This window comes from Bartonella sp. WD12.1 (assembly GCF_002022415.1).
In the GTDB taxonomy this organism is placed as follows: Bacteria; Pseudomonadota; Alphaproteobacteria; order Rhizobiales; family Rhizobiaceae; genus Bartonella.
The window spans coordinates 57672-115342 of sequence record NZ_MUBG01000001.1; the positions used below are offsets into that span (position 1 = coordinate 57672).

General features: G+C 45.6%; 36 protein-coding genes and 1 tRNA gene (2 of these 37 cut by a window edge). 33 read left to right on the top strand and 4 right to left on the bottom strand.

Annotation, left to right across the window (positions count from 1 at the left end; translation table 11 throughout):
- The 5 genes from BWD121_RS00260 to lpxK form a co-directional block, all read left to right on the top strand.
- A protein-coding gene (locus tag BWD121_RS00260; protein WP_078662884.1) for a 3'(2'),5'-bisphosphate nucleotidase CysQ crosses the window boundary here: on the top strand, positions 1-688 show its 3' portion. Its footprint begins 119 nt before the window's first position; 688 of the gene's 807 nt are visible here — the last part of the coding sequence; the start codon falls outside the window, past its left edge; the stop codon is at positions 686-688.
- Positions 689-733: 45 nt separating this feature from the next.
- Entirely contained in the window at positions 734-976 is a 243-nt protein-coding gene (locus tag BWD121_RS00265) for a DUF4170 domain-containing protein (protein ID WP_078662885.1), read from the top strand.
- Between the two features lie 72 nt (positions 977-1048).
- On the top strand, positions 1049-1804 hold the full coding sequence (locus tag BWD121_RS00270; RefSeq protein WP_078662886.1) for a lysophospholipid acyltransferase family protein: 756 nt from the start codon (positions 1049-1051) through the stop codon (positions 1802-1804).
- Between the two features lie 12 nt (positions 1805-1816).
- The gene (gene waaA / locus BWD121_RS00275; protein WP_078662887.1) at positions 1817-3139 is read left to right on the top strand and encodes a lipid IV(A) 3-deoxy-D-manno-octulosonic acid transferase; all 1323 of its coding nucleotides are present in this window, start codon (positions 1817-1819) and stop codon (positions 3137-3139) included.
- Positions 3129-4148: a tetraacyldisaccharide 4'-kinase gene (gene lpxK / locus BWD121_RS00280; RefSeq protein ID WP_078662888.1), complete on the top strand. Its 1020-nt coding sequence runs from the start codon at positions 3129-3131 to the stop codon at positions 4146-4148. Before waaA ends, lpxK begins: the two co-directional genes overlap by 11 nt.
- A 27-nt stretch (positions 4149-4175) precedes the next feature.
- Here lpxK and BWD121_RS00285 read toward each other — a convergent pair whose 3' ends face one another.
- Positions 4176-4418 (bottom strand): DUF2093 domain-containing protein, encoded by a 243-nt coding sequence (locus BWD121_RS00285; protein ID WP_078662889.1) that lies wholly within the window; start codon positions 4416-4418, stop codon positions 4176-4178.
- Positions 4419-4530: 112 nt separating this feature from the next.
- Positions 4531-6375 (bottom strand): DNA mismatch repair endonuclease MutL, encoded by a 1845-nt coding sequence (gene mutL, locus BWD121_RS00290; RefSeq protein ID WP_078662890.1) that lies wholly within the window; start codon positions 6373-6375, stop codon positions 4531-4533.
- 336 nt (positions 6376-6711) lie between these two features.
- Between mutL and BWD121_RS00295 the strand changes: the two genes are divergently transcribed.
- From BWD121_RS00295 to BWD121_RS00330, 8 genes are all read left to right on the top strand, one after another.
- Complete coding sequence (locus BWD121_RS00295) at positions 6712-7800, top strand: 2'-deoxycytidine 5'-triphosphate deaminase (RefSeq protein WP_078662891.1); 1089 nt, start codon at positions 6712-6714, stop codon at positions 7798-7800.
- A gap of 91 nt (positions 7801-7891) precedes the next feature.
- Positions 7892-9043: an FMN-dependent L-lactate dehydrogenase LldD gene (gene lldD / locus BWD121_RS00300; RefSeq protein WP_078662892.1), complete on the top strand. Its 1152-nt coding sequence runs from the start codon at positions 7892-7894 to the stop codon at positions 9041-9043.
- A 766-nt stretch (positions 9044-9809) separates the two neighbouring features.
- On the top strand, positions 9810-10673 hold the full coding sequence (locus BWD121_RS00305) for a porin (protein WP_078662893.1): 864 nt from the start codon (positions 9810-9812) through the stop codon (positions 10671-10673).
- Between the two features lie 426 nt (positions 10674-11099).
- Entirely contained in the window at positions 11100-11273 is a 174-nt protein-coding gene (locus BWD121_RS08595) for a tail fiber protein (protein WP_276290057.1), read from the top strand.
- A 45-nt stretch (positions 11274-11318) separates the two neighbouring features.
- Positions 11319-11537 carry a hypothetical protein gene (locus tag BWD121_RS08395; protein WP_240536673.1) on the top strand — a complete coding sequence of 73 codons (219 nt, stop codon included), beginning with the start codon at positions 11319-11321 and terminating at the stop codon, positions 11535-11537.
- A 262-nt stretch (positions 11538-11799) separates the two neighbouring features.
- Positions 11800-12267, top strand: a complete 468-nt coding sequence (locus BWD121_RS00320; protein WP_078662894.1) for a hypothetical protein — start codon at positions 11800-11802, stop codon at positions 12265-12267.
- Positions 12268-13452: 1185 nt separating this feature from the next.
- Positions 13453-15120 (top strand): hypothetical protein, encoded by a 1668-nt coding sequence (locus BWD121_RS00325; protein ID WP_078662895.1) that lies wholly within the window; start codon positions 13453-13455, stop codon positions 15118-15120.
- A complete protein-coding gene (locus BWD121_RS00330; RefSeq protein ID WP_143245237.1) occupies positions 15086-15724 on the top strand; it encodes a right-handed parallel beta-helix repeat-containing protein in 639 nt (212 codons plus the stop codon). Before BWD121_RS00325 ends, BWD121_RS00330 begins: the two co-directional genes overlap by 35 nt.
- Here BWD121_RS00330 and BWD121_RS00335 read toward each other — a convergent pair.
- Complete coding sequence (locus tag BWD121_RS00335) at positions 15714-16445, bottom strand: creatininase family protein (RefSeq protein WP_078662897.1); 732 nt, start codon at positions 16443-16445, stop codon at positions 15714-15716. The two genes, BWD121_RS00330 and BWD121_RS00335, sit on opposite strands and share 11 nt — an antisense overlap.
- A 2744-nt stretch (positions 16446-19189) precedes the next feature.
- Here BWD121_RS00335 and BWD121_RS00350 point away from each other — a divergent pair.
- The 18 genes from BWD121_RS00350 (at position 19190) to BWD121_RS00435 (ending at position 54702) form a co-directional block, all read left to right on the top strand.
- Positions 19190-22936, top strand: coding sequence for a right-handed parallel beta-helix repeat-containing protein (locus BWD121_RS00350; protein WP_078662899.1), 3747 nt, complete (start codon positions 19190-19192; stop codon positions 22934-22936).
- Positions 22937-23077: 141 nt separating this feature from the next.
- Entirely contained in the window at positions 23078-23944 is an 867-nt protein-coding gene (locus BWD121_RS00355) for a hypothetical protein (protein ID WP_078662900.1), read from the top strand.
- A gap of 12 nt (positions 23945-23956) precedes the next feature.
- Positions 23957-24415 (top strand): hypothetical protein, encoded by a 459-nt coding sequence (locus BWD121_RS00360; RefSeq protein ID WP_078662901.1) that lies wholly within the window; start codon positions 23957-23959, stop codon positions 24413-24415.
- Positions 24352-26409: a right-handed parallel beta-helix repeat-containing protein gene (locus BWD121_RS00365; RefSeq protein ID WP_143245238.1), complete on the top strand. Its 2058-nt coding sequence runs from the start codon at positions 24352-24354 to the stop codon at positions 26407-26409. The genes BWD121_RS00360 and BWD121_RS00365 overlap by 64 nt, the downstream gene beginning before the upstream one ends.
- Positions 26394-27035, top strand: a complete 642-nt coding sequence (locus tag BWD121_RS00370) for a hypothetical protein (RefSeq protein WP_078662903.1) — start codon at positions 26394-26396, stop codon at positions 27033-27035. Before BWD121_RS00365 ends, BWD121_RS00370 begins: the two co-directional genes overlap by 16 nt.
- Positions 27032-28057 (top strand): hypothetical protein, encoded by a 1026-nt coding sequence (locus BWD121_RS00375; RefSeq protein WP_078662904.1) that lies wholly within the window; start codon positions 27032-27034, stop codon positions 28055-28057. The genes BWD121_RS00370 and BWD121_RS00375 overlap by 4 nt, the downstream gene beginning before the upstream one ends.
- A 141-nt stretch (positions 28058-28198) precedes the next feature.
- Positions 28199-32746 carry a right-handed parallel beta-helix repeat-containing protein gene (locus BWD121_RS00380; protein ID WP_078662905.1) on the top strand — a complete coding sequence of 1516 codons (4548 nt, stop codon included), beginning with the start codon at positions 28199-28201 and terminating at the stop codon, positions 32744-32746.
- 301 nt (positions 32747-33047) lie between these two features.
- Complete coding sequence (locus BWD121_RS00385) at positions 33048-35906, top strand: right-handed parallel beta-helix repeat-containing protein (protein WP_078662906.1); 2859 nt, start codon at positions 33048-33050, stop codon at positions 35904-35906.
- A complete protein-coding gene (locus BWD121_RS00390; protein ID WP_143245239.1) occupies positions 35881-36429 on the top strand; it encodes a hypothetical protein in 549 nt (182 codons plus the stop codon). Before BWD121_RS00385 ends, BWD121_RS00390 begins: the two co-directional genes overlap by 26 nt.
- A 167-nt stretch (positions 36430-36596) precedes the next feature.
- The gene (locus BWD121_RS00395; protein WP_078662908.1) at positions 36597-39401 is read left to right on the top strand and encodes a NosD domain-containing protein; all 2805 of its coding nucleotides are present in this window, start codon (positions 36597-36599) and stop codon (positions 39399-39401) included.
- On the top strand, positions 39376-39951 hold the full coding sequence (locus BWD121_RS00400) for a hypothetical protein (protein ID WP_143245240.1): 576 nt from the start codon (positions 39376-39378) through the stop codon (positions 39949-39951). Before BWD121_RS00395 ends, BWD121_RS00400 begins: the two co-directional genes overlap by 26 nt.
- Before the next feature lie 141 nt (positions 39952-40092).
- A complete protein-coding gene (locus BWD121_RS00405; protein WP_078662910.1) occupies positions 40093-43452 on the top strand; it encodes a hypothetical protein in 3360 nt (1119 codons plus the stop codon).
- The gene (locus tag BWD121_RS00410) at positions 43427-44002 is read left to right on the top strand and encodes a hypothetical protein (protein ID WP_143245240.1); all 576 of its coding nucleotides are present in this window, start codon (positions 43427-43429) and stop codon (positions 44000-44002) included. The genes BWD121_RS00405 and BWD121_RS00410 overlap by 26 nt, the downstream gene beginning before the upstream one ends.
- Before the next feature lie 141 nt (positions 44003-44143).
- Positions 44144-47623, top strand: coding sequence for a hypothetical protein (locus tag BWD121_RS00415; protein ID WP_078662911.1), 3480 nt, complete (start codon positions 44144-44146; stop codon positions 47621-47623).
- 200 nt (positions 47624-47823) lie between these two features.
- Complete coding sequence (locus BWD121_RS00420; RefSeq protein WP_078662912.1) at positions 47824-48519, top strand: hypothetical protein; 696 nt, start codon at positions 47824-47826, stop codon at positions 48517-48519.
- Complete coding sequence (locus BWD121_RS00425) at positions 48485-48871, top strand: hypothetical protein (RefSeq protein WP_078662913.1); 387 nt, start codon at positions 48485-48487, stop codon at positions 48869-48871. The genes BWD121_RS00420 and BWD121_RS00425 overlap by 35 nt, the downstream gene beginning before the upstream one ends.
- Complete coding sequence (locus BWD121_RS00430) at positions 48868-49818, top strand: hypothetical protein (RefSeq protein WP_078662914.1); 951 nt, start codon at positions 48868-48870, stop codon at positions 49816-49818. Before BWD121_RS00425 ends, BWD121_RS00430 begins: the two co-directional genes overlap by 4 nt.
- Positions 49819-50019: 201 nt before the next feature.
- Positions 50020-54702: a hypothetical protein gene (locus BWD121_RS00435; protein ID WP_078662915.1), complete on the top strand. Its 4683-nt coding sequence runs from the start codon at positions 50020-50022 to the stop codon at positions 54700-54702.
- Positions 54703-55225: 523 nt separating this feature from the next.
- Here the strand turns inward: BWD121_RS00435 and BWD121_RS00440 are convergent.
- Positions 55226-55301, bottom strand: a tRNA-Phe gene (locus BWD121_RS00440).
- 397 nt (positions 55302-55698) lie between these two features.
- On the opposite strand from BWD121_RS00440, the gene BWD121_RS00445 reads away from it, so the two are divergent.
- Positions 55699-56862 carry a phosphoserine transaminase gene (locus BWD121_RS00445; RefSeq protein WP_078662916.1) on the top strand — a complete coding sequence of 388 codons (1164 nt, stop codon included), beginning with the start codon at positions 55699-55701 and terminating at the stop codon, positions 56860-56862.
- A 347-nt stretch (positions 56863-57209) separates the two neighbouring features.
- On the top strand, positions 57210-57671 hold the 5' end (the start) of the coding sequence (locus BWD121_RS00450; protein ID WP_078662917.1) for an adenylosuccinate synthase. 828 nt of this gene lie beyond the right edge of the window; only the first 462 of its 1290 coding nucleotides appear in the window; the start codon lies at positions 57210-57212; its stop codon lies beyond the right edge, outside the window.

Below are 57671 nucleotides of genomic sequence, written 5' to 3' on the forward strand. Positions count from 1 at the left end.
TGGTAATTCACCGGTCAGTGAGGCGGATTTCGCAGTTGATCACTTTTTGAGGGAACGACTTCTTAAAGCGCGACCGACTTATGGCTGGATTTCAGAAGAAATGGAAGAGAATCAAACACAACAGGTTTATGAGCGCTATTTTATGGTTGATCCCATTGATGGAACACGTGGTTTTCTTTCTGGCAGTATTTATTGGTGTATTTCGGTTGCCATTATTGAAAATGGGCGTCCTGTTGTGGGTGTTTTGCAGTGTCCAGCTAAAGGAGATATTTATGCTGCTGCCATTGGTCAGGGGGCGACGTTGAATGGTATAAAGTTGCCTCGCTTAATGTCGTCTCATGTTAATCAGAAATATGGAATTTCTCTTGATCAATCAGTTGCCCAAAAATTACCGTGCGATTTTTTAAATCAGGTTAGTTTTTTTCGTTATATTCCTTCTCTTGCTTATCGTATTGCCCTTGTTGCTCAAGGTGAGATCGATCTTGTGTTGGTTCGACCAAATTGTCATGGTTGGGATATTGCTGCTGCTGATCTTATTTTGCAAGAGTGTGGTGGACGTTTTATATCATTTGATGCACCGTTTATTTCTTATAGAATTGAGCCTTATCAATATGGCTTTTTAATTGCTGGTGAAAATAATTGCTGTCAAAATATGATAGATGTTGTTCGTCAAGCAAAGTTAGTTTAATCAAATGAACAACATAAACTAAAGTTTAACGATACGGAGGCAGTAATGAATGAAACCAACAAGAAAAAGCAATTATTGCACCTTGTATTTGGTGGGGAATTAGAAAATCTTGATGACAATCAATTTAGAAATATTAATGATTTGGATATAGTAGGTATTTTCCCAGATTACCAATCAGCTCATGCAGCATGGCGGGCAAAGGCGCAAAGTAGTGTAGATAACGCATTACAACGTTATTATATTGTGCATTTGCACCGACTTCTTGATCCTGAAATAAGTGATGCATAATTTAAGTATTCAAATATTATTTTCCGGCTACAATAAAGCAGTCAGACTAAATTGACTGGATTTGACATCAAGATGAGTGAAATAATTCAGAAGAAAAAGGATAGTGTTTTAAAGCGATTTTGGCGAAAAAATCGTGGTTTATTGATGGAAACGTGGTTTGTCCAAGTTTTTATTGTATGGTTATTGGTGAACTATCTACGTTTTGTTTATTGGACAAATCCGCGATTAAAAAGTTCAGATGATCTTACAAAGACGTACAATTCTTATAATCCATTTATTATCACATTTTGGCATGGGCGCCATATTATGGCGCCTTTTCTGCGTTCTCGAGATGAAGTGGTTATGGCTATGTTTTCTCGTTCTGCAGATGCAGAAATAAATGCGCAATTGGCAAAAAAATTAGGGTTTGAAATTGTACGTGGTTCAGGGGGACGCGGTCAAACGCATCACGTAAATAAGGGGGGCGCGCAGGCGTTGTTAACGCTAAAAAACGCTCTTAAATCTGGAAAAACGGCAGCTATGATTGCAGATATCTCACATAAAAAAGCACGTGAAGCTGGGAAAGGAATTATTTTATTAGCTAAATTATCGGGTCGTCCTATTATTCCTTGTGTATATGCTTTTTCAAGAGAGAAAATTCTTGAAAAAACGTGGGATAAAACTGCAATTCCACTCCCTTTTGGGCGTTCAATTGTTCTCGTTGGGGAGGCATTTTTCGTTTCCAAGGATGCAAATGATGCTTTGCTAGAAGAAAAACGCATGCAATTAACAGATATGATGAATCGCTTAACGGATGAAGCTTATAATCGTCTTGCAATAGGTGAGTAAGGTTTATTGAAGATGATAGACTTAAAAGCACGAATAGCCCTTTCAATTTATCGGATAGTTGGTTCTTGTTCGCGCCCTATAGTGCCCTTTTATTTATTTTGTCGTACTATATGTGGAAAGGAAGAACCGGGGCGGCAGAAGGAACGTTTGGGTAAAAGCCATAAAGTGCGTCCTCAAAGCCCATTGATTTGGTTTCATGCGGCCAGTATTGGAGAAACACTTTCTCTTTTCCCACTTATTAATTATATCTTATCTTTAAAAATTAATGTATTGTTGACAACAAGCACTGTGACATCTTCCACTCTTGTAAAAAAGCATTTTGGTGATCGGTTAATTCATCAATATGCTCCATTGGATTTAGAATCGGTTATATGTCGTTTTATCAGCAATTGGAAGCCTGATTTAGTATTGATTTGTGAATCAGAAATTTGGCCTTTACGTATAAAAACACTTGCTAAAATGCGTATTCCACAGATTCTGGTTAACGCACGTATGTCTGAACCTTCTTTTAAGGCGTGGCAAAAACGATTACCCCTTGCTAAGCACATTTTTAAACATATTGATATGGTTATTTGTCAAAGTCAAAAGGATGTAGCTTACTATCACGCGCTTGGGGTAAAGTCTGTTGCGCTTTCTGGTAATCTTAAAACTGATGTTGTTCCGATTGTAAACCAATCGTTGGTTACACGTTATTGTAATGCTATTGGAGATCGTCCAGTTTGGGCTGCTATTTCAACTCATGAAGGGGAAGAGAAGATAGTTTTTGAGGTTCATAAAATTCTTAAAAATTATTGGCCAGATTTATTAACGATCGTTGTTCCGCGTCATCCTGAGCGTTCAGAAGATATTATCAAGGCATGTAGTGATAAAGGTTTGCGTTTTATTCGTAGAAGCAGGCATGCTGTTCCAGATGCAAATACAGATATTTTACTGGGAGATACAATTGGGGAAGTAGGGCTTTTTCTTCGCTTATCAAAAGTTGCTTTCATTGGTAAATCGTTATGTGGTTACGGTGGTCATAATCCATTGGAATTGGCTTTGCTTGGTGTAGCTATTTTAACGGGGCCTCATGTCGCAAATTTCCGAGATATATTTGAACATTTTTTATCTCGTGATGCAGCTTGTATAGTTGAAGATACTGCGCAGCTTGCACTTCAAGTACAGAAGCTTTTAACAGATGAAATATTTCGGCAAGAAATGGTTAATAAAGCATATGAAATTGCAACAGATATGGCAGGTGCACTTGAGCGCACATTAAAGATTCTTGATCCATTTTTACAGCCACTTGTAATGCAGACAAGTTTAAGTCAGTGTCGGGGTGGGTATGCTTATTAGAGCTCCCCATTTTTGGTGGAAAAATAAAAGCATTTTACGTTTTTTATTTACACCAATTGCTAAAGTTTATGGCTATTTTTCACATTGTCGTATGAAAAGACAGCCCTGTGTTATTGATTTGCCAGTTTTGTGTATTGGCAATTTTACATTAGGTGGAGCGGGCAAAACACCTGTTGTGATTGCTTTTGCCAAAGTAGCCAAAGAGCTTGGTTTTGTTCCTGGCATTGTGTCGCGTGGTTATGGAGGGACGACTAAAGGTGTACATCTTGTTAATGAGAAATATGATAATGCACGTGATGTTGGAGATGAGCCGCTTTTACTTGCACGTTATGCTTTGATAGCAGTATCGCCTAATCGTTATGCGGCGGCACAACGCCTTAAGGAAGAAGGCTGTAATCTTATTTTAATGGATGATGGGTTTCAAAGTCGTCGCCTTTATATGGATTATGCATTACTGGTGGTGGATGCAATGCGTGGTTTTGGAAACGGGGCTGTTTTTCCAGCAGGGCCCTTGCGCGCACCATTAGAAACTCAGTTTTCTTTAATGGATAGTGTTTTAATCATTGGTCACACGGCTTCTCATAATGATGTGGCTTTTGTGGTAGAGGGCTCTGGAAAACCATTGCATTATGCTCGTCTTAAACCTTTGGTTGCTGATGAGGTTGCTGGAAAATCTTTTTTGGCGTTTGCGGGTATTGGCAACCCAGATAAATTTTTCGAATCCATTAAAGAGATGTCTGGTCATGTTATGCAAACGTGTTCTTATCCAGATCACTATTTTTTTACCAGTACGGATCTAAAGAATCTTGCACAAAAAGCCAAAATTCACAATTTGTGGCTAGCTACCACTGCTAAAGATTATACTCGCATACAAGCGAATGGCTTGCAAAAAGAGTTAAAAAATCTTACCGTATTTGATGTTGAAGTTGATTTTATTCAAGCAGATTTTTGTCGTATGTTGCTTGAAGAGGTTATGACCCGTTTTAGGAAGCGCAAACATTCTTTTTAATCTATATTTAAAGCACTAGTTTCTGCTTTATGGGTTTTCATTCGCTATTTTTAATAATTGGCGAAGATGTGGATTGCATTCAAGTTCACGACGATAGGACAATTCACAATTAGCATATGCTTCTTGACGATGATGATTCCAGTATTTTAGGTCATCTATAGGGATTTTTTGTCCGCTAACAGCACAAAGAGTATAAGTTCCGTATTTCACAATTTTGTATCCATTACTAGAATACTGAATAGTTGCTTCACGTTCATTATTAGAAAACATTCTCTATGAGCCCTTTCTATTTTTATAACATATAAAGTGCCATAAGATGCTTTCTTTATAAAGTCGAGAGTGAATTAAAATATTTTTTCAGGTTAGAATAGTGAGTGAGATTTTATTTTCTTCCAAAAAGACGTTCTATATCGGCTAGTTTGAGCTCAATATAAGTAGGGCGGCCATGATTACATGTGCTTGAATTAGGTGTTGCTTCCATTTGTCGTAAAAGAGCATTCATTTCTTTAGGATGCAAAAGGCGTCCTGAACGTATTGAACTATGACAAGCCATGGTTGCTGCAACATGATTGAGCATTGCTTTTAAATTATCTGTGGTATCGTACTCAGACGCTTCATCGACAAGGTCTCTGATAAGAGCTTGTGCGTTGATTTCTCCTAACATGGTGGGTGTTTCACGCACTACGATTGCCCCTGATCCAAATGCTTCAATTCCTAAACCAAATTTCTGCAAAACATCTTTATGCACTAAAAGGCACGCTGCATCTTCTTCAGAGAGTTCTACAATTTCAGGAATAAGCAATAATTGTGAAGGTAATGGTTTGGAGTAAAGTGCATTTTTAAGGGCTTCATAAACCAATCTTTCATGGGCAGCATGCTGGTCTACAATAATCAAACTATTTTTGGTTTGAGCGACAATATAGTTTTTATGAATTTGTGCTTTTGCAGCGCCTAATGGATAGTGTAATTCTTCTGATGTAGGGGGGTGAGTTACAGCACCTACGTCACTACTAGGTGTGTTTACATATTCTATCATAGGGGTGATATTTTCTCTTAAACCAGCAAAGTCAGGAATGTCTACTGGTTTATGATCTGCTGATGTAGTTCCTGGTGCAGCATATTGTGGTTGCGGGTTATAGGAAAAAGGCTGATGAGGGCTTCTAAAAGTTTTGAATGATGATTGTCTTTGAAATGCAGCTAACATCGCTTTAGAGCCTGTTGAACTGGGGCGAATGCCAGTCTGACGTAATGCCTCATGAATGGCTCCAATAATTAATCCGCGAATTAAACCGGGGTCACGAAATCTTACATCAGCTTTTGCTGGGTGCACATTGACATCTACATCAGCAGGTGGCAAATCGATAAAAAGAATGGATACAGCATGGCGATTTGGAGCCATAACATCGGTGTAAGCCCCCCGGATTGCTCCCGATAGAAATTTATCGCGCACTGGGCGCCCATTAACATAGACAAATTGATGAAGGCTATTACCACGATTGAAAGATGGCAAACAGGCAAAACCAGTTAAACGAGCTGTTTCACGTTCAGCATTTAGTGTAATACTGTTGGAGCCAAACTCTTTTCCCATAATCTGTGTAATACGCTCTAATTGCCCTTGGGTGTTGTTTTCAGTTGCGGGTAATTCCATAAGAGTTCGATCTTTACCAGAAAGAGAAAAACGGATATGTGGAAATGCGATAGCAATTCGTTTAATCATGTCTGTAATAGCGTTCATTTCAGCGCTATCAGTTTTCATAAATTTTAGCCGTGCTGGTGTCACAAAAAAAAGGTCACGAACTTCAACAGTTGTTCCAGAATTAGCAGCAGCAGGTTTTGGTCCTTCAACTTTTCCTGCTATAACGATAATTTCAGCAGCGCTATCAGCGTCTTGTGTTCGTGAAACGAGTTTAAGTTTAGCAACAGAACCAATAGAAGGTAAGGCTTCTCCCCGAAAACCAAGGAAGCGAATATTATGTACATCATCGACAAGTTTAGATGTGCAATGACGAGAAATTGCTAAAGTTAATTGATCTTTTGAGATACCACAACCATTATCACTTACTCTTATAAGGTTTTTTCCACCGTTTGCTGTAACAATTTCAATACGAGTTGCTCCTGCGTCAATAGCATTTTCAACAAGTTCTTTGACAACATTAGCTGGCCGTTCAATAACTTCACCGGCGGCAATTTGGTTAATAATGGTTTCGCTGAGGTGGCGTATGATCATAGTTTAATTTAACAAGGTTCGTTTTTACTGTATAGAAAGAGTAAAAAATATTTACTCAATATCTAAGAGTGAGAGAAAGTTGAAAATAATATTTTAAGAATGGTTCTGTTCACTTTCAATGGAAGAAATAATACATAATTGGAATTTTCAAGGTTTCTACTCTTAGATCACACTTTACCAAAGACTGTTCTATTTTTATAGTTTTGAGTTATATTAATTGTGGTTATAAACCAGTTGAATACATCGGTAAAGAATGAGTTTATTATTCTTAACAAAACTTACGATAACTAATGATCTAGGTCAAAAAGAGGCAAATAAAAATGAAAGGCAGAATATATGGTGTGCACGAACGGTATTCTCGCAGATAGTGATATACAAGCTTTAATTGATAGTAGCGTTCTTAAAGCTATTTGCCCATTTGATGCCGATCAAATACAACCTGCGAGTATTGATTTACGTTTGGGAAAAAAAGCATATCGCATACGTGCTTCCTTTATGCCAGGGCTGGATACAAAAGTTTTTGATAAGCTTGAACGGTTAAAGTTACACGAATTTGATTTGCAGGATGGAGCAGTTTTAGAAACCGGCTGTGTTTATATTGTTCCTCTTTTGGAAAATTTGGATTTGCCAAACATTTTTTCTGCGGTCGCTAATCCTAAAAGTTCTACAGGACGGTTAGATGTTTTTACACGTGTAATTACAGATAATGCTCAAGAGTTTGATAAAATTTGTGCGGGTTATCATGGTCCACTTTATCTTGAAATTAGTCCACGCACATTTCCGATTTTAGTACGTACAGGTTCGCGTTTATCACAGCTTCGGTTTCGTAAGGGGCAAAGTTATTTGAATGGAACTGAGTTGCACGCTTTGCATAGAAACGAAATACTTATATCGGACGATTTTCCCAATATTAACGACGATGGTATTGGGCTTTCTGTTAATTTGAAAGGAAACGAAGAAGGGCTTGTGGGTTATCGTGGTAAACATCATACGAGTGTTATTGATATTGATCAACGTTGTGTTGCTAATGTTTTAGATTTTTGGGAACCTATTTATGATTGTGGTGAAATGGAATTGGTTCTTGATCCTGATGAGTTTTATATTTTAGTTTCACAAGAATCTATCCATGTTCCGCCGCTTTATGCTGCTGAAATGACACCATTTAATCCCTTAGTTGGTGAATTTAGAGTACACTATGCAGGTTTTTTTGATCCAGGATTCGGACATACACAGGCAGGTGGGAAAGGAGCCAGGGCGGTTTTAGAAGTACGTAGCCATGAGGTTCCATTTATCTTAGAGCATGGCCAAATGATTGGTCGTTTGGTGTATGAGCGTATGCTAAATCGACCGTTGCTTCTTTATGGGCATGATATTGGTTCGCATTATCAAGCACAAGGATTAAAACTGTCTAAGCATTTTAAATGAGTTTGAAAATACAGATTTTGATTAAATATACATAAGTTTAGCTTTTGAGGAAACAGCTTTGGTATTTCATATATAGAAAAAGGATATCGCTGTGATTATTTCTTCAACTTTTGATTATCGCAAAGCAGCAAAACGTCGGTTACCTCCCTTTTTATTTCACTATATTGATGGTGGTGCTTATGCTGAAAAAACGATGCAGCGTAATTGTAGAGATCTTCATGCACTTACATTACGTCAACGGATTCTTAAGCAAGTTGGAGAGGTTGATCTTTCAACTCGGATTTTTGATCAAATATTAAGTATGCCAATTGTTCTCGCACCTGTTGGGTTAACTGGTATGTATGCGCGTCGTGGTGAGGTACAAGCTGCGCGCGCGGCTGTTGCGAAGGGTATTTCTTTTACTTTATCTTCCGTTTCAGTTTGCTCTATTGAAGAAGTAGAGGCAGCAGTTGGAAATGCATTTTGGTTTCAACTTTATATTCTCAAGGATCGTGGGTTTATGCGTGATGTGTTAGAGCGAGCTTGGGCAGCTGGTGTACGCACATTAGTTTTTACAGTTGATATGCCGGTTCCCGGTGCACGTTATCGTGATGCTCATTCGGGTATGTCTGGGCCTTATGCTGGGTTACGCCGTGTATTACAGGCTGTTGTCCATCCTCATTGGGCTTGGAATGTTGGTGTTATGGGGCGTCCACATGATCTTGGAAATGTTTCTACTTATCTTCAAAAGAAAATTAAACTAGAAGATTATATTGGTTGGCTTGATGCAAATTTTGACCCATCGATTGCTTGGCATGATTTACAATGGATTCGGGATTTTTGGAAAGGACAAATAATTCTGAAAGGTATTCTTGATCCAAAGGATGCACGTGAAGCAGTGCAATTTGGTGCTGATGGTATTGTTGTTTCTAATCATGGCGGGCGTCAACTTGATGGAGTACTATCAACTGTGCGGGCGTTACCGGCAGTTGCGGAGGCTGTAAAAGGTGATTTGACTATTTTTGCTGACTCTGGTGTTCGGTCTGGCCTTGATGTTGTACGCATGGTGGCACAAGGGGCTGATGCTGTTATGATTGGCCGTGCTTTTGCTTATGCGCTTGCGGCAACAGGTGAGAAAGGTGTTGCTCACCTCCTTGATCTTTTTGCTAAAGAAATGCGAGTGGCTATGACATTAATTGGTGCTCGTACAATAAAAGAAATCACACGTGAAAATTTAGTCAATACAGATATTTATAAGGATTGATCAATGCAAAAGCACGCTATGTTATTTTTTGAGAGAGAAGGGTAATTACAAGGAAAATATAATTTATAAAGTAAAAATAATTTGTATCGCTTTATTTTTTAGCGTCTGCAAAAGTACTAATGCTTTTTGTTTTTGTATCAATATTTTAAAACATATCATTCTTCCACGTAAACGGTAAATTAGTTCGTAATTTTAGGCTGGAAATCAAGGTGTGTTTTTCCAATATATAAAAAATTTAGATCTTATTATATTCAATATTGAGGCAGTTTTTATCTAATAACGATTGCAAATCGCTATTGAATGTTATTCAATTTTTTCTGTGTGCTGAGTGATTGTATCACTATAGTTCTGAGAGGGTGCTAGGTAAGATTCATCATTTGTTTTTTTTGAATAAAGTAATTAGCAGCATATTGAACAAGATATATCAGCTACAAACAATTTACATTACGACTCTATAAAGGATAGGGAAGTAGCGTTTAACAATGCAAAGCCTTCTCTACACAGCTTGCAAAATTTATACAAAGCGTAAACTCACATACAGATGAGTTGTGTGTGAAGAATTCTATTAATTACACCGAATTAATATCATCGACAAGTTTTGGGCAAGTATAAAGATATTAAGATGCTTGGTGGTTTCGTGTCTTTGGTGTGTGAAAATGACTTATTGCTTTAATTTCTATCTATACTTGTATTATTTTTACTACAGTTCTTTTGAAGAGTAATGTGAGACTATTTGTTAGAGCTATCGTAACTAAGGAGGAAATTTATGTACATGAAATATTTAATAACAGTATCTGTTTTTGTTTTGCTTGCAACTTCTGCAGTACAAGCAAAAAATGGTACAATTCCTCAAGAATCAATGTTTGTTGAGCCATCAGTTATTGTTACTCCTGCTTTTTCTTGGACAGGTTTTTATTTTGGTGGTCAGATTGGTGTTTTTTCAAGTAAGACTGATCTCAGTTCAAGTCATTTAAAGAATGGTGATGTTGAGAAATGGGCTTTGATTAAGAAAGATTTTATGCCTAAATTTTCAGGATTTGTTGGAGGTCTTTATGCAGGTGCCAATGTTAGTCTCGGGAATAGTTTTATTCTAAGTGTTGATACGGATATGGTTTTGTCTGATAAAAAGAACATAAAAACTATTAAAACAAATAATTATATTCAAAATAAAGAGTTAAGCAATGAAAACGTAGCGAGAGATTCTGAAGGAATGGCTGCTGCTTCTGACTATGGTATGTATAATGAAAACGTTGTTTCAAAGAGTAAATTTGCAACTTATAATCGTACTTTAAAACAGAAATGGGCTGGTGCTACACGGGTACGTGTCGGTTTTGCAGATGATCGTGTTATGCCTTATGTCGCTGGTGGTATTTCTTATACGCAGCTTCAAGATGTTTCATTGAGGTCAAGCGAAGAACAGGGTCAAATAGTGGATAACACGGTGGGAGGAACAGGGACAATGATTGGTTATGTTTTGGGTGCTGGTGTTGATTTTGTAATGATCGGTAATACTATTTTGCGTACAGAATACCGTTATTCGGATTTTGGTAAAAAGAAATTCGCAAAGAGTAGAATGGAGTATAGCTACAAAACTAACGATTTCCGCGTTGGTGTAGCTTATAAATTTTAATGTTTATGATGTTAAGTTATAAAAAAGCTTTTATTAAAATAAAGTTTTTTGATCAATTACACATTGTAAAGCGCCATTTTGGTGGAGAAGAGGTTAAACTATTTGCTTAATTGAATTTTGATAAGTTTTAGTGTTTATAACGGTAATCTTATTAATCTGGGTTTATTGTGGATAGTAAAAAACGACATCAATCACACGGAACACAGCTCCCCTATAATGACATATAAGAATGGCATTATTATATGTTTTAGGGCAAATGACGTAAATGTTGGCACCTCAACAATAACTGTTAGTAATTTAAATGAGAGACCTAATTTTATAAAAAACCGATGCAGGAGTTATATCCTTAGAAGGTGGTGAGCTGTAAAAGGGTGGCATTTATGAACTGGTCTATAATAACAGTATATTAACAAGACATTTTGGTGATTGGTATTTATTAAACTCAATTCCCAAAACATCTTCCAAGATAGAAATTTTCCAGTTTGGTTTATTGCGACATTTGCTATGCAAGCATTACCAAATGATTGGCTTTTATGTGATAGTGCAAGCTATGAGCGCAAAAAATATCTTCGGTTATTCAAGGCAATAGATATATATTAGGGGACAAACAGCGATACTACTTTTAGAGTTCCCGATTTTAGGGGGATGTTTTTACACGGTTTTGATAATGGGCGTGGTGTAGATCAAGGTAGAAAATTTGCCGAAAAGCAGCAAAATAGCTTGAAAGTATATACACATGACTGCACCGTTCAATCAGCAGGGGCGCACACGCACAATGCAACGATTTCTTCAACAGGTGGAACAGAAACACGTTCTGTTAATGCAACGGTTGTTTACGCCATTAAAATCATAAAGTTTTTTTAAGGTGCTTAATAATTCATCAGCAATTGATGAGATTGCTGACACAGAGTAGATTCGTGTTCTTTTTTGCAAGTCATAGATTAGTTCATGCATCCTTAAATAAGGTCAAAGACGATATTCAGCATGATCTTTCAAGTGCTTTTATAGCTTACCAAAAAAAGACAAATAAACGCATTGAAGCTTTGCAAGGAGGCTGTTGATAAATTGCATTTGCAACTTTCAGATCTAACACATCCCAAAGATACAAATTAAGGAATTCAAAACAATGCCTATTCCTTATCACACGCATAAATTTGAAATTGAACCAGCAACAAATAAAGCAGTCAAAGAAGGTATTTTAGACAATAAGGTCGTTGCACCCTCTTCATTAGACAGTGCAGCAGCTTATTTTATGGGCTATTTTGCAACTGTTGTTCAAGGAAAGAAAGCTGATGAAACTGTTGCAAAAAGAGATGTTAGAGCACTTGCTTACAAAGATACGGTTACAGTTAATGACATAAGCACAAGTGGTGATTCTAGTGAGAATACAGTTCTATCGGGTACTGGCTGGGTAAAACTATCGCCTTTAGGAATCGGCGATATGAGTGCTGCTATTTATGATCTTTTCAATATTATGTCAGATACCTTCTCTATGGAAAATGGAGTGTTATTAAACTTACGTCTAGCTTTTTGGGATCTTTTGGGGTGCATTTCAGATATTGATTTCTGTGGACTCCAAGAGCTTATATCGTAGGAGTTCTCAATTACTGTAAAGCTGAACTTTCAATATTTACCGTTCCACTATCAATCCTTCCTGCAAGAAGAGCAGTTGCGTTTGGATATTTTAAAGACATGTGAGTAATTAAAGCAATTTTAGTTACTAGAAAACAGCCATGAAAAGACTACACACGAAACTACCTCAATCTCCTCTATTCAAATAATAACATACTGCTTTATTAAGTCTGAGACTTTATAGCTATTTCTTATAGCATTCTCAATTTAGTAAACGATTTAATATGGTCTATAAAGTTTTTAGCAAAAATGCTTAATCTCGATTTTGATACTGTCGAATAAGCTAAAATAACTATGAGCTTTTAAAAAGCTGTTCTTTTTATCGGTATTGTTTTCAGAAAACATTTATTTGTTTACAGTATACTTGCGTTGCATTGTTGAGTGAGAAAACGCGGGGCATTACACCTTGAAAGTTCTATCTATGGATTGCTTAATTCAAACGTTAGATAGGTATGAAGCTTCTCATAGGTAATAAGTTAAGTTTCTCAGGTTCAGTTTTGGATTGTGGAATGCAATTTTCTTTTTATTATTCAGATGATTATGATGAACTTTTAGTTATGTAAGTAATGCAGCACGTGAGAGGATTACGGGTAAGAATGGTATTTCTTCTATTAGATCAAATACGGTCTCTTATTTAAAACGGATGGTATCCAGAAGTCGTTAGAATAGCTAGCAATAATGGATTTGGTTCACACACTTTTGTTTCTTAGACGTTAGAATGGAGTCTAAATTTAATTGTGCTATGGGATTTTCTATAAAAAGTTACAAAAACAAAAAATACTCCAGCACTATTTCATAACAACCAGTTTTTGCATTTTTTAGGTGTGTTTTATTTTAAATTGTTAATTGGTGTTTATGTTTTTTTAGAAGGTACGTTTCATTCGTTTTTACGTTTGCTTTCTGTTTCCTGTGTGATGTGTGTTTGTATAGGATTTTTTACCTTATAGGTTTATTTTTTTGTTTTGGGGTATGTGTTTAGCCTTATTCATTAGATCGTTGTGTTGATGAGTGATGTCTTTTGTATAGGTCTCAATGGGGGTATGGCGTTAGATCTGATTTGTATCAGGTGTGTTTTAATTTTCGATTCTCGTTTTGCAAAATAGTTCGTCTCTTTTGATCCTATTCCGTTAAAGATGATGAGAGGGTTATGGTTATGCGTCGCGTATTGAAGCATCATGTTTGTTTTTGTTTTTTATCGACAGCTCTTCTAGCAGGTGTGTCTCTTATAGCTGCTCAGGAAAAAGTATATGCTCAGTCACTGGGTAATTGTAAGGGGGATGTTGATACTGGTAGCGATGGTGAACAGCCGATTGTGTGTGGTGGGAGTGATAGGTTGGGTGGGGGTGGAAGTGTGAGTGTGAGTGATGGGAGGACTATAGATATGGATAAGTACCCTGGTTGGCCTGCTGTAGAGGTGCGTGGGGGGGATACAAATATTACGATGGGTGGTATGCTGAGGGTTATGAATAGTAGTGATAATCAACCGGCGATTAAGGTGCATGATGGAGGGGGGCTGAAGTTGATGGATGCTACTGTTACAAATGTGAGTAAGGGGATAGTGGCTGATGGAGGATTTGTTACGGTGGTGGCAGGATCGATTGGGGTTAAAGCAAATGGAGTTGTGGTTGAGGTGAAGAATGGGGGGAAAGTGACGTTGATGATGAAGGGACAGGGGGTGCGTGGAGGGGAAAGTAATAGTACGGGGATAGAGGTTGGGGATGGGGGTGGGACGGTGGTGTTGGATGGTACGAATTTTACGCAGGTCACAACGGGGATAATGATTAAGGGGAATGGGGGGAAGGCGAGTGTTAATATGGGGGAGGGAAAGATTACGGTTGGGTCGAGTGGTAGGGGGATTGTGATGCAAGGGCAGGGAGAGGCGAGTGCTACTGTGATGGGGGGAGAGATTGTGGGGAGTGGGAGTGTAGTGGGGGCTGAGGTGAAAGATGGGACGTTGACGTTGGTGGGTACGAATTTTACGAAGGTCACAACGGGGGCACAGGTGTCGGGACAGGGGAAAGCTGAGGTGACGAGTGTGAAGATTGTGGGAAATGAGAAGGGTCAGGGGGTGGTGATGATGGGGGAGGGAGAGGTGACGTTGATGGGAACGACGGTTGAGAGTTTTTTAACGGGGGTAAGTGTGAGTGATGGGACGGTTAAGATTAATGGGGAGTCGACGATTAAGGCTGAGGGGGATGATGGGGTGGGGATTAAGATAACGGAAAAGGGAAAGGCTGAGGTGATAGGTGCGACGATTGAGGCTAAGGGGGATAGGGCGGTGGGGATTAAGGTGGAGGGACAGGGGAAGGCGAATGTTAATATGATGGGGGGGAAGATTCAGGGACATGGGAATGAGAGTGGTCAGGGGGTGGGGGTGGATATGGCGGGGGAGAATGGGACGGTGACGTTGACGAGTGTGGGGGTGGAGGGGTTTGAAACAGGGGTCAAGGTAAGTAAGGGAAAGGTGATGATTAGTGGGGCGTCGACGAAGATTACGGCTAGGGGGAAAAAGGCGGTGGGGGTTCAGATAACGGAGACGGGGAAGGCTGAGGTGATAGGGGCGACGATTGAGGGAGGTGGGGATTGGGGGACGGTGCTTAAGGTGGAGGGACAGGGGAAGGCTGAGTTGAAGGATGTGACGATTAAGGGAAATGAGAATGGGAATAATAAGGGGGTGGTGATGATGGGGGAGGGAGAGGTGACGTTGAATAATGTGACGGTTTCAGGCGTTAAAACGGGGGTAGAGGTGACGAATGGGATGGTGAAGATTAAGTGGGGAGTTGACGAAGATTGCGGCTACGGGTACGGGGCTTAGTGTGCAGGGGGGAACGGTTACTATGATGGGGGGAACGATTAGTGGCGGGGGGAGTGGTCAGGGTGTTGGTGTGTCGGGGACGGGGAAGGCTGAGTTGAAGGATGTGGAGATTTCAAAGGCTACAACGGGGGTGACGATGTCGGGTGGGACGTTTAAGATGATTAGGGGGTCGATAAAGGGAAATGGGAATGTGGTGAATGTGACGGGGGGAGAGAAGGCTGAGTTGACGAATGTAAAGATTGTGGGAAGTGGGAATGGGGTGTATATGGCGGGGAAGGGAGAGGTGACGTTGGAGGATGTGGAGATTGAAGGGGTTACAACGGGGGTGAGTGTGAGTGAGGAGGCGAGTGGGACGTTGACGGTGAAGAAGGGGGAGATAAAAGAGTTTAAAACATCGGGGGTTAGTGTGGAGGCAACGGGAGATGTGACGGTTAGTTTGGATGGGACGAGGATTATAGGAAAGGGGGGTGCTGGGAATGGGAGGACAAAGGGGGTGAAAGTGGAGGAGAAGGCGAACAGGAAGGTTGATACAAAAACACCAGGAAATATTCTACCTTACGGTGTATTTTTCTTATCTAATCATTGTAATATATTTATATTTTAAATTGATTGATATCATCAAGTAAATCACGAAGTCCACAAAGAACATGGGAAAAAATCGCTTCACCTGCTTTGGGTGTTGCCTTACTTGCATTTCCTGCTGCTCCTCGTGGGTTAAGATCACGCATTGTCCACCCAAAGGCATGAGGTCCATAGGCACGCAAATACTGATAATTAGCAATCATATCAGCTTGCTTGTTATAAAAATTTTCTGCCTGTTCCATTTGTACTTTTTCTGGAGCTAAATAGAGCATTAAGGAAGTTTCAATAAATCCTCCATGGATGTCAAGGTGATGCTCAGATGGCTCTATTAAACCTTCCGGTAAACCAAAACGATGCCAACTTGTTGCTACTGCAAGCATTGAAAATCGTTTTCGTAATTCAGTAATGACAATACTCATTAAAGGTGAATTGCCTCCATGAGCATTTAGAAGTAGAAAACGCTTGATACCTTTACGGTAACATCTCTCACCGATATTAATCCAGCGTTCTATGGCATCAGAAAAGGTGAGTGTTTGTGTGCCAGGAACATCCATATGTTCTATAGAATAGCCAATCTTTTCTACCGGTAATAGTTTAATATGAAACTGCCCTTTTATTTGCAAAATGAGCGCTTTTGCGAAAGCTTCAGCAATAATCCAGTCAGTTTCAAAGGGAAGATGATTTCCATGATATTCATGAGAACCTAAAGGTAAAAGAGCGAGGGAAAATGTATCAGATATCATAAATTCGTTATTAAATAGAAAGTAAATAGATTGCAAACTGCATCCAATGTGATGGAGTTATTTTTAAAAATTTTAATTCATATATGCAAAAAAGGCAAATTGCTTACTCAGCTCTTTGGTCAAGGTTTTATTGTGATATGAATTTTGGTCGCTATGGTCGTTAATTAACACATAACGATAATTCCAATATTATATCAATGCGATAGTTAATTAAGATTAGCACAAAGAGTACTCGTAAGCAGATGAATGTATAAAACGTTTTACTATTAATCTTCCAGACAGTTTACATTGCTTGATTGAAGTAAATTGCGCAATTTGTAGACAAAAAATAGTAGATGTAAGGTCGCTAATTACTTTTTAAAAATATAAAACTCGCAAACATGACCATAAATTTAAAGATGGCTGATATAAAAATTGATTAAATAAATATGCGAAACATATAGAATATTTGTAAATAAATAGGCATTAATGCTTCGTTTATTACTTTTACAAATAAGATAAGAATTTGTATTGTGTATGGTATGTGTTTTCGACACTTTTACACAAAAAAACTTGCGCAAAATCTGCTCGAAAAACCGTATGGTGATAACGGTTTTGTTCAGTCATGGTGCTAAAATGATTAACGATAACTGTGCTAGTTCTAATATTGATCTGTACATCATGTTATTGTTCATGACTTGGAAAGGTAGTTGTTTTATTTATTCCTCTACGTTCAGTAGTGTGTAAAGAAAATACAATTTTTTGTGATTGAAAATCAGAAAAATCTTATGGTTTTTTCTCGTTGTTTATTATTTGCTTTTGTTTGAATTAATTTTAATTTTGTCACAACTTTCGTGACAAATTCTTCAACATTATCAATTACAGTTTCTGAATTGACGATTTCCTTTGGATTAAGATAGCGATAAAGAGTCCCTAATTACAAAATTGCAGAAAAAGCTTCTATGAATTTCTTTAATGTAAATAGGATAGCGAGCAATAATAATGCTCCTTTTGTATGTGTTTGAATGAAATACTATTCAATTTGTGCAATCATTCCCAACATAGTCGCTATAATATTACTTTGCATGTGCTTCCATCCATAATAAAACATTGTTTGTAACATGAAGGATTAAGCCATGTTTGCAGTTACTTTAAGAATTTCTAGTACAAGTAAGAAAAGGTCTTACTATACGAGAAAATTTAGGTGTTAATAACATATCATCTCATTCGGCTTTTTCAAGTAAATGCCCAAGTTTATGCTTATACTAGTTTTTTCTTAGTTTGCTATTACTTTTTCAATATGAAGATGGACAAAATCTATTACCAACAACCAACATTTCTTTTTTTTAAAAAGAGCGAAGCATTTCGTTTCTACTTCTCCGGCCTCGCAGATGAGAACGGGAAGTGGTGGGTAAATTTTAGAAATCAAGGGGGATTACCTATTCTTACAGATTATTTGTGAAACAAACTGGTAAAAAAGATAAGGATACAGTTTTGAAGTTGTTAGGTCCGCTTGTTTTGGGAAAAGGGTTAGTCACTTACCCCTAATTGGTACGAATAACTATATTTTCTTGCGATTTCATTTCTCCCACACAGTTTGTCCATTTGAATAAGGTATCCTTAGATAAAACACTTAAAATTAATTCTCCACGTTTTTCCAATCAATCACATCGCACAAGTATCTTTTTGGTGAATAAATGAGTTGTCGAGCATATTTTTTGAGAATGATAACAATAGCAAGTTTAGTTTTTTAAATCTCATAGGTTGCTCTAGTTTGTTTAACAACATTGGGGTAATTGGCATTTTATTTACTAGAATAGATATTTGTTCAAATGATGTTGATGGGATTTTGAGTGCAAAGTGAAAATAATCCAGAAAGAGTATCTTCTAATGCTTGAACATCAATATAATGGGTGTGTAAATGATTATTTTCTTTTGAGGAGAGGCTAAGAGATTAAAAGTTTTATTTTCTTGCAACTAAGGCGCTAATAGCAAAAATGTTGTTCCTCCATTATTGATAACATTATTGGTTAATATAGTGATTTATTATTACTTCTTAACAGAGCACATATATTGTGTATCCGGTATTTTTTAGTATGCCGATAGTATAGAAACGGCGATAGCCTTAAAAGGCTTTAACTGAAATAAAGGCATTGTTGAAAAGCATATAACGCTTATCGCTAATTCCTATACACAGTGTCAATTGATCAACGAAGCTTATAGTTTATGTCTACTGAAGAAGCATTTGAGAATGAAAACATGTCAAGTTTTTGTATAGTGTATATATGGTCAAATAATTTCAACAAAATCGAAGATCTATTCACAGTGTTTGAAGAATGATAGCTGATGTGAATAAGGCAGTATGAAAGTCATTGTGAGGATTTATAAACACATGCAGGTAACTGAATTACACCCCACTATATATGAGAGTGTTGTTTAGGTGTATTTTATTTTAAATTGTTAGTTGGTGTTTATGTTTTTTTAGAAGATACGTTTCATTTATTTTTGCGTTTACTTTCTGTTTCCTGCGTGATGTGTGTTTGTTTGGGATTTTTTATCTTATAGGTTTATTTTTTTTGTTTTGGGGAGTGTGTTTAGCCTTATTCATTAGATTATTGTGTTGATGAGTGATGTCTTTTGTATAGGTCTCAATGGGGGTATGGCGTTAGATCTGATTTGTATCAGGTGTGTTTTAATTTTCGATTCTCGTTTTGCAAATAGTTCGTCTCTTTTGATCCTATTCCGTTAAAGATGATGAGAGGGTTATGGTTATGCGTCGCGTATTGAAGCATCATGTTTGTTTTTGTTTTTTATCGACAGCTCTTCTAGCAGGTGTGTCTCTTATAGCTACCCAAGAAAAAGTATATGCTCAATCACAGGGTAATTGTAGGGTGGTTGCTGATACTGGTAGCGATGGTGAACAGCCGATTGTGTGTGGTGGGAGAGAGAGGGGGGATGCGAGTGATGTGGTGCTACGTGATAATCGAGATATAGATATGGGTAAGTACCTTGGTATGCCTGCTGTAGAGGTGCATGGGGATGCAGATATTACGATGAGTGGTACGCTGAGGGTTACAAATACTGGTGATAGAGGTAGGAGTAGTAATGATAATCAGCCGGCGATTAAGGTGCATGATGGAGGGGTGCTGAAGTTGATGGAGGCTACTATTGTAGATGTGAGTAAGGGGATAGAGGCTGATGGAGGATTTGTTACGGTGGTGGCAGGATCGATTGGGGTTAAGAATGGGGGAGATGCTGTGATTGAGGTGAGTAAGGGGGGAAGGGTGACGTTGATGATGAAGGGGCGGGGGGTGAGTGGAGGGGGAAGTAATAGTACGGGGATAGAGGTTGGGGATGGGGGTGGGACGGTTGAATTGATGGGTACGGGTTTTACGGATGTCAAGACAGGGATAATGATTAAGGGGGCGGGGGAGGCGAGTGTTACTATGACGGGGAAGGGAACGACGATTACGGTTGGGTCGAATGGTAAGGGGATTGTGATGGAGGGGCAGGGAGAGGCTGAAGTGACGGGGGGGACGATTGAGGGGAGTGGGAGTGTAGTGGGTGCTGTGGTGTCAAGTGGGACGTTGACGTTGATGGGTACGAGTTTTACGAAGGTCACAATGGGGGCACAGGTGTCGGGGGATGGGAAGTTGAAGATAGAAGGAAGCTCGACGAAGATTACGGTTACGAAGAATGGGGTGGGGCTTAATGTGTCGGGAAAGGGGAGTGCTACTGTGACGAATGTGAAGATTGTGGGAAATGAGAAGGGTCAGGGGGTGGTGATGATGGGAGAGGGAGAGGTGACGTTGATGGGAACGACGGTTGAGAGTTTTTCAACGGGGGTAAGTGTGAGTGATGGGACGGTTAAGATTAATGGGGAGTCGATGATTAAGGCTGCGGGGGATGGGGTGGGGATTAAGGTGGAGGGGGGAACGTTGAAGATTAATGGGGAGTCGACGATTGAGGCTAAGGGGAAAGATGGGGTAGGGATTAAGGTGGAGGGAACGGGGAAGGCGAATGTTAATATGATGGGGGGGAAGATTCAGGGACATGGGAATGAGAGTGGTCAGGGGATAGGAGTGGATATGGCGGGGGAGGGGACGGTTGAGTTGACTAAGGTAACGGTTTCGGGGTTTGAAACGGGGGTCAAGGTGACGAATGGGACGATGAAGATAGAAGGGAGCTCTAAGATTACGGCTACGGGGCAAAAGGCGGTGGGGGTTGAGGTGAAAGGTACAGGGGTGTTGAAGATTAATGGGGAGTCGACGATTACGGCTGAGGGGGATAATGGGGTGGGGCTTCAGATAACTGGGGGAAAGGCTGAGGTGACGGGGGGAGAGATTAGTATAGGTGGGGTGTTTGGTAGAGGAGCTACAATGGGGGTGAGTGTGTCGGGGACGGGGGAGGCTGAGTTGAAGGATGTGAAGATTATGGGAAAGGGGAGAGGGGACGATAAGGGGGTGGAGGTGAATACTTCGAGTAAGGAAGAGGTGAAGTTGACGAATGTGGATATTTCAAAGGTTATGTATGGGGTGAGTGTGAGTAAGGGGACGGTGAAGATTAGTGGGGAGTTGACGAAGATTGCGGCTACGGGGACGGGGCTTAGTGTGCAGGGGGGAACGGTTACTATGACAAGGGGAACAATTAGTGAAGGGGGGGTGAGTGTGGAGGATGGGACGTTGATGATGACAAAGGGGGAGATAAAAGGGTTTACGACAGAGGGGGTTAATGTGGGGATTTCGGTGACAAGGGCTGACTTGACGGGGACAATAATTACGGGAAAGGGAAGTGGTACGGGGGTGAAGGTGGAGGATAAGAAGACAAGTGCGAATTTGACGTTGAAGGATGTGATGGTTTCAAAGGTTGCAACGGGGGTGGAGATGAATGGGGCGGGGGCGTTGACGATAGAAGGAAGCTCTACGATTCAGTTTAAAGGGAAGTATGGGGTTTATGTGGGAGGAGAGGTGACAAAGGCTGAGTTAACGAAGACGGTGATTAGGGGAGAGGGGAATGGGAGTGAGTACGGGGTGTATGTGAAGAGTGGGGCGACTGCGAGTTTGACGTTGACGGATGTGAAGATTTCAAAGGTTGCAACGGGGGTGGAGATGAATGGTACGGGGGCGTTGACGGTGAGTGGGAGCTCGACGATTGAGTTTACAAGCGACAATGGTTATGGGGTCTATGTGGGAAGTTCTGTGAAGAGTGCTACTTTAACGAAGACGAAGATTATGGGAAAGGGAGGTGGTCAAGGGGTGTATGTGGCGGGGGGAAATGTGACGTTGAAGGATGTGATGGTTTCAAAGGTTGGGATAGGGGTGCAGATGAATGGGGCGGGGGCGTTGACGATAGAAGGAAGCTCTACGATTGAGTTTAAAAGGAAGTATGGGGTGTATGTGGGAGGAGAGGTGACAAGGGCTGACTTGACGGGGACGAAGATTACGGGAACTGGGGCTAGTGAGTACGGGGTGTATGCGGGGGATAAAGTGATGGGAGAGGTGACGATGACAACAATTACGGGAAGGAGAAGTCATGAGGTGAGGGGAGCGTTGAGGGGGGCATTGAGGGGGAGAACAGTGAGATTAGAGGGGGTACAGATTTCAGGAGTGCAAAAAGGGGTACATGTGACGAGAGGTGGGACGTTGACAATGAATCAGGGATCGATTGAGTTTAAAGGGAATGGTTATGGGGTGTATGTGGGAAAAGGGGTGACAAAGGCTGACTTGACGAATGTGACGGTTACGGGAAAGGATAATAAAGGGGTGGGTGTATATGCAATGGGAGGGAGAACGATGGTAATGACATTGACGGATGTGAAGATTTCGGGGGTTGGAATGGGAATATTTGCAGCGGGGGGTGGGATGTTGGCGATAGGGGGAACCTCTACGATTGGGTTTCAAGGGAAGTATGGGGTCTATGTGGGGAAAGATGTGATGGGAGAGGTGGCGATGACGACAATTACGGGAAGTGGGGAAGCTGTGAGGAGTGGTACGGGGGTGTATGTGAATGGAGGAGCGGCATGGTTGGGTGGTACTACCCTGAAAAGTGTCGCAAAAGGTATGACTGTCGAAAATGGGATTGTGGTCATGCAGAATGGGGTGATAAAGTTTCATGGAGAGCATGGGGTACTTCTCAAACAGGGGAATGCTTTGTTAGTCAATGTGGGGATGAAGTATGAAGGTAATAATGCTGATGCTACTTTCCTCAAGGTTGATGCAACGGAGGGTGTAAACAAGGCAGATATTAAGGGGGCGCTCATCGAAATCGACGGACAGGGTAAAGGGCTGGGCGTTCATGTGATGAATGGTGGGCGTGTCATGTTAAAAAATACGGTCCTTGCCAATGTCGTAAAGGGGGTGGATGTTTTTTTTAGAAGGTATGTTTCGTTTATTTTTGCGTTTGCTTTCTGTTTCCTGCGTGATGTGTGTTTGTATAGTATTTTTTACCTTATAGATTTATTTTTTTTGTTTTGGGGTATGTGTTTAGCCTTATTCATTAGATTATTGTGTTGATGAGTGATGTCTTTTGTATAGGTCTCAATGGGGGTATGGCGTTAGATCTGATTTGTATCAGGTGTGTTTTAATTTTCGATTCTCGTTTTGCAAATAGTTCGTCTCTTTTGATCCTATTCCGTTAAAGATGATGAGAGGGTTATGGTTATGCGTCGCGTATTGAAGCATCATGTTTGTTTTTGTTTTTTATCGACAGCTCTTCTAGCAGGTGTGTCTCTTATAGCTACCCAAGAAAAAGTATATGCTCAATCACAGGGTGCTTGTAAGGGGGCTGCTGATGGTGGTGATGATGAACAGCCGATTGTGTGTGGTGGGACCAGTGATGGGGTGGGTGGGGGTGTGGTGCTGAGTGTGAGTGATGGGGTGCTGAAAAGTGATCGAACTATAGATATGAGTAAGTACATTGGTATGCCTGCTGTAGAGGTGCGTGGGGGGGCGGATATTATGATGAGTGGTACGCTGAGGGTTACAAATACTGGTGATAGAGGTAGTAGTGGTAGGAATGAGCCGGCGATTAAGGTGCATGGTGGAGGGAAGCTGAAGTTGATGGAGGCTACTATTGTAGATGTGCATAAGGGGATAGTGGTGGGTGATGGGTCTGTTACGGTGGTGACAGGATCGATTGGGGTTAAGAAAGATGGAGTTGTGCTTGAGGTGAAGAATAAGGGGAGGGTGATGTTGAATAGGGGGGTGAGGGGGGTTGGTACGGGGATAGAGGTAGGGGAAGGCGGTGGGACGGTGGTGTTGGATGGTACGAATTTTACGCAGGTCACAACGGGGATAATGATTAAGGGGAATGGGGGGAAGGCGAGTGTTAATATGGGGGAGGGAAAGATTACGGTTGGGTCGAGTGGTAGGGGGATTGTGATGCAAGGGCAGGGAGAGGCGAGTGCTACTGTGATGGGGGGGAGAGATTGTGGGGAGTGGGAGTGTAGTGGGTGCTGTGGTGTCAAGTGGGACGTTGACGTTGATGGGTACGAGTTTTACGAAGGTCACAATGGGGGCTGAGGTGAGGGGGGGATGTTTAAGATGACTGAGGGGAAGATTGTGGTTACGAGTGCTAATGGTGGAACGGGGCTTAGTGTGTCGGGACAGGGGAAAGCTGAGGTGACGAGTGTGAAGATTGTGGGAAATGAGAAGGGTCAGGGGGTGGTGATGATGGGGGAGGGAGAGGTGACGTTGATGGGAACGACGGTTGAGAGTTTTTTAACGGGGGTAAGTGTGAGTGATGGGACGGTTAAGATTAATGGGGAGTCGATGATTAAGGCTGCGGGGGATGGGGTAGGGATTAAGGTGGAGGGAACGGGGAAGGCTGAGGTGATAGGTGCGACGATTGAGGCTAAGGGGGATAGGGCGGTGGGGATTAAGGTGGAGGGACAGGGGAAGGCGAATGTTACTGTGATGGGGGGAAGATTGTGGGAAAGGGGGATGGGAGTGGTCAGGGGGTGGGTGTGGATATGGCGGGGGAGGGAGAGGTGACGTTGACGAGTGTGGGGGTGGAGGGGTTTGAAACAGGGGTCAAGGTAAGTAAGGGGATGGTGATGATTAGTGGGGCGTCGACGAAGATTACGGCTAAGGGGCAAAATGCAGTGGGGCTTCAGATAACGGGAGAGGGGAAGGCTATTGTGACGGGGGCGACGATTACGGCTGAGGGGGATAGGGCGGTGGGGCTTCAGATAACTGGGGGAAAGGCTGAGGTGACGGGGGCGACGATTAAGGGAAATGGGGGGAGAAGTGGGACGAGTAAGGGGGTGGTGGTGGATACTTTGAGTGAGGAAGGGGTGAAGTTGACGAATGTGACGATTGAGAGTTTTGCAACGGGGATGGAGGTGAAGAAGGGGACGGTAAAGATTAGTGGGGAGTCGAAGATTGCGGGAATTAGTACGGGGCTTAGTGTACAGGGGGGAACGGTTACTATGACAAGGGGAACAATTAGTGAAGGGGGGGTATATATGTCGGGGGGGACGTTGATGTTAGAGGGGGTGACGGTTTCGGGGAATAATGGGGTGAGGATGTCGGGTGGGACGTTTAAGATGATTAGGGGGAAGATTACGGGAAGTGAGACGAGTACGGGGGTAGATATGTCGGGGAAGGGAGAAGTGACGTTGGAGGAGGTGGATATTTCAGAGGTTACAATGGGGGTGCAGATGTTAGGTGGTAAGAAGCTGACGATGGAGAGAGGGTCGATTACGGTTGTGGAGAATGGGGTGGGGGTTAGTGTGGAGGGGGGAGAGGAGGTGACGGTTAATTTGGATGGGACGAAGATTACAGGAAGTGGGACTAGTAGGAATGGGGTGTATGTGGGGAGTTCGGTGACGGGAGCAGTGACGTTGAAGGATGTGATGATTTCACAGGTTAGGAAGGGGGTGGAGGTGAAGGGAGGGGCGACTGCGAGTTTGACGTTGACGGATGTGATGGTTTCGGGGGTACAGATGGGGGTGAGTATGATGGGAGGGAAGAGTTTGACGATGACTAAGGGGTCGATTGGGTTTACGAGGAGTTATGGGGTCTATGTGGGGGGAGAGATGACGGCTAAGTTGACGAAGACGGTGATTACAGGAAGTGGGGGTGGGAATGGTGGGACTGGGGTGTATGCAACGGGGGGAGAGGTGACGTTGACGGATGTGACGATTTCACAGGTTGGGACAGGGGTGGATATTTCGGGTGGTAAGAGCTTGACGATGAAGGATGGGATGATAAAAGAGTTTACGACAGCGGGGGTGAGTGTGGGGAGATTTGCGACAAGGGCTGACTTGACGGGGACAATAATTACGGGAAAGGGAAGTGGTACGGGGGTGAAGGTGGAAGATAAGAGGACAAGTGCGAATTTGACGTTGACGAATGTGACGGTTTCAGAAGTTGCAACGGGGGTGGAGATGAATGGGGCGGGGGCGTTGACGGTGAAGGGTGGGACGATAAAAGGGGTGCAAACGGGGATAGATATGTCAGGAAGTGGGGCGTTGATGATTAGTGGGAGCTCGACGATTGAGTTTACAAGCGACAATGGTTATGGAGTATATGTGGGGAAAGATGTGACAAGGGCTACTTTAACGGGGACGAGGATTATGGGAAGGGGAAGTGGTACGGGGGTGTATGTGAAAGGAGGAAATGTGACGTTGGCGTTGACGGATGTGACGGTTTCGGGGATTGAGACAGGGGTGGAGATGAATGGGACGGGGGCATTGATGATCAGTGGGAGCTCGACGATTCAGTTTACGGGGGAATATGGGGTAAAGGTGGGGAAAGGGGTGACAAGGGCTGACTTGACGGAGACGAAGATTAGGGGAAAGGGAGGTGGTACAGGGGTGTATGTGGCGCATGAGGGAAAGGTGGCGATGGCGTTGACGGATGTGAATATTTCAGAGGTTACAACGGGGCTGTATATGATGGGTAATGGGGCGTTGACGGTGAGTGGAAACTCGACAACGATTAATTTTGCAGGGGGTATGGGGTCTATGTGGGAAGTTCTGTGAAGAGTGCTACTTTAACGAAGACGAAGATTATGGGAAAGGGAGGTGGTCAAGGGGTGTATGTAGCGGGGGGAAAGGTGACGTTGACGGATGTGATGGTTTCAAAGGTTGGGATAGGGGTGCAGATGATGGGGGCGGGGAGCTTGACGATGAATGGGACAACGGAGATTCAGTTTGCGGGGAATTATGGGGTCTATGTGGGAGGAGAGGTGACAAGGGCTGAGTTAACGAAGACGGTGATTAGGGGAGAGGGGAATGGGAGTGAGTACGGGGTGTACGCAGGGGATAAAGTGATGGGAGAGGTGACGATGACAACAATTACGAGAGGTGGAAGTGGTGCAGGAATGCATGTGAAGGTGCATGAGATGAGGGGAGCGTTGAGGGGGGCATTGAGGGGGAGAACAGTGAGATTAGAGGGGGTACAGATTTCAGGAGTGCAAAAGGGGGTACATGTAACGGGAGGTGGGACGTTGATGATAGAAGGAAGCTCGATAATTCAGTTTACGGGGGAGTATGGGGTAAAGGTGGGGGAAAAGGTGACAAATGCGAGTTTGAAGGATGTGAAGATTACAGGAAGTGGGAAAGCTGAGAAGTATGGAATGGGAGTGTATGTGGGGGAGGAGATGTGACGGTTAGGGGAGGGAGCAGTGATCAGGAGATGCATGTGGAAATACATGCGATGAGGGAAGCATTGAGGGGGGCATTGAGGGAGAGAACAGTGAGATTAGAGGGGGTACAGATTTCAGGGGTGCAAAAAGGGGTACATGTGACGGGAGGTGGGACGTTGACAATGAATCAGGGATCGATTGAGTTTAAAGGGAATGGTTATGGGGTGTATGTGGGAAAAGGGGTGACAAAGGCTGACTTGACGGGGACGAAGATTACGGGAGAGGGTAAGGGGGTGGGTGTATATGCAATGGGAGGGAGAACGATGGTAATGGCATTGACGGATGTGAAGATTTCGGGGGTTGGAATGGGAATATTTGCAGCGGGGGGTGGGATGTTGGCGATAGGGGGAACCTCTACGATTGGGTTTCAAGGGAAGTATGGGGTCTATGTGGGGGGAGAGATGACGGCTAAGTTGACGAAGACGGTGATTACAGGAAGTGGGGAAGCTGTGAGGAGTGGTACGGGGGTGTATGTGAATGGAGGAGCGGCATGGTTGGGTGGTACTACCCTGAAAAGTGTCGCAAAAGGTATGACTGTCGAAAATGGGATTGTGGTCATGCAGAATGGGGTGATAAAGTTTCATGGAGAGCATGGGGTACTTCTCAAGCAGGGGAATGCTTTGTTAGTCAATGTGGGGATGAAGTATGAAGGTAATAATGCTGATACTACTTTCCTCAAGGTTGATGCAACGGAGGGTGCAAACAAGGCAGATATTAAGGGGGCGCTCATCAAAATCGACGGACAGGGTAAAGGGCTAGGCGTTCATGTGATGAATGGTGGGCGTGTCATGTTAAAAAATACGGTCCTTGCCAATGTCGTAAAGGGGGTGGATGTTTTTTTTAGAAGGTATGTTTCATTTATTTTTGCGTTTACTTTCTGTTTCCTGCGTGATGTGTGTTTGTATAGTATTTTTTACCTTATAGATTTATTTTTTTTGTTTTGGGGTATGTGTTTAGCCTTATTCATTAGATTATTGTGTTGATGAGTGATGTCTTTTGTATAGGTCTCAATGGGGGTATGGCGTTAGATCTGATTTGTATCAGGTGTGTTTTAATTTTCGATTCTCGTTTTGCAAATAGTTCGTCTCTTTTGATCCTATTCCGTTAAAGATGATGAGAGGGTTATGGTTATGCGTCGCGTATTGAAGCATCATGTTTGTTTTTGTTTTTTATCGACAGCTCTTCTAGCAGGTGTGTCTCTTATAGCTGCTCAGGAAAAAGTATATGCTGGGTCACAGGGTAATTGTAGGGTGGCTGTTGATACTGGTAGCGATGGTAGTAAGCCAATTGTGTGTGATGGAAGTGTGATGAGGGGGGATGGGGTGCTGAGTGATGATTGGAATATAGATATGGATAAGTACCCTAGTTGGCCTGCTGTAGAGGTGCGTGGGGGGGCAGATATTACGATGAGTGGTACGCTGAGGGTTACAAATGGTGATGGTAGGGATAATACTTATCCGGCGATTAAGGTGCATGGTGAAGGGAAGCTGACGTTGATGGATGCTACTATTGTAGATGTGAGTAAGGGGATAGAGGTGGGGGATGGGGCTTCTGTTACGGTGATGGCAGGATCGATTAAGATTAAGGATGGGGGAGATGCTGTGATTGAGGTGAGTAAGGGGGGAAGGGTGACGTTGATGATGAAGGGACAGGGGGTGCGTGGAGGGGGAAGTAATAGTACGGGGATAGTGATGGATGGTGGTGGGACGGTTGAATTGATGGGTACGGGTTTTACGGATGTCAAGACAGGGATAATGATTAAGGGGAATGGGGGGAAGGCGAGTGTTAATATGGGGGAGGGAAAGATTACAGTTGTGGGGGGTGGTAGGGGGATTGTGATGCAGGGGCAGGGAGAGGCGAGTGCTACTGTGATGGGGGGAACGATTGAGGGGGGTGGGGGAGTAGTGGGGGCTGAGATGAAGAGTGGGACGTTGACGTTGGTGGGTACGAATTTTACGAAGGTCACAACGGGGGCACAGGTGTCGGGGGGGAAGCTGGAAATGACAAAGGGGAAGATTGAGGTTACGAGTACTAATGGTGGAACGGGGCTTAGTGTGTCGGGACAGGGGAAAGCTGAGGTGACGAGTGTGAAGATTGTGGGAAATGAGAAGGGTCAGGGGGTGGTGATGATGGGGGAGGGAGAGGTGACGTTGATGGGAACGACGGTTGAGAGTTTTTCAACGGGGGTGGAGATAAAGAGTGGGACTTCGGGGACGGTGACGTTGACTGGGGGGTCGATGATTAAGGCTGCGGGAGATGGTGGGGTAGGGATTAAGGTGGAGGGGGGAACGTTGAAGATTAATGGGGAGTCGACGATTGAGGCTAAGGGGACACATGGGGTGGGGATTAAAATAATGGAGACGGGGAAGGCGAATGTTACTGTGATGGGGGGGAAGATTGTGGGAAATGAGAGTGGGAGTGGTCGGGGGGTGGGTGTGGATATGGCGGGGGAGAATGGGACGGTGACGTTGACTAAGGTAACGGTTTTGGGGTTTGAAACGGGGGTCAAGGTAAGTAAGGGAAAGGTGACTATTAGTGGGGAATCGGCGATTACGGCTAAGGGGCAAAATGCAGTGGGGGTTGAGGTGAAAGGTACAGGGGTGTTGAAGATTAATGGGGAGTCGACGATTACGGCTGAGGGGGATAATGGGGTGGGGGTTCGGATAACGGAGACGGGGAAGGCTGAGGTGACGGGGGCGACGATTAAGGGAAATGGGGGGAGAAGTGGGACGAGTAAGGGGGTGGTGGTGAATACTTCGGCGACGGAAGAGGTGAAGTTGACGAATGTGACGATTGAGAGTTTTGCAACGGGGATGGAGGTGAAGAAGGGGACGGTAAAGATTAGTGGGGAGTTGACGAAGATTGCGGCTACGGGTACGGGGCTTAGTGTGCAGGGGGGAACGGTTACTATGATGGGGGGAACGATTAGTGGCGGGGGGGTGAGTGTGGGGAAAACGGGGACGTTGACGTTGGAGGATGTGACGGTTTCGGGGAGTAGTACGGGGGTGAGTGTGACGAGTGGGACGTTTAAGATGAGAAGGGGGTCGATAAAGGGAAATGGGGGTGGGAATGGTGGGACTGGGGTGTATGCAACGGGGGGAGAGGTGACGTTGGAGGATGTGGAGATTGAAGGGGTTACAACGGGGGTGACGATGTCGGGTGGTAAGAGCTTGACGATGAAGGATGGGATGATAAAAGAGTTTACGACAGTGGGGGTTAGTGTGGAGGCGGCTGGGGTGGAAAGTGTTAGTTTGGAGGGGACGAAGATTACAGGAAAGGGGGGTGGGACGAGTAAAGGGGTGTATGTGGGGGGCAAGGTGAAGAGTGCTGAGTTGACGTTGACGGATGTGACGGTTTCAGAAGTTGCAACGGGGGTGCAGATGTTAGGTGGTAAGAAGCTGACGATGGAGAGAGGGTCGATTACGGTTGTGGAGAATGGGGTGGGGGTTAGTGTGGAGGGGGGAGAGGAGGTGACGGTTAATTTGGATGGGACGAAGATTACAGGAAAGGGGGGTGGGAATGGGGATGGGAGGAGTAAGGGGTTGAGTGTGGGGAGAGAGGTGACGGGAGCAGTGACGTTGAAGGATGTGACGATTTCAGAAGTTGCAACGGGGGTGTATGTGAAGAGTGGGGCGACAAAGGCTGAGTTGACGTTGACGGATGTGACGGTTTCAGAAGTTGCAACGGGGCTGTATATGATGGGAGGGAAGAGTTTGACGATGACTGGGGGGTCGATTGGGTTTACGAGAATGGGGGTTATGGTGCAGGACGGAGAGGCTAAGTTGATGAATGTGAAGATTACGGGAAGTGGGGATGCTGTGAGGAGTGGTACGGGGGTGTATGCAACGGGGGGAGAGGTGACGTTGACGGATGTGGAGATTTCAAAGGTTGGGACAGGGGTGGATATTTCGGGTGGTAAGAGCTTGACGATGAAGGATGGGATGATAAAAGAGTTTACGACAGCGGGGGTGAGTGTGGGGAGATTTGCGACAAGGGCTGACTTGACGGGGACAATAATTACGGGAAAGGGAAGTGGTACGGGGGTGAAGGTGGAGGATAGGGCGACTGCGAGTTTGACGTTGACGGATGTGAAGATTTCAAAAGTTGCAACGGGGGTGGAGATGAATGGGACGGGGGCATTGATGATCAGTGGGAGCTCGACGATTGAGTTTACAAGCGACAATGGTTATGGGGTCTATGTGGGAAGTTCTGTGACAAGGGCTGACTTGAGGAATGTGACGGTTACGGGAAAGGGAGGTGGTCAAGGGGTGTATGTGGCGCATGAGGGAAAGGTGGCGATGACGTTGGCGGATGTGAAGATTGAGAGGGTTGGAACGGGGGTAAGGATGATGGGGGGGAATGATCTGACTGTGACAAAAGGGTCGATAACAAATGTGCAAATAGGGGTAGTTATGATGGGTGATGGGGCGTTGACGGTGAGTGGGACAACGGAGATTAATTTTGCAGGGGGGTATGGGGTATATGTGGGAAGTTCTGTGAAGAGTGCTACTTTAACGAAGACGAAGATTATGGGAAAGGGAGGTGGTCAAGGGGTGTATGTAGCGGGGGGAAAGGTGACGTTGACGGATGTGATGGTTTCAAAGGTTGGGATAGGGGTGCAGATGATGGGGGCGGGGAGCTTGACGATGAATGGGACAACGGAGATTCAGTTTGCGGGGAATTATGGGGTCTATGTGGGAGGAGAGGTGACAAGGGCTGAGTTAACGAAGACGGTGATTAGGGGAGAGGGGAATGGGAGTGAGTACGGGGTGTATGCGGGGGATAAAGTGATGGGAGAGGTGACGATGACAACAATTACGAGAGGTGGAAGTGGTGCAGGAATGCATGTGAAGGTGCATGAGATGAGGGGAGCGTTGAGGGGGGCATTGAGGGGGAGAACAGTGAGATTAGAGGGGGTACAGATTTCAGGAGTGCAAAAAGGGGTACATGTGACGGGAGGTGGGACGTTGACAATGAATCAGGGATCGATTGAGTTTAAAGGGAATGGTTATGGGGTGTATGTGGGAAAAGGGGTGACAAAGGCTGACTTGACGGGGACGAAGATTACGGGAGAGGGTAAGGGGGTGGGTGTATATGCAATGGGAGGGAGAACGATGGTAATGACATTGACGGATGTGAAGATTTCGGGGGTTGGAATGGGAATATTTGCAGCGGGGGGTGGGATGTTGGCGATAGGGGGAACCTCTACGATTGGGTTTCAAGGGAAGTATGGGGTCTATGTGGGGAAAGATGTGATGGGAGAGGTGGCGATGACGACAATTACGGGAAGTGGGGAAGCTGTGAGGAGTGGTACGGGGGTGTATGTGAATGGAGGAGCGGCATGGTTGGGTGGTACTACCCTGAAAAGTGTCGCAAAAGGTATGACTGTCGAAAATGGGATTGTGGTCATGCAGAATGGGGTGATAAAGTTTCATGGAGAGCATGGGGTACTTCTCAAGCAGGGGAATGCTTTGTTAGTCAATGTGGGGATGAAGTATGAAGGTAATAATGCTGATACTACTTTCCTCAAGGTTGATGCAACGGAGGGTGCAAACAAGGCAGATATTAAGGGGGCGCTCATCAAAATCGACGGACAGGGTAAAGGGCTAGGCGTTCATGTGATGAATGGTGGGCGTGTCATGTTAAAAATACGGTCCTTGCCAATGTCGTAAAGGGGGTGGATATTTTTTTAGAAAGTATGTTTCATTTGTTTTTACGTTTACTTTCTGTTTCCTGCGTGATGTGTGTTTGTATAGGATTTTTTATCTTATAGGTTTATTTTTTTTGTTTTGGGGAGTGTGTTTAGCCTTATTCATTAGATTATTGTGTTGATGAGTGATGTCTTTTGTATAGGTCTCAATGGGGGTATGGCGTTAGATCTGATTTGTATCAGGTGTGTTTTAATTTTCGATTCTCGTTTTGCAAATAGTTCGTCTCTTTTGATCCTATTCCGTTAAAGATGATGAGAGGGTTATGGTTATGCGTCGCGTATTGAAGCATCATGTTTGTTTTTGTTTTTTATCGACAGCTCTTCTAGCAGGTGTGTCTCTTATAGCTGCTCAGGAAAAAGTATATGCTGGGTCACTGGGTAATTGTAAGGGGGATGTTGATGGTGGTGATGGTAGTAAGCCAATTGTGTGTGATGGAAGTGTGATGAGGGGGGATGGGGTGCTGAGTGATGATTGGAATATAGATATGAGTAACTACATTGGTTGGCCTGCTGTGAAGGTGTATGGGGATGCAGATATTACGATGAGTGGTACGCTGAGGGTTACAGGCAGTAGTGATAATGATAGTCCGGCGATTAAGGTGCATGGTGGAGGGGGGCTGAAGTTGGTGGATGCTACTATTGTAAATGTGAGTAAGGGGATAGTGGCTGAGAGTGAAGGGGCTGTTACGGTGATGACAGGATTGATTGGGGTTAAGAAAGATGGAGTTGTGGTTGAGGTGAAGAATAGGGGGAAAGTGACGTTGATGGGTACGAGTTTTACGAAGGTCACAATGGGGGCTGAGGTGAAGGGGGATGGGAAGTTGAAGATGACTGGAGGGGAGATTAGGGTTACGAGTACTAATGGTGGAACGGGGCTTAGTGTGGGGGGGACGGGGAGTGCTATTATGATGGGTGGGATGATTGTGGGAAAGGGGGGTGAGACGAGTAAGGGGGTGGTGATGATGGGGACGGGGACGGTTGAGTTGAATAAGGTGGAGGTTGAGAGTTTTTTAACGGGGGTGGAGATAAAGAGTGGGACTTCGGGGACGGTGACGTTGACTGGGGGGTCGATGATTAAGGCTGCGGGAGATGGTGGGGTAGGGATTAAGGTGGAGGGAGGGACGTTGAAGATTAATGGGGAGTCGACGATTGAGGCTAAGGGGACACATGGGGTGGGGATTAAAATAATGGAGGGGAATGGAAGTGTTACTATGGTGGGGGGGAAGATTCAGGGACATGGGAATGGGAGTGGTCAGGGGGTGGGGGTGGATATGGCGGGGGATGGGACGGTTGAGTTGACTAAGGTAACGGTTTTGGGGTTTGAAACGGGGGTCAAGGTAAGTAAGGGAAAGGTGACTATTAGTGGGGAATCGGCGATTACGGCTAAGGGGCAAAATGCAGTGGGGGTTGAGGTGAAAGGTACAGGGGTGTTGAAGATTAATGGGGAGTCGACGATTACGGCTGAGGGGGATAATGGGGTGGGGGTTCGGATAACGGAGACGGGGAAGGCTGAGGTGATAGGGGCGACGATTAAGGGAAATGGGGGGAGAAGTGGGACGAGTAAGGGGGTGGTGGTGGATACTTTGAGTGAGGAAGGGGTGAAGTTGACGAATGTGACGATTGAGAGTTTTGCAACGGGGATGGAGGTGAAGAAGGGGACGGTAAAGATTAGTGGGGAGTCGAAGATTACGGGAATTAGTACGGGGCTTAGTGTACAGGGGGGAACGGTTACTATGATGGGGGGAAAGATTAGTGGCGGGGGGAGTGGTCAGGGTGTTGGTGTGTCGGGGACGGGGAAGGCTGAGTTGAAGGATGTGGAGATTTCAAAGGCTACAACGGGGGTGACGATGTCGGGTGGGACGTTTAAGATGATTAGGGGGTCGATAAAGGGAGGAGAGACTGGGACTGGGGTGGATATTTCGGGGAAAGGAGAGGTGACGTTGGAGGATGTGGAGATTGAAGGGGTTACAACGGGGGTGAGTGTGAGTGAGGAGGCGAGTGGGACGTTGACGGTGAAGAAGGGGGAGATAAAAGAGTTTACGACAGCGGGGGTTAATGTGGAGGAGGGAGCTGTGGTGGTTAATGTGGATGGGACGAAGATTATGGGAAAGGGGGGTGGGAATGGTTATGGGGTGTATGTGGGGAGCAAGGTGACGGGAGAAGTGACGTTGACGAATGTGACGGTTTCACAGGTTGCAACGGGGGTGTATGTGAAGAGTGGGGCGACAAAGGCTGAGTTGACGTTGACTGGGGTGACGATTGAGGGGGTTGAGAAGGGGGTGCAGATGTTAGGTGGTAAGAAGCTGACGATGACTGGGGGGTCGATTGGGTTTACGAGAATGGGGGTTATGGTGCAGGACGGAGAGGCTAAGTTGATGAATGTGAAGATTACGGGAAGTGGGGGTGGGAATGGTGGGACTGGGGTGTATGCAACGGGGGGAGAGGTGACGTTGACGGATGTGGAGATTTCAAAGGTTGGGACAGGGGTCATGATGTCGGGAGGTGGGACGTTGATGATGACAAAGGGGGAGATAAAAGGGTTTACGACAGCAGGGGTGAGTGTGGGGATTTCGGTGACAAGGGCTGACTTGACGGGGACAATAATTACGGGAAAGGGAAGTGGTACGGGGGTGAAGGTGGAGGATAGGGCGACTGCGAGTTTGACGTTGACGGATGTGATGGTTTCAGAAGTTGCAACGGGGGTGGAGATGAATGGGACGGGGGCGTTGACGGTGAAGGGTGGGACGATAAAAGGGGTGCAAACGGGGATAGATATGTCAGGAAGTGGGGCGTTGATGATTAGTGGGAGCTCGACGATTCAGTTTACAAGCGACAATGGGTATGGGGTAAAGGTGGGAGGAGAGGTGACAAAGGCTGACTTGACGAATGTGACGGTTACGGGAAAGGATAATAAAGGGGTGGGTGTATATGCAATGGGAGGGAGAACGATGGTAATGACATTGACGGATGTGAAGATTTCAGAGGTTACAACGGGGCTGTATATGATGGGAAAGGGGGAGCTGACAGTGAGTGGAAACTCGACAACGATTAATTTTGCAGGGGGGTATGGGGTATACGTGGGGGATAAGGTGAAGAGTGCTACTAACGAAGACGGTGATTAGGGGAAGTGGGGAAGCTGTGAGGAGTGGTACGGGGGTGTATGTGAATGGAGGAGCGGCATGGTTGGGTGGTACTACCCTGAAAAGTGTCGCAAAAGGTATGACTGTCGAAAATGGGATTGTGGTCATGCAGAATGGGGTGATAAAGTTTCATGGAGAGCATGGGGTACTTCTCAAACAGGGGAATGCTTTGTTAGTCAATGTGGGGATGAAGTATGAAGGTGATAATACTGATGCTACTTTCCTCAAGGTTGATGCAACGGAGGGTGCAAACAAGGCAGATATTAAGGGGGCGCTCATCGAAATCGACGGACAGGGTAAAGGGCTGGGCGTTCATGTGATGAATGGTAGGCGTGTCATGTTAAAAAATACGGTCCTTGCCAATGTCGTAAAGGGGGTGGATGTTTTTTTTAGAAGGTATGTTTCATTTATTTTTGCGTTTGCTTTCTGTTTCCTGCGTGATGTGTGTTTGTATAGTATTTTTTACCTTATAGATTTATTTTTTTGTTTTGGGGTATGTGTTTAGCCTTATTCATTAGATTATTGTGTTGATGAGTGATGTCTTTTGTATAGGTCTCAATGGGGGTATGGCGTTAGATCTGATTTGTATCAGGTGTGTTTTAATTTTCGATTCTCGTTTTGCAAATAGTTCGTCTCTTTTGATCCTATTCCGTTAAAGATGATGAGAGGGTTATGGTTATGCGTCGCGTATTGAAGCATCATGTTTGTTTTTGTTTTTTATCGACAGCTCTTCTAGCAGGTGTGTCTCTTATAGCTGCTCAGGAAAAAGTATATGCTGGGTCACAGGGTAATTGTAAGGGGGCTGTTGATACTGGTAGCGATGGTGAACAGCCGATTGTGTGTGGTGGGACCAGTGATGGGGTGGGTGGGGGTGTGGTGCTGAGTGTGAGTGATGGGGTGCTGAAAAGTGATCGAACTATAGATATGGGTAACTACATTGGTATGCCTGCTGTGAAGGTGTATGGGGATGCAGATATTACGATGAGTGGTACGCTGAGGGTTACAGGCAGTAGTGATAATGATAGTCCGGCGATTAAGGTGCATGGTGGAGGGGGGCTGAAGTTGGTGGAGGCTACTATTGTAGATGTGAGTAAGGGGATAGAGGCTGATGGAGGATTTGTTACGGTGGTGGCAGGATCGATTGGGGTTAAGAATGGGGGAGATGCTGTGATTGAGGTGAAGAATAAGGGGAAGGTGACGTTGATGATGAAGGGACAGGGGGTGCGTGGAGGGGGAAGTAATAGTACGGGGATAGTGATGGATGGGGATGGGACGGTGGTGTTGGATGGTACGAATTTTACGCAGGTCACAACGGGGATAATGATTAAGGGGAATGGGGGGAAGGCGAGTGTTAATATGACGGGGAAGGGAACGACGATTACGGTTGGGTCGAATGGTAAGGGGATTGTGATGCAGGGGCAGGGAGAGGCGAGTGCTACTGTGATGGGGGGAACGATTGAGGGGGGTGGGGGAGTAGTGGGGGCTGAGGTGAAAGGGGGAACGTTGACGTTGATAGGTACGAATTTTACGAAGGTCACAACGGGGGCTGAGGTGTCGGGGGGGAAGCTGGAAATGACAAAGGGGAAGATTGAGGTTACGAGTGCTAATGGAACGGGGCTTAGTGTGTCGGGACAGGGGAAGGCGAGTGCTACTGTGACGAATGTGAAGATTGTGGGAAAGGGGGATGGGAGTGGGGATAAGGGTACGGGGGTGGTGATGATGGGGGATGGAGAGGTGACGTTGATGGGAACGACGGTTGAGAGTTTTTTAACGGGGGTAAGTGTGAGTGATGGGACGGTTAAGATTAATGGGGAGTCGACGATTAAGGCTAAGGGGACACATGGGGTGGGGATTAAGGTGGAGGGGGGAACGTTGAAGATAGAGGGGAGCTCGACGATTGAGGCTAAGGGGACACATGGGGTGGGGATTAGGGTAGAAGAAAAGGGGAGTGCGAGTGTTACTGTGATGGGGGGGAAGATTGTGGGAAATGAGAGTGGGAGTGGTCAGGGGATAGGAGTGGATATGGCGGGGGAGGGGACGGTTGAGTTGACTAAGGTAACGGTTTCGGGGTTTGAAACGGGGGTGGAGGTGAAGAGTGGGACGGTGACGATAGAAGGGAGCTCGACGAAGATTGCGGCTACGGGTACGGGGCTTAGTGTGCAGGGGGGAACGGTTACTATGATGGGGGGAACAATTAGTGAAGGGGGGGTATATATGTCGGGGGGGACGTTGACGTTGGAGGATGTGACGGTTTCGGGGAGTAGTACGGGGGTGACGATGTCGGGTGGGACGTTTAAGATGATTAGGGGGTCGATAAAGGGAAGTGAGACTGGGACTGGGGTGGATATTTCGGGGAAGGGAGAGGTGACGTTGGAGGAGGTGGATATTTCAAAGGTTACAATGGGGGTGACGATGTCGGGTGGTAAGAGCTTGACGATGAAGGATGGGATGATAAAAGAGTTTACGACAGCGGGGGTTAATGTGGAGGAGGGAGCTGTGGTGGTTAATGTGGATGGGACGAAGATTATGGGAAATGGGACTAGTAGGAATGGGGTGTATGTGGGGAGTTCGGTGACGGGAGCAGTGACGTTGAAGGATGTGACGGTTTCAGAAGTTGCAACGGGGGTGTATGTGAAGAGTGGGGCGACAAAGGCTGAGTTGACGTTGACTGGGGGGTCGATTGGGTTTACGAGAATGGGGGTTATGGTGCAGGACGGAGAGGCTAAGTTGATGAAGACGGTGATTACAGGAAGTGGGGGTGGGAATGGTGGGACTGGGGTGTATGCAACGGGGGGAGAGGTGACGTTGGAGGATGTGGAGATTTCAAAGGTTGCAACGGGGGTGGATATTTCGGGTGGTAAGAGCTTGACGATGAAGGATGGGATGATAAAAGAGTTTACGACAGCGGGGGTGAGTGTGGGGATTTCGGTGACAAGGGCTGAGTTGACGGGGACGAGGATTACGGGAAAGGGAAGTGGTACGGGGGTGAAGGTGGAGGATAGGGCGACTGCGAGTTTGACGTTGACGGATGTGAAGATTTCAAAGGTTGCAACGGGGGTGGAGATGTTAGCTGGTAAGAATCTGACGATCAGTGGCGGGACGATAAAAGGGGTCATGACGGGGATAGATATGTCAGGAAGTGGGGCGTTGATGATTAGTGGGAGCTCGACGATTGAGTTTACAAGCGACAATGGGTATGGGGTCTATGTGGGAGGAGAGGTGACAAAGGCTGACTTGACGAATGTGACGGTTACGGGAAAGGATAATAAAGGGGTGGGTGTATATGCAATGGGAGGGAGAACGATGGTAATGACATTGACGGATGTGAAGATTTCAGAGGTTACAACGGGGCTGTATATGATGGGAAAGGGGGAGCTGACAGTGAGTGGAAACTCGACAACGATTAATTTTGCAGGGGGGTATGGGGTATACGTGGGGGATAAGGTGAAGAGTGCTACTAACGAAGACGGTGATTAGGGGAAGTGGGGAAGCTGTGAGGAGTGGTACGGGGGTGTATGTGAATGGAGGAGCTGCACGGTTGATTGGTCCTACCCTGAAAAGTGTTGCAAAAGGTATGACTGTCGAAAATGGGATTGTGGTCATGGAGGGTGGGAAGATAGAGTTTCATGGAGAGCATGGGGTACTTCTCAAACAGGGGCATGCTTTGTTAGTCAATGTGGGGATGAAGTATGAAGGTAATAATGCTGATGCTACTTTCCTCAAGGTTGATGCAACGGAGGGTGCAAACAAGGCAGATATTAAGGGGGCGCTCATCAAAATCGACGGACAGGGTAAAGGGCTAGGCGTTCATGTGATGAATGGTGGGCGTGTCATGTTAAAAAATACGGTCCTTGCCAATGTCGTAAAGGGGGTGGATGTTTTTTTTAGAAGGTATGTTTCATTTATTTTTGCGTTTGCTTTCTGTTTCCTGCGTGATGTGTGTTTGTATAGTATTTTTTACCTTATAGATTTATTTTTTTTGTTTTGGGGTATGTGTTTAGCCTTATTCATTAGATTATTGTGTTGATGAGTGATGTCTTTTGTATAGGTCTCAATGGGGGTATGGCGTTAGATCTGATTTGTATCAGGTGTGTTTTAATTTTCGATTCTCGTTTTGCAAATAGTTCGTCTCTTTTGATCCTATTCCGTTAAAGATGATGAGAGGGTTATGGTTATGCGTCGCGTATTGAAGCATCATGTTTGTTTTTGTTTTTTATCGACAGCTCTTCTAGCAGGTGTGTCTCTTATAGCTGCTCAGGAAAAAGTATATGCTGGGTCACTGGGTAATTGTAAGGGGGATGTTGATGGTAGTGGTCGTGATGATGAACAGCCGATTGTGTGTAATGGGAGTGATGGGTTGAGTGGGGGTGCGAGTGATAAGGTGCTGCGTGGTGATCGAAATATAGATATGAGTAAGTACCCTGGTTGGCCTGCTGTAGAGGTGTATGGGGAGAATGCAGATATTACGATGAGTGGTACGCTGAGGGTTACAAATGGTGATGGTAGGGATAATACTTATCCGGCGATTAAGGTGCATGGTGGAGGAGTGCTGAAGTTGGTGGAGGCTACTGTTACAAATGTGCATAAGGGGATAGTGGCTGATGGAGGATTTGTTACGGTGATGGCAGGATCGATTAAGATTAAGGATGGGGGAGTTGTGGTTGAGGTGAGTAAGGGGGGAAGGGTGACGTTGAATAACAGGGTGGCGGTGATAAAGGGGCAGGAGGGTAGTAGTACGGGGATAACGGGGATAGAGGTGGGGGATGGCGGTGGGACGGTTGAATTGATGGATACGAGTTTTACGAATGTTAAGACGGGGATAATGATTAAGGGGGCGGGGGAGGGGAAGGCGAATGTTACTATGACGGGGAAGGGAAAGATTGAGGTTGGGTCAGGTGGTAAGGGGATTGTGATGCAGGGGACGGGAGAGGCTGAAGTGACGGGGGGGACGATTGAGGGAAGTGGGAGTGTAGTGGGTGCTGTGGTGTCAAGTGGGACGTTGACGTTGATGGGTACGAGTTTTACGAAGGTCACAATGGGGGCTGAGGTGAAGGGGGATGGGAAGTTGAAGATGACTGGAGGGGAGATTAGGGTTACGAGTACTAATGGTGGAACGGGGCTTAGTGTGGGGGGGACGGGGAGTGCTATTATGATGGGTGGGATGATTGTGGGAAAGGGGGGTGAGACGAGTAAGGGGGTGGTGATGATGGGGGAGGGAGAGGTGACGTTGATGGGAACGACGGTTGAGAGTTTTTTAACGGGGGTGGAGATAAAGAGTGGGACTTCGGGGACGGTGACGTTGACTGGGGGGTCGAAGATAGTTACGACTGTGGAGAATGGGGTGGGGGTTAGTGTGGCGGGAGGGACGTTGAAGATAGAGGGGAGCTCGACGATTGAGGCTAAGGGGACACATGGGGTGGGGATTAAGGTGGAGGGAACGGGGAAGGCGAATGTTAATATGATGGGGGGGAAGATTCAGGGACATGGGAATGAGAGTGGTCAGGGGGTGGGGGTGGATATGGCGGGGGAGAATGGGACGGTTGAGTTGACTAAGGTAACGGTTTCGGGGTTTGAAACGGGGGTCAAGGTGACGAATGGGACGATGAAGATAGAAGGGAGCTCTAAGATTACGGCTACGGGGCAAAAGGCGGTGGGGGTTGAAGTGAAGGGTACAGGGGTGTTGAAGATTAATGGGGAGTCAACGATTACGGCTGAGGGGACACATGGGGTGGGGATTAAGGTGGAGGGACAGGGGAAGGCTGAGGTGACGGGGGGAGAGATTAGTATAGGTGGGGTGTTTGGTAGAGGAGCTACAATGGGGGTGAGTGTGACGGGGACGGGGGAGGCTGAGTTGAAGGATGTGACGATTAAGGGAAATGGGAAGGGAACGAGTACGGGGGTGGTGGTGGATACTTTGAGTGAGGAAGGGGTGAAGTTGACGGATGTGGATATTTCAGAGGTTATGTATGGGGTGAGTGTGAGTAAGGGAAAGGTGATGATTAGTGGGGAGTCGAAGATTGCGGGAATTAGTACGGGGCTTAGTGTACAGGGGGGAACGGTTACTATGACGAGGGGAACAATTAGTGAAGGGGGGGTATATATGTCGGGGGGGACGTTGACGTTGGAGGATGTGACGGTTTCGGGGAGTAGTACGGGGGTGAGTGTGACGAGTGGGAAGTTTGTGATGAGAAGGGGGTCGATAAAGGGAAATGGGAATGTGGTGAATGTGACGGGGGGAGATGTGACGTTGGAGGATGTGACGGTTTCAGGAAGTGGGAATGGGAATGGTGGGACTGGGGTGTATATGGCGGGTGGTAAGAGCTTGACGATGACGAATGTGACGGTTTCAAAGGTTACAACGGGGGTGAGTGTGAGTGAGGGGGCGAGTGGGACGTTGACGGTGAAGAAGGGGGAGATAAAAGAGTTTAAAACATCGGGGGTTAATGTGGAGGCGGCTGGGGTGGAAAGTGTTAGTTTGGAGGGGACGAAGATTATAGGAAAGGGGGGTGGGACGAGTAAAGGGGTGAGTGTGGGGAGCAAGGTGAAGAGTGCTGAGTTGACGTTGACGGATGTGACGGTTTCACAGGTTGGGACAGGGGTGTATGTGAAGGGAGGGGCGACTGCGAGTTTGACGTTGACTGGGGTGACGATTGAGGGGGTTGAGAAGGGGGTGCAGATGTTAGGTGGTAAGAAGCTGACGATGACTGGGGGGTCGATTGGGTTTACGAGAATGGGGGTTATGGTGCAGGACGGAGAGGCTAAGTTGATGAATGTGAAGATTACGGGAAGTGGGAATGGGACGAGTGGGACTGGGGTGTATGCAACGGGGGGAGAGGTGACGTTGACGGATGTGACGATTTCACAGGTTGGGACAGGGGTCATGATGTCGGGAGGTGGGACGTTGATGATGACAAAGGGGGAGATAAAAGGGTTTACGACAGAGGGGGTGAGTGTGGGGATTTCGGTGACAAGGGCTGAGTTGACGGGGACGAGGATTACGGGAACTGGGGCTAGTGAGTACGGGGTGTATGTGGGGGGAGGAGATGTGGCGGTTAGGGGAGGGAGCAGCGATCAGGAGATGCATGTGGAAATACATGCGATGAGGGAAGCATTGAGGGGGGCATTGAGGGAGAGAACAGTGAGATTAGAGGGGGTACAGATTTCAGGGGTGCAAAAAGGGGTACATGTGACGGGAGGTGGGACGTTGACAATGAATCAGGGATCGATTGAGTTTAAAGGGAATGGTTATGGGGTGTATGTGGGAAAAGGGGTGACAAAGGCTGACTTGACGAATGTGACGGTTACGGGAAAGGATAATAAAGGGGTGGGTGTATATGCAATGGGAGGGAGAACGATGGTAATGACATTGACGGATGTGAAGATTTCAGAGGTTACAACGGGGCTGTATATGATGGGAAAGGGGGAGCTGACAGTGAGTGGAAACTCGACAACGATTAATTTTGCAGGGGGGTATGGGGTATACGTGGGGGATAAGGTGAAGAGTGCTACTAACGAAGACGGTGATTAGGGGAAGTGGGGAAGCTGTGAGGAGTGGTACGGGGGTGTATGTGAATGGAGGAGCTGCACGGTTGATTGGTCCTACCCTGAAAAGTGTTGCAAAAGGTATGACTGTCGAAAATGGGATTGTGGTCATGGAGGGTGGGAAGATAGAGTTTCATGGAGAGCATGGGGTACTTCTCAAACAGGGGCATGCTTTGTTAGTCAATGTGGGGATGAAGTATGAAGGTAATAATGCTGATGCTACTTTCCTCAAGGTTGATGCAACGGAGGGTGCAAACAAGGCAGATATTAAGGGGGCGCTCATCAAAATCGACGGACAGGGTAAAGGGCTAGGCGTTCATGTGATGAATGGTGGGCGTGTCATGTTAAAAAATACGGTCCTTGCCAATGTCGTAAAGGGGGTGGATGTTTTTTTTAGAAGGTATGTTTCATTTATTTTTGCGTTTGCTTTCTGTTTCCTGCGTGATGTGTGTTTGTATAGTATTTTTTATCTTATAGATTTATTTTTTTTGTTTTGGGGTATGTGTTTAGCCTTATTCATTAGATTATTGTGTTGATGAGTGATGTCTTTTGTATAGGTCTCAATGGGGGTATGGCGTTAGATCTGATTTGTATCAGGTGTGTTTTAATTTTCGATTCTCGTTTTGCAAATAGTTCGTCTCTTTTGATCCTATTCCGTTAAAGATGATGAGAGGGTTATGGTTATGCGTCGCGTATTGAAGCATCATGTTTGTTTTTGTTTTTTATCGACAGCTCTTCTAGCAGGTGTGTCTCTTATAGCTGCTCAGGAAAAAGTATATGCTCAATCACAGGGTAATTGTAGGGTGGCTGCTGTTGGTGGTGATGGTAGTGATAATGGTGAACAGCCGATTGTGTGTGGTGGAAGTGAGGGGAGGTTGGGTGTGAGTGTGAGTGATGGGAGGACTATAGATATGGATAAGTACCCTGGTTGGCCTGCTGTAGAGGTGCGTGGGGGGGATACAAATATTACGATGGGTGGTATGCTGAGGGTTACAAATACTGGTGATAGAGGTAGTAGTGGTAGGAATGAGCCGGCGATTAAGGTGCATGGTGGAGGGAAGCTGAAGTTGATGGAGGCTACTATTGTAGATGTGCATAAGGGGATAGTGGCTGATGGAGGATTTGTTACGGTGATGGCAGGATCGATTAAGATTAAGGATGGGGGAGATGCTGTGATTGAGGTGAGTAAGGGGGGAAGGGTGACGTTGATGATGAAGGGACAGGGGGTGCGTGGAGGGGGAAGTAATAGTACGGGGATAGTGATGGATGGTGGTGGGACGGTGGTGTTGGATGGTACGAATTTTACGCAGGTCACAACGGGGATAATGATTAAGGGGAATGGGGGGAAGGCGAGTGTTAATATGGGGGAGGGAAAGATTACGGTTGGGTCGAGTGGTAGGGGGATTGTGATGCAAGGGCAGGGAGAGGCGAGTGCTACTGTGATGGGGGGAGAGATTGTGGGAAGTGGGAGTGTAGTGGGGGCTGAGGTGTCAAGTGGGACGTTGACGTTGATGGGTACGAGTTTTACGAAGGTCACAATGGGGGCTGAGGTGAAGGGGGATGGGAAGTTGAAGATGACTGAGGGGAAGATTGTGGTTACGAGTGCTAATGGTGGAACGGGGCTTAGTGTGGGGGGGACGGGGAAGGCGAGTGCTACTGTGACGAATGTGAAGATTGTGGGAAAGGGGGATGGGAGTGGGGATAAGGGTACGGGGGTGGTGATGATGGGGGATGGAGAAGTGATGTTGATGGGAACGACGGTTGAGAGTTTTTTAACGGGGGTGGAGATGAAGAGTGGGACTTCGGGGACGGTGACAGTGACTGGGGGGACGAAGATAGTTACGACTGTGGAGAATGGGGTGGGGATTAAGGTGGAGGGGGGAACGTTGAAGATTAATGGGGAGTCGACGATTGAGGCTAAGGGGCAAAAGGCGGTGGGGATTAAAATAACGGAGGGGAATGGAAGTGTTACTATGATGGGGGGGAAGATTGAGGGAAAGGGGGATGGGAGTGGTCAGGGGATAGGAGTGGATATGGCGGGGGATGGGACGGTGACGTTGACGAGTGTGGGGGTGGAGGGGTTTGAAACAGGGGTCAAGGTAAGTAAGGGAAAGGTGACTATTAGTGGGGAATCGGCGATTACGGCTAGGGGGAAAAAGGCGGTGGGGGTTCAGATAACGGAGACGGGGAAGGCTGAGGTGATAGGGGCGACGATTGAGGGAGGTGGGGATTGGGGGACGGTGCTTAAGGTGGAGGGACAGGGGAAGGCTGAGTTGAAGGATGTGACGATTGTGGGAAAGGGGAATGGGGGGAATAAGGGGGTGGAGGTGGATACTTTGAGTGAGGAAGGGGTGAAGTTGACGAATGTGGAGATTGAAGGGGTTACAACGGGGGTGAGTGTGAGTAAGGGAAAGGTGATGATTAGTGGGGAGTCGACGATTACGGCTAAGGGGGGTGGTACAGGGCTTAGTGTATCGGGGATGGGGGAGGTTACTATGATGGGGGGAAAGATTGAGGGAAGTGTGAGTGTGTCTGGAACGGGGAATGCTGAGTTGAAGGATGTGGAGATTTCAAAGGCTACAACGGGGGTGAGTGTGACGAGTGGGAAGTTTGTGATGAGAAGGGGGAAGATTACGGGAAGTGAGAGAGGGAGTGGGGTGGATATTTCGGGGAAGGGAGAGGTGACGTTGGAGGAGGTGGATATTTCAAAGGTTGGGTATGGGGTGAGTGTGAGTGAGGGGGCGAGTGGGACGTTGACGGTGAAGAAGGGGTCGATAAAAGGGTTTACGGGTACGGGGGTTAGTGTGGAGGAGGGAGCTGTGGTGGTTAATGTGGATGGGACGAAGATTATGGGAAAGGGGAGTGGGACGAGTAAAGGGGTGAGTGTGGGGAGTTCGGTGACGGGAGCAGTGACGTTGAAGGATGTGACGGTTTCAGAAGTTGCAACGGGGGTGCAGATGTTAGGTGGTAAGAAGCTGACGATGGAGAGAGGGTCGATTACGGTTGTGGAGAATGGGGTGGGGGTTAGTGTGGAGGGGGGAGAGGAGGTGACGGTTAATTTGGATGGGACGAAGATTACAGGAAGTGGGACTAGTAGGAATGGGGTGTATGTGGGGAGTTCGGTGACGGGAGCAGTGACGTTGAAGGATGTGACGATTTCAGAAGTTGCAACGGGGGTGTATGTGAAGAGTGGGGCGACAAAGGCTGAGTTGACGTTGACTGGGGTGACGATTGAGGTGGTTGAGAAGGGGGTGCAGATGTTAGGTGGTAAGAAGCTGGTGATGGAGAGAGGGTCGATTGGGTTTACGAGGAGTTATGGGGTTAATGTGGGGGGAGAGATGACTCAGTTGACGAAGACGGTGATTACAGGAAGTGGGGAAGCTGTGAATAGTGGGGTGAGTAAGGGGGTGTATGCGACGGGGGGAGAGGTGACGTTGACGGATGTGACGATTTCACAGGTTGCAACGGGGGTGAGTATGATGGGTGGTGGGACGTTGATGATGACAAAGGGGGAGATAAAAGAATTTACGACAGAGGGGGTTAATGTGGGGATTTCGGTAATAAGTGCTGAGTTAAAAGGGACGGTGATTACGGGAAAGGGAAGTGGTACGGGGGTGAAGGTGTCGGGGGGAAAGGTGGGGATGACGTTGGCGGATGTGACGGTTTCGGGGGTACAAACAGGGGTGGAGATGAATGGGACGGGGGCATTGATGATTAGTGGGAGCTCGACGATTGAGTTTACAAGCGACAATGGTTATGGGGTCTATGTGGGAAGTTCTGTGACAAGGGCTGAGTTAACGAAGACGGTGATTAGGGGAGAGGGGAATGGGAGTGAGTACGGGGTGTATGTGGCGCATGGGGGAAAGGTGGGGATGAAGTATGAAGGTAATAATGCTGATGCTACTTTCCTCAAGGTTGATGCAACGGAGGGTGCAAACAAGGCAGATATTAAGGGGGCGCTCATCAAAATCGACGGACAGGGTAAAGGGCTAGGCGTTCATGTGATGAATGGTGGGCGTGTCATGTTGAAAAATACGGTCCTTGCCAATGTCGTAAAGGGGGTGGATATTTTTTTAGAAAGTATGTTTCATTTGTTTTTACGTTTACTTTCTGTTTCCTGCGTGATGTGTGTTTGTATAGTATTTTTTACCTTATAGATTTATTTTTTTTGTTTTGGGGTATGTGTTTAGCCTTATTCATTAGATTATTGTGTTGATGAGTGATGTCTTTTGTATAGGTCTCAATGGGGGTATGGCGTTAGATCTGATTTGTATCAGGTGTGTTTTAATTTTCGATTCTCGTTTTGCAAATAGTTCGTCTCTTTTGATCCTATTCCGTTAAAGATGATGAGAGGGTTATGGTTATGCGTCGCGTATTGAAGCATCATGTTTGTTTTTGTTTTTTATCGACAGCTCTTCTAGCAGGTGTGTCTCTTATAGCTGCTCAGGAAAAAGTATATGCTGGGTCACTGGGTAATTGTAAGGGGGATGTTGATGGTAGTGGTCGTGATGATGAACAGCCGATTGTGTGTAATGGGAGTGATGGGTTGAGTGGGGGTGCGAGTGATAAGGTGCTGCGTGGTGATCGAAATATAGATATGGGTAACTACATTGGTATGCCTGCTGTAGAGGTGCATGGGGATGCAGATATTACGATGAGTGGTACGCTGAGGGTTACAGGCAGTAGTGATAATGATAGTCCGGCGATTAAGGTGCATGGTGGAGGGGGGCTGAAGTTGGTGGATGCTACTATTGTAAATGTGAGTAAGGGGATAGTGGCTGAGAGTGAAGGGGCTGTTACGGTGATGACAGGATTGATTGGGGTTAAGAAAGATGGAGTTGTGGTTGAGGTGAAGAATAGGGGGAAAGTGACGTTGATGGGTACGAGTTTTACGAAGGTCACAATGGGGGCTGAGGTGAAGGGGGATGGGAAGTTGAAGATGACTGGAGGGGAGATTAGGGTTACGAGTACTAATGGTGGAACGGGGCTTAGTGTGGGGGGGGACGGGGAGTGCTATTATGATGGGTGGGATGATTGTGGGAAAGGGGGGTGAGACGAGTAAGGGGGTGGTGATGATGGGGACGGGGACGGTTGAGTTGAATAAGGTGGAGGTTGAGAGTTTTTTAACGGGGGTAAGTGTGAGTGATGGGACGGTTAAGATTAATGGGGGGTCGACGATTAAAGCTGCGGGGGATGATGGGGTGGGGATTAAGATAACGGAAAAGGGAAAGGCTGAGGTGATAGGTGCGACGATTGAGGCTAAGGGGGATAGGGCGGTGGGGATTAAGGCTACGGGTACGGGGCTTAAACATCGTGTATTGGGGACGGGGGCGAGTGCTACTATGATGGGGGGAAAGATTCAGGGAAGTGTGAGTGTGTCGGGGGGGGGGGGGGGGGGACGTTGACGTTGGAGGGGGTGACGGTTTCGGGGAGTAGTACGGGGGTTAGTGTGGAGGAAGGAGCTGTGGTGGTTAATGTGGATGGGACGAAGATTATGGGAAATGGGAGTGGGACGAGTAAAGGGGTGAGTGTGGGGAGATTTGCGACAAGGGCTACTTTAACAGGGACGGTGATTACGGGACAGAATAAGGGGGTGGGGGTGAAGGTGGAGGATAAGAAGACAAGTGCGAATTTGACGTTGAATGGAGTGACGATTTCAAAGGTTGCAACGGGGGTGGAGATGAAGGCAGGGAATGATCTGACGATTAGTGGCGGGATGATAAAAGAGGTGCAAACGGGGATAGATATGTCAGGAAGTGGGGCGTTGACGATTAGTGGGAAAACGGAGATTCAGTTTACGAGCGACAATGGGTATGGAGTATATGTGGGGGGGGGGGTGGTGACAAAGGCTACTTTAACGGGGACGAGGATTACAGGAAGGGGAAGTGGTCAAGGGGTGTATGTGAATGGAGGAGCGGCATGGTTGATTGGTACTACCCTGAAAAGTGTTGCAAAAGGTATGACTGTCGAAAATGGGATTGTGGTCATGCAGAATGGGGTGATAAAGTTTCATGGAGAGCATGGGGTACTTCTCAAACAGGGGCATGCTTTGTTAGTCAATGTGGGGATGAAGTATGAAGGTGATAATGCTGATGCTACTTTCCTCAAGGTTGATGCAACGGAGGGTGTAAACAAGGCAGATATTAAGGGGGCGCTCATCAAAATCGACGGACAGGGTAAAGGGCTAGGCGTTCATGTGATGAATGGTGGGCGTGTCATGTTAAAAAATACGGTCCTTGCCAATGTCGTAAAGGGGGTGGATGTTTTTTTAGAAAGTATGTTTCATTTATTTTTGCGTTTGCTTTCTGTTTCCTGCGTGATGTGTGTTTGTTTGGGATTTTTTATCTTATAGGTTTATTTTTTTTGTTTTGGGGAGTGTGTTTAGCCTTATTCATTAGATCGTTGTGTTGATGAGTGATGTCTTTTGTATAGGTCTCAATGGGGGTATGGCGTTAGATCTGATTTGTATCAGGTGTGTTTTAATTTTCGATTCTCGTTTTGCAAAATAGTTCGTCTCTTTTGATCCTATTCCGTTAAAGATGATGAGAGGGTTATGGTTATGCGTCGCGTATTGAAGCATCATGTTTGTTTTTGTTTTTTATCGACAGCTCTTCTAGCAGGTGTGTCTCTTATAGCTGCTCAGGAAAAAGTATATGCTGGGTCACAGGGTAATTGTAAGGGGGCTGTTGATACTGGTAGCGATGGTGAACAGCCGATTGTGTGTAATGGGAGAGAGAGGGGGGATGCGAGTGATAAGGTGCTGCGTGGTGATCGAAATATAGATATGAGTAACTACATTGGTATGCCTGCTGTGGAGGTGCGTGGGGGGGCGGATATTATGATGAGTGGTACGCTGAGGGTTACAAATACTGGTGATAGAGGTAGTAGTGGTAGGAATGATAATCAGCCGGCGATTAAGGTGGAAAGTGAAGGGAAGCTGACGTTGGTGAATGCTATTGTTGAGAAGGTGCATAAGGGGATAGTGGCTGATGGAGGATTTGTTACGGTGATGGCAGGATCGATTAAGATTAAGGATGGGGGAGATGCTGTGATTGAGGTGAAGAATAAGGGGAAGGTGACGTTGAATAACAGGGTGGCGGTGATAAAGGGGCAGGGGGGTAGTAGTACGGGGATAACGGGGATAGAGGTGGGGGATGGCGGTGGGACGGTTGAATTGATGGATACGAGTTTTACGAATGTTAAGACGGGGATAATGATTAAGGGGGCGGGAGAGGGGAAGGCGAGTGCTACTGTGATGAATGTAAAGATTGTGGGAAAGGGGGGTGAGACGAGTAAGGGGGTGGTGATGATAGGGGAGGGAACGGTTGAGTTGAATAAGGTGACGGTTGAGAGTTTTTCAACGGGGGTGGAGATAAAGAGTGGGACTTCGGGGACGGTAACGTTGACTGGGGGGTCGAAGATAGTTACGACTGTGGAGAATGGGGTGGGGATTAAGATAGAGGGAGGAAGTGGGAAGTTGGAGATTTTTGGAGAGTCGACGATTGAGGCTAAGGGGCAAAAGGCGGTGGGGATTAAAATAACGGAGGGGAATGGAAGTGTTACTATGATGGGGGGGAAGATTGTGGGAAAGGGGGATGGGAGTGGTCAGGGGATAGGAGTGGATATGGCGGGGGAGGGGACGGTTGAGTTGACTAAGGTAACGGTTTTGGGGTTTGAAACGGGGGTCAAGGTAAGTAAGGGAAAGGTGACTATTAGTGGGGAATCGGCGATTACGGCTAAGGGGCAAAATGCAGTGGGGGTTGAGGTGAAAGGTACAGGGGTGTTGAAGATAGAAGGAAGCTCGACGAAGATTACGGCTACGGGAAATAATGGGGTGGGGATTAAGATAACTGGGGGAAAGGCTGAGGTGACGGGGGGAGAGATTAGTATAGGTGGGGTGTTTAATAATGGGGCTACAATGGGGGTGAGTGTGTCGGGGACGGGGAGTGCTGAGTTGATGAATGTGAAGATTAAGGGAAATGGGAAGGGAACGAGTACGGGGGTGGTGGTGGATACTTCGGCGACGGAAGAGGTGAAGTTGACGGATGTGGATATTTCAGAGGTTATGTATGGGGTGAGTGTGAGTAAGGGAAAGGTGATGATTAGTGGGGAGTCGAAGATTGCGGGAATTAGTACGGGGCTTAGTGTACAGGGGGGAACGGTTACTATGACGAGGGGAACAATTAGTGAAGGGGGGGTATATATGTCGGGGGGGACGTTGACGTTGGAGGATGTGACGGTTTCGGGGAGTAGTACGGGGGTGACGATGTCGGGTGGGACGTTTAAGATGATTAGGGGGTCGATAAAGGGAAATGGGAATGTGGTGAATGTGACGGGGGGAGAGAAGGCTGAGTTGACGAATGTAAAGATTGTGGGAAGTGGGAATGGGAATGGGGTGTATATGGCGGGGAAGGGAGAGGTGACGTTGGAGGATGTGGAGATTGAAGGGGTTACAACGGGGGTGAGTGTGAGTGAGGAGGCGAGTGGGACGTTGACGGTGAAGAAGGGGGAGATAAAAGAGTTTAAAACATCGGGGGTTAGTGTGGAGGCAACGGGAGATGTGACGGTTAATTTGGATGGGACGAAGATTACAGGAAGTGGGGGTGGGACGAGTAAAGGGGTGAGTGTGGGGAGAGAGGTGACGGGAGCAGTGACGTTGACGGATGTGACGGTTTCACAGGTTGGGACAGGGGTGTATGTGAAGGGAGGGAAGAGTTTGACGTTGACGGATGTGACGGTTTCAGAAGTTGCAACGGGGGTGCAGATGTTAGGTGGTAAGAAGCTGACGATGGAGAGAGGGTCGATTACGGTTGTGGAGAATAGTGGGGTGGGGGTTAGTGTGGAGGCGGCTGGGGTGGAAAGTGTTAGTTTGGAGGGGACGAAGATTATAGGAAAGGGGGGTGGGAATGGGGATGGGAGGAGTAAGGGGTTGAGTGTGGGGAGAGAGGTGACGGGAGCAGTGACGTTGAAGGATGTGACGATTTCAGAAGTTGCAACGGGGGTGTATGTGATGGGAGGGAAGAGTTTGACGATGACTAAGGGGTCGATTGGGTTTACGAGGAGTTATGGGGTCTATGTGGGGGGAGAGATGACGGCTAAGTTGACGAAGACGGTGATTACAGGAAGTGGGGGTGGGAATGGTGGGACTGGGGTGTATGCAACGGGGGGAGAGGTGACGTTGACGGATGTGACGGTTTCACAGGTTGGGACAGGGGTGCAGATGTTAGGTGGTAAGAAGCTGACGATGGAGAGGGGGGAGATAAAAGAGTTTACAACAGCAGGGGTTAGTGTGGGGATTTCGGTGACAAGGGCTGACTTGACGGGGACAATAATTACGGGAAAGGGAAGTGGTACGGGGGTGAAGGTGGAGGATAGGGCGACTGCGAGTTTGACGTTGACGGATGTGATGGTTTCAGAAGTTGCAACGGGGGTGGAGATGAAGGCAGGGAATGATCTGACGATCAGTGGCGGGATGATAAAAGGGGTGCAAACGGGGATAGATATGTCAGGAAGTGGGGCGTTGATGATTAGTGGGAGCTCGACGATTGAGTTTACAAGCGACAATGGTTATGGAGTATATGTGGGGAAAAAGGTGACAAGGGCTGACTTGAGGAATGTGACGGTTACGGGAAAGGGAGGTGGTCAAGGGGTGTATGTGGCGCATGAGGGAAAGGTGGCGATGACGTTGGCGGATGTGAAGATTGAGAGGGTTGGAACGGGGGTAAGGATGATGGGGGGGAATGATCTGACTGTGACAAAAGGGTCGATAACAAATGTGCAAATAGGGGTAGTTATGATGGGTGATGGGGCGTTGACGGTGAGTGGGACAACGGAGATTAATTTTGCAGGGGGGTATGGGGTATATGTGGGAGGAGAGGTGACAAAGGCTGACTTGACGGAGACGAAGATTAGGGGAAAGGGAGGTGGTACAGGGGTGTATGTGGCGCATGAGGGAAAGGTGGCGATGACGTTGGCGGATGTGAATATTTCAGAGGTTACAACGGGGCTGTATATGATGGGTAATGGGGCGTTGACGGTGAGTGGAAACTCGACAACGATTAATTTTGCAGGGGGGTATGGGGTCTATGTGGGAAGTTCTGTGAAGAGTGCTACTTTAACGAAGACGAAGATTATGGGAAAGGGAGGTGGTCAAGGGGTGTATGTAGCGGGGGGAAAGGTGACGTTGACGGATGTGATGGTTTCAAAGGTTGGGATAGGGGTGCAGATGATGGGGGCGGGGAGCTTGACGATGAATGGGACAACGGAGATTCAGTTTGCGGGGAATTATGGGGTCTATGTGGGAGGAGAGGTGACAAGGGCTGAGTTAACGAAGACGGTGATTAGGGGAGAGGGGAATGGGAGTGAGTACGGGGTGTACGCAGGGGATAAAGTGATGGGAGAGGTGACGATGACAACAATTACGGGAAGGAGAAGTCATGAGGTGAGGGGAGCATTGAGGGGGAGAACAGTGAGATTAGAGGGGGTACAGATTTCAGGAGTGCAAAAAGGGGTACATGTGACGGGAGGTGGGACGTTGACAATGAATCAGGGATCGATTGAGTTTAAAGGGAATGGTTATGGGGTGTATGTGGGAAAAGGGGTGACAAAGGCTGACTTGACGAATGTGACGGTTACGGGAAAGGATAATAAAGGGGTGGGTGTATATGCAATGGGAGGGAGAACGATGGTAATGACATTGACGGATGTGAAGATTTCGGGGGTTGGAATGGGAATATTTGCAGCGGGGGGTGGGATGTTGGCGATAGGGGGAACCTCTACGATTGGGTTTCAAGGGAAGTATGGGGTCTATGTGGGGAAAGATGTGATGGGAGAGGTGGCGATGACGACAATTACGGGAAGTGGGGAAGCTGTGAGGAGTGGTACGGGGGTGTATGTGAATGGAGGAGCGGCATGGTTGGGTGGTACTACCCTGAAAAGTGTCGCAAAAGGTATGACTGTCGAAAATGGGATTGTGGTCATGCAGAATGGGGTGATAAAGTTTCATGGAGAGCATGGGGTACTTCTCAAACAGGGGAATGCTTTGTTAGTCAATGTGGGGATGAAGTATGAAGGTAATAATGCTGATGCTACTTTCCTCAAGGTTGATGCAACGGAGGGTGTAAACAAGGCAGATATTAAGGGGGCGCTCATCGAAATCGACGGACAGGGTAAAGGGCTGGGCGTTCATGTGATGAATGGTGGGCGCTGCAGTATCCTTATTGCACTGAATAAATAATAGCACTGCATTTTTCTACATTGGATAAGTAATAATCTCACAACGGTATCAGAAACCCAAACTATATCGTTTTACAAAATCTTTCTGCTAATTTCATAAGGTCTTTGTTTCCTCACGTGGTTCCGTAAATTTACAATTCATTCTCGGTTTTCGTGTTGTGATTTATCAGTCTGCAAATTCGTATATAAATTTTTTCAAGCGTTTTTTCACGCAATAGGCGAGGTGCACTCAAATTAATGATAACAATTATGACAACTTTTTCTATGGGGCGTTATTTCATTATCATTACAAGTAAGTTCTCCTATCCATTTATGTAATGTAAAAAGATAGAAGCAATGAGATGATATTTGATGGTGACGATAGGCAGTAAAATGGAGAAGAAAAAGATTTTGGCATTTATGCTAAAGAAAATAAGGTATAAATAACAACAGCTTATGTAAAATTACATAAACCGCAGAAGGTAGATTAAAAATTATCTTATTAAGTAAAAATCTATATATTTCAACATATTGAATAAAAAATATGGTGCCCAGACGCGGATTCGAACCACGGACACGCGGATTTTCAGTCCGCTGCTCTACCAACTGAGCTATCTGGGCACGTTTCAATAAATATATGAAACGTGTGCGGTTATAGCATTAAAATTCTCGCTGTCTAGCCGTCAAAATAAAAATAATCAATTTTTATAAGTTTATCTTTATATTTCAGATATTGTGATTATTCTTTTGTAAAATTAATTTGATAAGTATTTTGTGGTAAATTAGGTGTGTTGTAGTCAGAATATTATCTTCTTTTGGTGCAAATAGAGAATAATTCCTTTAAGGGATTAATTAGGAAGTGCTCTTGATTGAAGTGTTATTCGTAATGGCTTTTTTATGTTTAATTTTTGCAATAAAGTAGAAAATATTTTTATGCTTGCATAACTAAGTTATAAGAGTAACGTTTCAGTAAGCGATTTTCTTCAACGAAAAGTGAATTTTTTGTCAGAATAGAATAATGATATTGTTGAAGGAGCCGTGTTCTCGTCCAAATAATCCTCATTTTTCTTCAGGTCCTTGTAGTAAGCGACCTGGGTGGAATGTTGAGGTTCTTGAAGATGCGTTGCTTGGGCGTTCGCATCGCGCCCAAATGAGCAAATTAAAACTTTCTGAAGTTATTAGTTTAACCCGTGATATCCTTAATGTTCCTTCTGATTATCGTATTGGTATTGTTCCTGCTTCGGATACAGGTGCTGTTGAGATGGCTCTGTGGTCTTTATTGGGGGAACGGGGTGTTGATATGGTGGCTTGGGAAAGCTTTGGTTCAGGTTGGATTACCGATGTTGTTGAGCAATTAAAACTTTCTGATGTGCGTCGGTTAGAAGCACCTTATGGTGAATTGCCAGACTTAACACAAATTGATTTTGATCGTGATGTTGTGTTCACGTGGAATGGGACAACTTCAGGTGTGCGCGTTCCTAATGCACATTTCATCCCAAAGAAGCGTGAAGGATTAACAATTTGTGACGCAACATCAGCAGTTTTTGCACAAAATCTTGATTTTTCAAGATTAGATGTTATTACTTTTTCGTGGCAAAAAGTTTTAGGTGGTGAAGCAGCTCATGGTATGTTGATTTTAAGTCCTCGTGCTGTAAGGCGGCTTGAGCATTATACCCCAGCTTGGCCTTTGCCTAAAATTTTCCGCATGACAAAAAATGGAAAATTAAACGAAGGTATCTTTAATGGTGAAACGATTAATACACCTTCTTTGCTGTGTGTTGAAGATTATCTTGATGCATTAAGGTGGGCGAAATCTCTAGGTGGTTTGCAGGCATTGATAAGGCGAGCTGATGAAAACTTTGCTGTTCTTGATAGTTTTGTCCGTAGAACACTTTGGTTAGAACATTTAGCAAAGGTTCCTCAGACACGTTCTAATACATCTGTTTGTTTAACAATTGTGGATCCAGTTATTGCTGATCTAGATATTGAAGAGCACAGATCTTTTGTAGAAGCGATTGTGGCTCGTCTTGAGAAAGTTGGTGTTGCTTATGATATTGGTGCTTATCGGGATGCACCTCCAGGGTTTCGGATTTGGACTGGTGCGACAATTGAAGCTTCTGATCTTAAGTTATTAACGGTTTGGCTTGAATGGGCATTTCAAGTTGAAAAAACTCATCTTTAAATAACTTTTAATGTTTTCATAATGCTGTTTTTAAGCAAATAAAATGAAAGAACTTATGTGATACTTTGTGTATTTATATCAAATAAATTATACAAACTATTGTTTAGGTTTTAAAGATCGGGATGTACAAATTAGTTATTCGCCATATGTTGGAAAAGACAAGAAAAAATGAGCTAAATTGGTACTTATGGTGTGATTTATCTTGATTATCGAGGAATTTGTGGCTTAATAATATGAAATCGGCAAAAAGTTGAAATGAAAAGTCGCACTTTTTATAGGGTTTCTCTATAAAAAGCTTCTTGTTTTGGGATGCTGGCGTTATTTCACCAAACACGACGGAGAAAATTATGGCCAATGTAGTAGTGGTCGGCACACAATGGGGCGATGAGGGCAAAGGTAAAATTGTAGATTGGTTGTCAGAACGTGCAGATATTGTTGTCCGATATCAAGGGGGGCATAATGCAGGTCATACATTGGTTATTAATGGGGTGAGTTATAAATTATCACTTTTGCCATCGGGTTTGATTCGTGGAAAGTTGTCAATTATCGGTAATGGTGTTGTGGTTGATCCCCATCATTTTGTTGCAGAATTAAACAAATTGTATTCTCAGGGTGTGAAGATTACACCAGAAATTTTGCGTATTGCTGAAAATGCTCCTTTAATTCTTTCTGTACACCGTGATCTTGATACAGTGAGAGAAAATAATATTTCAGGTTTGCCAATTGGCACGACAAAGCGTGGTATCGGTCCTGCTTATGAAGATAAAGTAGGCCGTCGATCTATCCGTGTGATGGATTTGGCTGAAGCT

What these genes read in the sequence shown, in the direction of transcription:
- BWD121_RS00265 (WP_078662885.1), top strand. Translation starts at nt 734, where the DNA reads ATGAATGAAACCAACAAGAAAAAGCAATTATTGCACCTTGTATTTGGT.
- BWD121_RS00270 (WP_078662886.1), top strand. Translation starts at nt 1,049, where the DNA reads ATGAGTGAAATAATTCAGAAGAAAAAGGATAGTGTTTTAAAGCGATTT.
- waaA (WP_078662887.1), top strand. Translation starts at nt 1,817, where the DNA reads ATGATAGACTTAAAAGCACGAATAGCCCTTTCAATTTATCGGATAGTT.
- lpxK (WP_078662888.1), top strand. Translation starts at nt 3,129, where the DNA reads ATGCTTATTAGAGCTCCCCATTTTTGGTGGAAAAATAAAAGCATTTTA.
- BWD121_RS00285 (WP_078662889.1), bottom strand. Translation starts at nt 4,418, where the DNA reads ATGTTTTCTAATAATGAACGTGAAGCAACTATTCAGTATTCTAGTAAT.
- mutL (WP_078662890.1), bottom strand. Translation starts at nt 6,375, where the DNA reads ATGATCATACGCCACCTCAGCGAAACCATTATTAACCAAATTGCCGCC.
- BWD121_RS00295 (WP_078662891.1), top strand. Translation starts at nt 6,712, where the DNA reads ATGGTGTGCACGAACGGTATTCTCGCAGATAGTGATATACAAGCTTTA.
- BWD121_RS00305 (WP_078662893.1), top strand. Translation starts at nt 9,810, where the DNA reads ATGTACATGAAATATTTAATAACAGTATCTGTTTTTGTTTTGCTTGCA.
- BWD121_RS08395 (WP_240536673.1), top strand. Translation starts at nt 11,319, where the DNA reads ATGTTTTTACACGGTTTTGATAATGGGCGTGGTGTAGATCAAGGTAGA.
- BWD121_RS00320 (WP_078662894.1), top strand. Translation starts at nt 11,800, where the DNA reads ATGCCTATTCCTTATCACACGCATAAATTTGAAATTGAACCAGCAACA.
- BWD121_RS00325 (WP_078662895.1), top strand. Translation starts at nt 13,453, where the DNA reads ATGGTTATGCGTCGCGTATTGAAGCATCATGTTTGTTTTTGTTTTTTA.
- BWD121_RS00335 (WP_078662897.1), bottom strand. Translation starts at nt 16,445, where the DNA reads ATGATATCTGATACATTTTCCCTCGCTCTTTTACCTTTAGGTTCTCAT.
- BWD121_RS00350 (WP_078662899.1), top strand. Translation starts at nt 19,190, where the DNA reads ATGGTTATGCGTCGCGTATTGAAGCATCATGTTTGTTTTTGTTTTTTA.
- BWD121_RS00355 (WP_078662900.1), top strand. Translation starts at nt 23,078, where the DNA reads ATGGTTATGCGTCGCGTATTGAAGCATCATGTTTGTTTTTGTTTTTTA.
- BWD121_RS00360 (WP_078662901.1), top strand. Translation starts at nt 23,957, where the DNA reads ATGTTTAAGATGACTGAGGGGAAGATTGTGGTTACGAGTGCTAATGGT.
- BWD121_RS00380 (WP_078662905.1), top strand. Translation starts at nt 28,199, where the DNA reads ATGGTTATGCGTCGCGTATTGAAGCATCATGTTTGTTTTTGTTTTTTA.
- BWD121_RS00385 (WP_078662906.1), top strand. Translation starts at nt 33,048, where the DNA reads ATGGTTATGCGTCGCGTATTGAAGCATCATGTTTGTTTTTGTTTTTTA.
- BWD121_RS00395 (WP_078662908.1), top strand. Translation starts at nt 36,597, where the DNA reads ATGGTTATGCGTCGCGTATTGAAGCATCATGTTTGTTTTTGTTTTTTA.
- BWD121_RS00405 (WP_078662910.1), top strand. Translation starts at nt 40,093, where the DNA reads ATGGTTATGCGTCGCGTATTGAAGCATCATGTTTGTTTTTGTTTTTTA.
- BWD121_RS00415 (WP_078662911.1), top strand. Translation starts at nt 44,144, where the DNA reads ATGGTTATGCGTCGCGTATTGAAGCATCATGTTTGTTTTTGTTTTTTA.
- BWD121_RS00420 (WP_078662912.1), top strand. Translation starts at nt 47,824, where the DNA reads ATGGTTATGCGTCGCGTATTGAAGCATCATGTTTGTTTTTGTTTTTTA.
- BWD121_RS00425 (WP_078662913.1), top strand. Translation starts at nt 48,485, where the DNA reads ATGATGGGTGGGATGATTGTGGGAAAGGGGGGTGAGACGAGTAAGGGG.
- BWD121_RS00435 (WP_078662915.1), top strand. Translation starts at nt 50,020, where the DNA reads ATGGTTATGCGTCGCGTATTGAAGCATCATGTTTGTTTTTGTTTTTTA.
- BWD121_RS00445 (WP_078662916.1), top strand. Translation starts at nt 55,699, where the DNA reads ATGATATTGTTGAAGGAGCCGTGTTCTCGTCCAAATAATCCTCATTTT.